Origin of the sequence: Collinsella aerofaciens, assembly GCF_040926265.1 — a bacterium.
Lineage (GTDB): Bacteria > Actinomycetota > Coriobacteriia > Coriobacteriales > Coriobacteriaceae > Collinsella > Collinsella aerofaciens_BB.
On the sequence record NZ_JBCOIL010000007.1, the window covers coordinates 1 to 57,671 of the forward strand.

A 57,671-nucleotide genomic window follows, 5' to 3' on the forward strand; every position below is an offset into this window, starting at 1 on the left:
TATTACGAGCTCCTGTGCGAATTGAAGGGAGCTCTCCCGCAAACTGCCTCTTGACAACTTATAGGAGCGTCGGTTTTAAAAGCACGGATTCCGGCATGGTCGAGGTTCGGCACTCCAGCTCCGTAAACCGGCATAGTTTTGTTCGAACCAGCCCACGCCGGCGCGACGCGAGGCAAAATTACCCGTTCCCCCGGCCCCGGGAAATCGTTACCGCTTGCCGCCGTGACTGTTGCGCCAGATCTCGCGGCCCAGCATCAGTGCCAGCACCAGCGCGCTCACGTAGCCCATAAAGCCAATGACCGGGATACCGAACACAACCGGCTCGATGCGCGCGTAGCACACCACCGACGAACCGATAAACAGACCGGCGACCACAATTGCCATCGACATGCGGTCGATAATTCCACCCAGCTGCCGCAGCGCCTTATCGCTGCTCATGATCTGCGTGTTTACCTTAAGCTGACCGCGCGTGAGCATACGCGACGCCAAGCCCAGATACTCTGCCGCCTCGAGCGAGCCTTTTGCCGCGCGATAGCTACTCGCGGCAAGATCGCGCCCCATTTCGCGGACGCGCGCATAGGTGCTCTTTTCGTTTTTGATGTGCGTCTGGATGATCTGGATCATGTTGACGTTGGGCATGTACTCGGTCAGCAAGCCCTCGAGCGTCACCATGCCGCGGGCGAACATCGTCACCACGCTCGGCAGCTCAACATCGTTTTTGCGCGCCAGGTTTAGCAGCGAGGTCAAAAACTCACCGATATCAAGATCCTTAAGGTCGAGACCCGCAAAGTCGGCGACGATAAAGTCCAAGTCGGACAAAAAGGCCGAATGGTCGAGCTCGGCCGAGTCGCCGCGCGTCACGGCAAAGCGCATGAGCGAGTCCTTGAGCTTGGGCACATCGCCTTCGGCCACGGCGAAAATCATGTCCTTGACGATACCGCGGTCGTGACTCGACATGCGCCCGACCATGCCCAGGTCGATAAAGTAGACAATGCCGTCCTTGAGGATGATGTTTCCCGCATGCGGGTCGGCATGGAAAAAGCCGTCGTCGAGCACCTGCGTCGAGTAGTCCTCGACAATCGCCGAGCCGATCTTTTCCAGGTCATAGCCCTCGGCCACCAGGCGCTCGGGATCGGCGATGGAAATACCGTCGATGTAGTCCATGACCACCACGTGCTCGGTGCAAAGCTCCAGATAGGATTTGGGGCACGACACGCCGTGCACGCTTTTGTGGAAGTCATAGAAATCGTTGAGGTTTTTGGCCTCGGCCAAAAAGTTGGTCTCCTCGCGAAACGAGGTCCACAGCTCTTCGACCACGCCATGCAGGTCCACAAACTGATCGGTGTTGACAAACTTAGAAACGATGCGCACCACCGAGCGAATGATGTCGATGTCCTGCGCCATAACCTGCTGCGCGCCGGGGCGCTGCACCTTAACGGCCACGTCCTCGCCGGTCACCAGACGGGCACGGTGTACCTGCGCGAGCGACGCGCTGCCGAGCGGGTTGGGATCGATCGCGTCGAACATCTGCCCCAGGCGCTGGCCGTATTCCTCTTCTAGACAACGGAGCACCACCTCATACGGCACCGGCTCTACGTCGGAGCGCAGGCGGCGCAGCTCGTCGCAAAACCGCTGCGGCAAGATCTCGGAGCGGTTGGCCAGAATCTGCCCCATCTTGACGAACATGGGGCCGAGCTCTTCGAGCAGGCGGCGCAGGCGTACCGGCGTGAGGTTATCCCACACGCGGTACTTTTTGATCAGGCGAACGATCTGACCGATGCGTTCGCGGCGACCTGCCGGCGTGAGCTGATACTCCTCGTCCGGCGCCATCGCGTCGGGCTCCTCAGGGACCATATCGACAGCGCGCGGTTTCTTGCGAGCGCCCGAGACGGCGGCCTCAACCTCATCGACAACCGCCGTCTCGTCACCCAAGGGATCTAGATTGTTGTAATCGGTAGTGGAATCTGCCATCTGCGCTGTTACTCGGCCTCTTCGGTGTCCTCTGCATCGTCGGGCTCAACGGACTCGACGGGCACCGAGGTCACGTTATCCTCGACCGAATCGACGATGTCGCGCACGTGGGCCAGGAAGGCCGTGCGCTCGGGGGCGGTCATAACGCGGACGCGGGCCAGGATGAGCTCGTCGAGCACGCGCTGCGCCGCAGTCTCGCCCTGCATGCCCAGGCGGTCGGTCAGGTCGGAGATGGTGCCACCGGCCTGCTCGAACATGTCGGATACACTGCGGGCGATATCAGGGGCGCCTGCGTCCTTGCGGACCTGCTCGCCCTTGGTACCGAGGTCGTCGAGGACCTTCTTGCCGCCCTCAACGGCAACGGCGGCAGCGCCGAAGCCCACGTTAATGGCACCGTTAACAAGCTGATCGAGTTTCATAACCATGGTTGGCTCCAATCATGAACAACTGCATTGGCTTTCTTGTACCCAAGATTGGGCGAACGACACAAAATCGTTTTACCGCCAAGATAGGAATCGAGCGGGGCAAAGCCTTTGACGGCGTTTGCCCCGCTCGCTCGTTGCAAGTTCGACTCTACCTTACGTTATCGTTCATCGCGAAGGAGTTCTTCATGGCACAGCTCGTGGTGTAGAGCACCTTGCCCAACAGAGCATCGGTCTCCACGCGTACGAGCTCGGCAAAGGCCTCATTGGCGCGGGCGAGCTCAGCGGGCACCTCGGCCTCGGGCATCGCGGCTACGACAGCGTCAACGTCGTGAATCTGCTTGTGGCCCATGCCGCCGACCTTCTCCTGATAATCCTCGACGGCGCGGCCGCACTCATGGAAGCGAACGTCAGCCAGCGCGCCGATCAGGCGATTTGCCCAATAGAAATTCTCGGACGTCACGCGAGCCTGCGTGTCGGCATAGTACTCGGGCATGGTCTCGACATTGGCGTACAGCGGCACGAGCGCGTTAAACGAGTTGGAGCCAAACGCCATCCACTGCACGGCGCGATACGCAGGCTGCGCATAGGGACGCAGCTGCAGCACGGCGAGCTGGCTGTTGCGGTTGATGCCGATGGGACGATAGGCGCCGCGCGTGGCGGGCGTGCCCTTGCTGCCGTAGCAGTCGTACTCCGTGCCCTGGTAGTGGCTCGAAAGCACGTACTTGATGTCCTCGATGGTCACCTTGCGCTCGGGCACGCGGCTCCAGGGGATATCGTCGCTCTCGGGCGTGTAGTCGGCATCGGGACCGTCCCACACATCGCTGGGGTTGAGGCAGCGCTGCATGTACCAGGCGCGCGGCGTGTTGTAGACGTGGTCGCTGTCGCTGTGCGAGCCAAAGGCCTCGCGCGGGTTAAAGACCGCAGCGGGACCGTCGCCCTTAACGCCCAGCGTCAGGTCCAGATGCCACTCGGCCATCCAGGAGCGCAGGTCGGCGGAACACATGTGGTCGACCTGAGCGCCCTCGGCGTCGTCCAGGTCAAAGCTGTCAATGCCCAGCTGGTTAGGCATGGTCACATAGGCGTCATCGGGCACACGCTTGGCGATCCAGTGGTGGCCGCCGATGGTCTCGAGCCACCAGATCTCGTCCACGTCACTAAAGGCGATGCCGTTGTTCTCGTAGGTACCGTAGCGCTCGAGCAGCTCGCCCAGGATGCGCACGCCGTCGCGGGCAGACTTGGCGTACGGCAGCACCAGGGTCACCATATCCTCCTCGCCCAAGCCGCCGGGCTGTGCCGGGACGTAGCCGTCCTCGCCCTCGTTGCCCTTGGCGGGCACGTAGTCCACGAGCGGATCGGCGCCGCGGACGCGCTCGTTGGTGGTGAGCGTCTCGGTTGCGGACATGCCAACATTGAGCTCGTTGAAGCCGGCCTCGGCCCAAATGCCGTGGCCGGGGATGACGTCGGGGACGCTCGTGTAGCGCATGGGATTATCGGGCAGCTCAACGGTCAGGTGGCTTAGGACGCTCGTGTAGACACGCGGCTGCTCGTCGGGATGCACCACGCGCATGCGCTTGGGCTCAAACACCCCGTTGGACGAGTCCTCGTTGCGGGCGACCAGCGTCGACCCGTCGTAGCTCGCGTTCTTACCAACCAAAATCGTTGTGCACGGCATGCGCATCCTCCTTGAGCGAAGAAATCAAACGGCAACAGTGTATCGCTTCGGCGCAAAAAGGGCGAAACCGCGGCCCCTCGAGACCCCCTCGGGACCCCTGTGGTCAAAAAATGCCAAATATGAGTACTGTCACCAATTTAGTAGCAGCAATTTCGCTGGACACAGGTGCCAATAATCTACATTTGTTCAAAAGCTGGACGATGTAATTCCTCATTGGTCCAATAAAATTGGCTCTCTATCGATAATAAATACCGATAGAGAGCCAAAATGACCTAAAATATATGTGACTATCTTGGCAGCAGTACTCATATTTGGCGTTTTTTGACCACGTGGTATATGGCTAACCCCTCAAACAGCCCAAAACGCCTATTTCGATGCACGCTCCGCCGCCTCGATCACGTGTTTGGCGAGGATCGCCGTGGTCACAGCCCCCACGCCGCCCGGCACGGGTGTGATGGCGTTAACGACCGGCTCCGCAGCATCAAAATCCACGTCGCCAACCAGTTTTCCGGCGGCCTCGTCCCAGTTAATGCCAACATCGATGATCGTCTGGCCCTCGCGAACCGCATCCACGCCAATCGTGCGCGCACGTCCAACCGCGGCAACAACAATGTCGGCAGAACGACACTCGGTAGCCAAGTCGCGCGTATGCGTATGGCACGTCGTCACCGTGGCATTGCGAGCCGTAAGCATGGCGGCAACGGGACGGCCAATCACCAGCGACCGACCGACGACCGCGACCTTGGCCCCATCCAGCTCAACGCCGTAATGGTCCAGCAACGCCAACACGGCTTCGGCCGTGCAGGGAGCAAAGCCCTCGCCTCGCCCCGAAAGCGTGGTAAGCAGCGAGGCCGGCGTCATGGAGTCAACATCCTTGGCGGGATCGAGCGCCGCGGCAACCGCACCCTCGTCAAGCTCAGCGGGCAGCGGGCGAAACAGCAGGCAGCCATGAACAGCAGGGTCGGCATTGATGTCCTCAATAGCCGCCAGCAGCTCATCCTGTGAAGCATCGGCAGGAAGCAAAGCGCGACGAGCCTCAATGCCGACCTTTTCGCAGCGCTTGAGGGCGCCGCGCTCGTAGGACAGGTCGTCCTCGCGCTCACCCACGCGAACGATGGTCAGCGTCGGCACAACACCGCGCTCACGCAAAGCCGCGCAGCGAGCAGCGAGCTCCTCGGTCAAAGCACGGGCAACGGGAGCACCCTTCAGCAGTTCTGCCATGGCTATCCCCTCTTCCTTGCGGCGTCAGCAGCGCGGCGCGCCAGCGCATCGGCGCGCGGCAGCCACGTATCCAACAGTTCATCGCACGCCGCCTCGAGCTCTTCGGCGCGTGCCCGGTCTTTCATAGACGTGGTGTTCGCAAAGAGCGTCAAGCTCGCGCCCTGCATGGCGGCGCGGCAGAACACGGCACCGCAGGCCACATCGGACAGCAACTGGCGCGAGCCCTTATCGGCCATGTCCTCGAGCAGCGCCAGCGCGCGCCCGCAGGCATCCATGATCCGATATGGCGGCATGGCGGCCACGTGCAACGCATCCTGAATTGCAGCCGCACGCGTCGGGTCCTCACGCGGAATACCATACGCTGCCGACACCTGCCCGTAGGCGCGAACATCCTCGGCGACCAGACCCACAAGCTCCTGCGCTAACTCATCCGCTTGGGCAAATGCACGCGTCAGATCGCCTGCGCGATCGGCAAGCGTGGGGTTCGTCGCGCCATAGCGAGCAACCATCCCGCACAGCGAGGCACCCAGCGCTCCCACAAACGCGCTGGCGCTGCCGCCGCCGGGAACCGGCTCGCGTGCAGCCAACGCCTCGGCAAAACCGCGACAGGTTTTATCCATCATCTCTTGGCTCATCGAAACACCTCCGCCCACCGCGCCGGCCACCAAGGGCCGCACGCATAATAAAAAATGGGACAACGACGCCAGGAAGCGGTTGTCCCATTCATCGATCTTGTCCAAGCCAGTCTAGCCCATAAGACAAAGACTGTCAGGAGCTCTGGCTATCGGCGTTTCCGATTGCCGGCTATAGGCACGGATGCCTAATCCACCTGGAACGTCGGCAGCAGCGTATCGATAATCTTCGACCCCATGTCGCGGTTCGCGGTCGAGTACTCCAAATGCGCCGTGGCAATCGTCGAATCCGTGACGATCGTCTTTTCGTAAATGATCGTATCGTCCTCACACCACGAGACCACGTACCAGTTGTCGCCCTCTGCGGTATAGAGGTCGGCCTTGCCCGAGGTGTCCACGTCGACGAACATCTCGTGTGCAGTTTCGTCGTTAATGTTGACGTAGCCAAACAGGTTGATCACAAAACCCGTCTCCGGATCCTTATACCTAGCGCCGCTGCTGCTGGGAGTATCTTCCATCTCAAAGCGATTGGGAATCGACATGCTATAAGGATGCATGTCGTTCGTGTACGTATACACGTCGGTTAGGTAATCGTCCGAATCGCCCGAGCCGTAGTATGCCGGTTCGTCCTCGGGAACGGCCTCGTCATCCGACGACGAAGACTCCTTGGCCTTGGACTTGTCATCCTTCTTCTTAGCAGAAGAATCTTTCTCGTCCGAAGACCCAGTATCGATCACCGAAATCTGCGTGTCAGAGCTCTTGGACCCGTTAAGCATCGTGAGCGCAAACACCGTGCCGCCACCGATGAGAACCACAACAGCACATGCCACAGCGATAATGACCGGCGCCTTGCTCTTGGGCTTTTGAGGCGCAGGCGCGACCGGCGGCATCGACTGGGTCAGGCCCGGGGCAGAGGAAGGACCAGCGCCCGCGGACGTCGGCGCGGAACCGCCAGCCAGCGAAGCCCCACAGTGCGTACAAAACGTCGATCCATCAGGCACTTGCTGTCCGCATTTTTGACAGAACATCGTTCGACCTTTCGTGGTTTAGCTTTTGTCACAGCCAAGTCTAAAACCTTAAGCCGGCATCGCTGTTGCGCAACATTGGGAGAATCAACCGAGCCGCACGCTTCCCCAGCGCCAGGCCCACCTTGCGGCAAGCCCGCACACGCAAACATGGGACATATGGCCCACCTTTCGAGACTCCCGGGCAGCACAAGCTGGGGCATATCTATAAGTAAGGAACCCGTTGGGGCACGGCCACGCAACGGCCACAAGCGATGAACGGAGGCATAAGCCGCACAGTACACAGAGACATCCGCCGCCAGCGCAATCAGTACCCCAACAGCATGCGGCGCCGTGATGTCATCGGCAGACAAGGAGGACGCCGCCATGAAGAAAAAGACCCTATCGATCCTTTCCCTTTGCATCGCCCTCTTTGCCGCACTCGCCCTTGTGGGCTGCGGCGGAAGTGCATCAAGCGGAGGCGGGGGCAGCACCTCAAAGAGCGAAGGCAAGGAAAAAGCTCCCGTCGCCAAGAAGACCGACTTTATCTGGTTTAAGGTCGAGATGCCCGAAAGCGTTGGCGTAAGCGACTCCGCTGGCAAGAATGCCGACAGGGTCCAGCTCACCTTCCCCGAAGACAAGAACGGTTCGGCCGATCGCTTTATCCCCGTTTGGAAAAAAGCACTGACGGCAGAGGAATCCCACGCCGACCAGGCAGAAAAGAAAGGTGATACGTTCCAGTGGAAGGATGGCGGGTCCGTCGAGTATAACGGCAGGACGTGGCTCGTCGGAACGTACGAGGACAACAGCGGCGTCTCAACCCTCCTCTTTACCGACGTTGAGCCGGGAAGCGTCTACGTCCTCATCTCGAACTTCGATCTGCATAAGAAAGAAGCCGAGGCGCTCCTCAACTCCGTCGAGTTCCCCGATGACATGACGAAGGCAGTTGCCGAGGCACGCGAAGTCGAGATTTCGAGCATCGAGATCAAGCATTAGGGGATCGCACGCAGCATCGCATGCGCAGTCATTAAATGATCGGACGCCCAGCCAGGGGAGGATCGGATCGGCCGGCCCTTCCCTCTTTTACGCCCGAGCATATTGCCACTTGTCGGCGCAAATCAGGCCCCCAGAATGGGACACATGGCCCACCTGAACGAGCCGCTCGCGCGTACAGTAAAGGCAGGTAATCCATGGGCGGTTACAGATCGAGGAGGACACGACCATGAAAAAGAAGGCCTTTGCGATTCTCACCCTCTGCATCAGTCTCTTTGCCGCAGTTGCCCTGGTGGGCTGCGGTGGCAGCGGCGGCGCTACCGGAAGTGGCGGTGGCGGCGGAGCAGAAAAACCAGCCGTGGATATGAGGACCGACTTCATTTGGTTTAAGGTCGAAGTCCCCGAGGGCGTCGAAATCACAGACGTCGCAGGCGATACCGCCGACAGGGCCCAGTTTAAGTTCACCGAGAGCGAACACGCCAGCGATCGCTTCATCCCTGTCTTCGACTCTGACAAGAACGCTGACGAGCTGTTCGACTACGAGGCCAAATGGAAGGCCAACTTTGAGTGGACCGAGAATGATCCCGTCAAGTACAACGGCAAGACCTGGCGCAACGCTTCCTATACACACTCGGGCGGCGTGACGACTGAGTACTTCACCGAAGCAGGCGGCGGCAGCGTCTACGTGAGCATCGACAACGTGGAGGAGCACAAGGACGCCGTCGAGACCATGATGAAGTCTCTGGAATTTGCCGACGACATCGCCGAGGCCAAGACCGAGGCCATGGACGTTAAGCTCGAGGATATCGAGATTAAACGCTAAGCGACTGGCGAGCGCAGCGGGAAACACGGGCGCAGCGTAAACAAGCGACGGTATCCCAGCGCTTCGTACCAAGGGAGGGCCGGTAAACCGACCCTCCTTTTCTTATGCCGGTAGCCGACGAACGCGAGGACGCCGGACGCCGGAACCGCCCCAAATGTGGCAACAGTGCGAACACGACAAACACCCCAACACGTCCACCCGCCGATTTATTGCGCCGCGCAGACAATTAAACCGGCGTCTTTAAACATCTGGGAAGTATAGTGACCAAAACTATCGCATAACCGCACTCTGCGAATGGAGAAGTTATGACCGAACACCACGCCATCAGCCGTCGAGCATTCACGTTGGGCCTAGGACTCGCAGCATTGTCGCCATTTGCAAGCCTGCCCGAAACCGCGGCGCTGGGCCTTCCCGTGCGCGCGGCATTTGCAGAAGACACGCCCACACCGGCGAAGAGCCTCCATAGTTTCGTCATTCGCCTTCGCCCCGCGGGCTATTTTCGCACCGCAAGCGTCAACGAAGACGGCAACGTCATCGGCAACGTCTGCCACCTGTTTAATGACGGCACGTCCAGCAAACTCATCCTTGAGCGCGTAGAGACCGATGCAGATAATTCAAATTGGTATGCCATCCGCACCTTACTCAATTTCGAAGAGCATAAAAAGACGGGCTACAGCATTTGGTCGGTCGACGGCGACTCGGACAAAGATGGAAAGGTCATCCACGTATGGAGTGGCGAGTATGACAACAAGCCCAGCCGCGCTTTTGCGTTTGAACGCCAGTCAAACGGAACCTATATCATCCGAGACCGCACAAACAAGAAAAAAGACATTAATTACCTGGCCATAGAAAAGGACGGCAAAGACCAGGACAACAACAAGATCTGCCATAAGAGGAAGAGCATTCCGTGGGAGCTCGAACTTGTCGGTTACGACATGGGCAAGACCAATACCACGGTTAGCAGTATCGACTGGACCACGTATAGCAGCTACGTCGACGGGCCCTGTTGGATGAAATACGTCGACAACAACAAGTTCCTCGACGAACTGAGCATCCCGGGCACGCACGATTCGGGCACCTGCAGCGTGGACAACGACACCGAGCCCCAATCCTCCCAGGCAAAATGCCAGCAGGATTACATCCCCACGCAGCTGCTCGAAGGCGTTCGCTATTTTGATATTCGACTCGGAAAGGGTGAGAACCCCGGCATCGACCACGGAGCTTGTTACCTGCTCAAAAAAGACGGGAACTTTATGCATCTCTCCGATGTCATCGGGTACTTCAATACGTTTTTGAGCGAAAACCCGACAGAAGCGCTCATCATGCTCGTGTCGCGGGGCAATGGCGAGGCTACCGACGAAAGCCTCACGACGGCCTTGGGCAAGGTTTTTGATGAGAACCCCGACCTGTTCTACACATCGAGCCGCATCCCCACGCTGGGCGAGGTGCGCGGAAAGATCGTCCTGCTGCGTCGGTTTGGGCTCGCCGGCAACAGCGTAAGCAGCCACACATGGGGCCTCGACCTCACCCAATGGGACGACAAAATCGCAGCACACACCGACAGCACCTCTATGTGTCTCGTTCGAGACGAGCGGGGCTTTGAAGCCGTGGGGAAAACGGGTGACGAAGAGCCCTATTGCACCAAGGTATACGCCCAGGACCATTACGAATGCACAGGAACCGACAAAATCGGCTGGGTCGATATGGCGCTGCAGGAGACAACCAAGCTCGCCCGCATCATGGTGGACGTCGAGGACAATGACGGGGCCAAGGTAAAGGTCCTGGAGCACAGCTGGTGTATCAACTACACCAGCTGCACGAACTACAAGCAAGGAAGCAATCCTTTTACCGCAGCACGAGTGGTCAACGAGCATCTATACAAGAGCCAGTATATAAACAGCACCGGAAATGAGAGCACAAAGGAGGACTGCCTCAAGCACATTGGCATCATTGCGTCCGACTTTGTTGATGCGGCACTGGCCCGAAGCATCTACCAGCGCAATTACGATGCGAAGCACAAGCAGACCGTTTCGTACTACCTCCCGACCCGTATACGCATGACATACGGCGACTCGTTGAGCGATGCCTCACTCCAGGATGGAAAGACCGTTGGCGAGGGTCGTTTCCGCCTTGTCGACAGCAGCAACGTACTCAGCGTGACGGCTTCGGGCAACACGTTTGCCATCGAATACGTGGATGTCGACGCTTTGGGCAACGAGACCGTTACGGAACTGCAGGGTTCCGTGCCCATCGATATCGACCCGCGCGCACTGACGCCCCACTTTGAAGGGCTCGAGGGCCTTAAGGCCGGCGAGGACGTGCGCGCAAAGATCGCGGCGCCGCTCGAGGGCAAGCTCGAAGGCGATGCTTGCACCGCCCAGCTCGAGTTTATGCACGATGCAAACGGCGCTCCGGGCACGGAAATGGCCGAGGGCGAGGCATTTACCGCGGGAACGTACTGGGTGCGTGCGAATGGGCTTTTGGGCGACGCGGCGCAGAACTACACGCTTGCCAGCGACGGAGCCGCAAGCTTTACCGTAGCGGCCTCGGACGGTGCAGGCGGCGCCGGCACCGGCACTGGCGCCAACGCGGGCAGCGCTGATAAGAACGGTAAGGGCAACAAGGGCAAGGGCTCGGGCGGAAAGCTCGCCGACACGGGCGACGGCTCTGGCATCGCCGCCGGGCTCGCCGCTGCCGCCGTGGCAACAACGGTTGCCGGCGCAGCAATGCTTGCCAATGACCGCGAAGACAACGAAGGTGCTAGCGAATAGGCAAGCCAGTCTTTTGGGCGCATCAACTCAATCGGGGCGTAGAATACCGTTCTGCGCCCCGATTTTCACCTTGGCCCGTACGCCGTTATCGGCTACATCACCATGTTCAACGCGTTAACAAACTCCTGGGCCTTCGCACGACTGCTCGGGCTAAAGACGCAAGCGGTTAACAGTCGATTGCGCAGAAAAACGTCGCGGCCCTTGATCCTGTTGACCCCCGTGATGTCCTTAAGGTAAACGATCTCGGTGTGCTTGCCACCAAACGTGCCCTTCTTGAGCACCTCGATACGGTTAGGCTAGATCTTGACGTCTTTAAACCTGCCCGAACCTTTGTCCTGGAACAGCAAAGTGTTGTTATCCATGCGTGTCGCTCCCGCGGGGTTCGCTAAAACTGCCTCTATGGCCACATTTTAGTCACCGCAGGGCTCCCATGCGAAGGTGCCAGACAGCACAGCAATTCGTGTCCGCGCGAGGCTTTAAACTAAATGCGATAAAGATGCATTCCACAGGAGGAAAGTGGGCGATGGTGATGGGCGAACTGGCAAACCGCGGAGAATCGGCAATCGTGCCCGAAGGTTTTTATAAGCAGGTTTCCTCGATTCTCAACGCTGCTCGCGACAAGGCATATGCCGCCGTTAACTTTGCGATGGTTGAGGCATATTGGGAGATCGGCAAGAGCATTGTTGATGAACAGGGCGGAGAAGAGCGCGCCAGGTATGGAGAGGCGCTGCTTAAAGGACTCGCGACCAGGCTTACCACAGATTTCGGCAAAGGCTTTGATACCTCAAACCTCCGCTACATGCGGCAGTTTTATTTAGCATTCCCAATTCGTGACGCACTGCGTCACGAATTGAACTGGACACATTATCGCAGGCTATCTCGCATTCCCGACCCCGAAGCTCGCATTTGGTACATGAACGAATGCGCCGACTCTCGCTGGAGCACGCGCCAACTCGAGCGCCAGATCAACACCATGTTCCGCGAGCGCCTACTTGCCAGCAAGGACAAGGAGGCCGTCACCCAGGAAATCCAAAAGAGCGCCCCGGCTCGTCGCCCCGAGGATATCATCCGCGACCCATATGTACTGGAGTTTTTAGGTTTCTCGGACGATGCTGCGTTTCGCGAGAGCGATCTAGAGCAGGCGCTCATCACGCATCTTCAGAAGTTCCTGCTGGAGCTTGGCCGTGGTTTCGCTTTCGAGGCGCGCCAAAAGCGCATCACCTTTGATGGACGCCATTTCTATATTGACCTTGTGTTTTACAACTATCTGATGCGCTGCTTCGTGCTCATCGACCTTAAGACCGATGACCTTACGCATCAGGATCTGGGCCAAATGCAAATGTATGTGAACTACTACACGCGCGAGCTCATGAACGAAGGCGACAATCCGCCCATAGGCATCGTGCTCTGCGCGGACAAAAGCGATTCGATCGTCGAGTACACGCTGCCCGAAGACAACGACCAAGTGTTTGCCGCCAAATACCTGCCGTATCTTCCAAGCAAGGAAGAGCTGGCGCGCGAGCTGAGCGCCGAGTACCGCGCCATCAACGAAGCGACTAATGGCGAAGCGCAAGGGTAGCAGCACGTTGTGACCGATACCCCCGACGACGCTCCACTTCCCCTGGCATAGGAGGAGCATTCCATGACAGACAGACCGAAAACAACGCTACGCGACTGCATTTACGGGCTTGCCGTCGGCGACGCGCTGGGCGTTCCCTACGAGTTCAGGCCCCGCGGCACGTTCGAATGCACCGACATGATCGGCTACGGCACGCATGGGCAGCCCGCCGGCACCTGGAGCGACGACACATCTATGACACTTGCTACCTGTGACTCGATTAGGGAGCTCGGGCATATCGACACCGCGGACATGCGCGACAAGTTCGTAGGCTGGATTGCCCGCGGCGAGTATACGATTGACGGCGTTTTCGATTACGGCGGCACGACCGCCCGCGCCCTGCACACCGGCAAAGGAGGCTCCGGCGAGCGCGACAACGGCAACGGTTCGCTCATGCGCATCGCGCCCCTGGCGTTCACCGATGCGACAGACGAGGAGATCGGTGAGGTCTCCGCGATCACGCACGCCCACAGAACGTCGACCGACGCATGCGTCATATTTGTCGAGCTGATGAAGGGCGTGATGAACGGCACGCCTCCCTCGTGGGCACTTCATTTGAAAGGCGTGCCAGAGCAGGAAATCAGGTCTGGTGGCTTTGTGCGCGACACGCTTAAAGCAGCCACCTGGTGCTTCGTCAACACCAACAGCTACGAAGCTTGCGTGCTTGCCGCCGTCAACCTGGGCGACGACACCGACACCACCGCTGCCGTCGCAGGCGCCCTCGCCGGAGCAAAATACGGCTTCAATGCTATTCCTCAGGAATGGATCGACACCCTGCGCGGTAAAGAGCTGATTGAGCAGTGCCTGTTTTAGGACACGCCTTCAACGAAGACAGTGTCAGTCAACGCAAATGATTAAGGGACCGCATAAATGATGATTACAGAATGCGCAGTCATGGGTCCGTTCGTCACAGAGCAAAGTACCGTGGGGCCGTACACCGTGTTGGTATTCGACTCCCCGCTGCCGCAGAAAAGGGCCGGTTGCAGCCGGCCCTTTAGACGATAATACCTGCGTTGCCCGCGCTTCCGAAGTGTGACTAGCTGAGGAGCGGGTTCCGCGGCACAATCTCATTCTACCCAGTGGGGCGGCTCTTTTGTAGCCGCCCCACCGTTTATTTAGATCTACCACGACGGACAGCTCGCACTACTGCGCACTGTCCCGTACCGTTCCCCTACTTCCCAAAGATCGCGCCGAACAGGCCCTTGCGTTTGGGCTTCTCCTCTCGGTAGGAACCCTCGGCTGCGGCTGCAACCTGCCGCGGCTGTTCGCCGCCTCCACGGCGCACGATCTGGTATAGGAACGGCGATTTAACGTATTTGACCTCGATGGGTGTGGCGTGCACGGTGCTTTCGCTCGACAGCATCACGTTGGGATTGAGCGGTGCCACCACATGCGTCTCGCGTTTGTCGCTAAACACTACCGCGGCCGCGCGACCCGTCTGGCCGTTCACGGCGATGCGCACCTGCTCGCCGTCGCGGCTATCCGACGCCGGGCGATCGACAAAGTAGACCGGTACCATCACCAGGCCGTCCTTGTGCTTGCGAGCCTTGCGCGCCCAGGTGCGGATGCTCTTTTTATTGAGCCCCAGCACCGCCTCGGCATCGTTGCCGGCAACGTCGAGCGCCAGCTTATCAATAACCACCTGGTCCTTGGTGGACGCATCGACGGAAACGACGCGGAAGTCACCTTCCTGCATAGCGGGATCGAACGGCCCAACCTTGCCAAAGTCCCACGGCTCCAAAATACCCATAAGGCGAACATCCAGGTAGTTGGCCCTGGGATATGCCCAGTCGAGCACCTCGTAGTACACCAGGGTCTCCTTGCTCAGGCCCTTGCCCGGGAAGGACGCCATCATGCGCAGGTCCGCCAGCGCCATGGGGAAATAGAAGAGCATCATGTCGTTTTGGATCGCGTCTTCCACGTCGTGGCCGGCAAAGGCCTCCGGGTACTGACGCACCAGCTGCAGCGCGTTGGCACGTGCCTGCTGCGGCGAAATCTCGCAAGGAATGCCCTGCTCGGGTACATACTCCGCGCCAACGCCCATAGTCAGTCGCTTGCTAAACGTACCGGGTTTGAGCAGGTCGGCCACGCCAATCTTGTTGCCGCAGGACGGGCACTCAAACACGCGCTGAGTGGACTCGCCCTCAAAGGACGCGCCGCAGAAGGGGCACGGGATGCTCACGTGCGTGGCTTCTTGGAACTCCTGCGCCGTTCCGCGGTCCTCCCACAGCAGATGCTCCAGAACCGACTGATTGCGCCAGTGTGAATTGAAGAAATACCAGTCGGGGTCCTCTGGGCGCTCGAGCTGCGACACATGGGTGAGCTTAAGCAGCCCGTCAACCACCGTCAACGGCGCATGACGGATACCCAGGGCGCTCTTGGGCTCCCCGGCGTCCGCTTGCCACGGAATAACCGTTTCGCAATAGGCGCACTCAAAGCTGCGCTTTGCCTGGTGCGAATACATGGGGCCGCCGCAGTTTTGGCATTTAATGGCAAACATCTCGTCCATGGAAACGTCCTCCTTTGCACGGGGCTATCGACATTAAGTATGTCGAGCAAATCGACGCGTGCCCATACCCATGTGGCCCAAAATGGAGCACTCGGTCGGACGGGAAAGCGCAGTGAACTCGAAGACGCGTGGGCAGTCGCCCCCTCCGCCTCGCGCCCGTTAGCGCCGGCAGACCATTGCTGCATTTTCTGAGCATCGGTACACGTTGCGTCTGCGCGAGCTACACTATCCCCTTAAACATGACTGTGAGGACGATCGTTATGCTATTTGTAAATCGGCTGGTACATACGCTTGTTCCCGGCAGCGAAAGCGAGCCGGTCGATGTCTCCTGCCGCACCAACGCGGGTTTTGCCGCAAGCCTCATCTGCATCGGGCTCAACATCACGCTGTGCCTGGCCAAGGGCATAGCTGGTCTGCTCGCAGGCTCCGTCTCGCTTATCGCCGATGCCTTCAACAACCTTTCCGACGCCTCGAGCAACATCGTGAGCCTGCTCGGATTCCGCCTTGCCAGCCGCCCGGCCGACGAGGGGCACCCCTATGGTCACGGCCGCTACGAGTACCTCGCCGGCCTGTTTGTCGCCGTTCTCGTTTGCGCCGTCGGCATCAACCTGATCCTGGAGTCGGTCACCAAAATCATCAAGCCCTCCCCCACCGCGTATTCGGCGCTCTCCATGGCAGCCCTTGTCCTGTCCATGCTCGTCAAGTTTTGGATGGCGGCGTTCAATCGCACGCTGGGCAACCGCATCGATTCCGAGACGCTTATCGCCACGGCGCAGGATTCCAAAAACGACGTCATCACCTCAGGCTCGGTCTTAGCGGCAGCGCTTATTTCGCAGACGACCGGCTTTGACCTCGATGGCTGGGCAGGCCTGGGCGTGGGCATCTTTATCTGCATCAGCGGCATGGGCCTGGTGCGCGACGCCATCAGCCCGCTGTTGGGACAAGCGCCCGACCCCAAGCTCGTCCAGGCAATCCGCGACAAGATCATGTCGTATCCGCAGGTCCTAGGCACGCACGACCTGATGGTGCACGACTACGGCCCCGGCCGTCAGTTTGCCAGCGCACACGTGGAAATGCCCGGCGAGGGTGATGCGTTTGAACATCACGAGATCCTGGACACCATCGAACACGACATCAAGCATCAGATGGGCATCGACATCACGCTGCACTGCGACCCCATCGCCACCACCGGCGACGACCTGCGCGGCTGGGTCAAGCGCGGCGTCATGCAGATAGATCCCGCGCTCTCCATCCACGACCTGCACGAGCACGACGGCTTTGTGTCATTTGACCTGGTGCGCCCCGACGGCTTTGACATATCCGACGAGGAGCTGCTGGAGCTCGTCACGCGCATCGTGCACGAACGCCGGCCCGATGCCTCGTGCGTCGTCACATTTGACTCGGGCTTCAGCTCGCCCGACCGTCCGGCCGAGCAGCTGTAATCGACAGCAAAACGGGATGCAGGACCGCCGACCAACGCGCCTACGCGCCCGGTCACGCGATCCTGCGTCCCGTTTTTGTTTGCACTGCTAAGGCTCTAGCCGCTCGACCGCTAGTTCCCCTGCGCGCCCGAAATACCGTTTTGCAGGGCATCCCAGGCGTTCGTTGCCATATCGCCCAGGTTCTGTGCGGTATCGCCGAGGTTCTGAGCCGTGTCACCCAGCTCTTGGGCCTTATCTCCCAGCTCCTGGGCCTTGTTGCTCAGGTCCTCCAGCGTATTAGAGCTCGAGCTGTCCGCGCCGCCCTGGTCGCCGGACGCGTTGCCCGACGAGCCGTCCTTGCGCGTGAGCTGAATCTCGAGGTTGCCGTTGTCGTTGTAGTATGCAGACGTAACCACCCAGTTGGCGTCGACAACAGGCGTCGAGCCGTCATCGGTCAGGATCACGGCATTCGAAAGATCGGCCCCACGCGACTTGAGGAGCTGCTTGGCGTTGGACCAGTACTGACCCGGGATATCGCTCAGGTCGACGGTGCCGGACTGGGTAGTCTCGGTCTGCTCGGCCGTGGTATCAGTCGTGGCGCCCCGCTTGTTGAGCATGCCCGACACGATGGCAAACACAACCGACAGGGCAAAGAAGATCGCCAGAACGATCAGGATTTTCTTGATCACGCTCGACGAACGCGAAGGCTTCTTCTCCTCGTCCTCGCCATACTGAGGGATGGACTTGGGATACTCACGATACGGCTCGCGCGCATATCGGTCGCGCGACTCGTAGCGCGGCTGTGCCGTGCGCGGCATATATGTCGTCTGCTGAGGCTGCGGAATGGGATTTTGCAGCAGGTCATCATAAGGGTCTGCCGCCGCGTTGCCGTAGGGACTCTGCGACGAGACACCATACGGGTCCTGCGCTGCGTTTCCGTAATTCACAACGCGCGTGGGATCGGCCGACACCTGCGTCGTATCGGGGGCAGCGTAGCCGGGATTCGGCACGACGCGGGTCTCATCGGCGCCATTGCCCGTCCGCGGGGAGCCGTAGCCACCCATTACGGTCGTCTTATCCTGGTCCATGCAACGATTCCTTTCCGTCGCCCGTAAGCAATAAGTTATCCATGCATTCTACCCGCGCAAAAGCCTATGATGGGCAAAGCCCGCCGGTATCTACAAGACATGCGCGGCCGACGGTCACAAGCGAATCGAGGAACGTCATGGCAAAAAGCAAGCTCATCAAAGACACAACGCGCGCCGAACGCGAGGAGATCATTAAGCTGGCGCTCGCGGGCTGCGGTAACGGCAGCTGCGACAACTGCGGCAGTTGCAGCTTGGGAGCAGGCGACCCGTACGGCACCTACCAGCCCTACATTGACGGCGAGATGGAAATCGCCGATATCAACATGATGGTCGCCGAGCGCAACGCCAAACTCTTCGGCCTCCAGCGCGGCTAATGATCCCTTCTTGGGCTGTGCACCAAAAAATGCGCCCATCTACTACGTTTAACCCAAGGGTGCCAACCATAGCCATATTTGTGTTAACAAAACCGCAGGTAAACGTCTTGCCGCATTGTTAAAAAACGCTCCATGGTCGGTCCAACCCTGGTAAACGTAGTAGATGGGCGCTTTTCGTGGCGCGGCTGGCCCGATTGCTTGTTTCGGAGCCAATTTGCATCAAAAAGTCCCCGGCGGTGCTGCGTTTTGCGTCACCGGGGACTGTTCAATTTATCCCTCGCGGTCCACCTTACTCATTGGGTACGTACGTAGCCCTGGCTCGCTCGGGCGTTACATCCTGGCCGCAGGAATAGCTCGAGTCGAAGGCGTGCGCCACCAAGTCGTGCGTATCCCATGCCATGCAGTCAAACTCGCCGGTATCGAGGACGATGATATAGCCCTTGCCGTCGTAGTAGAAATGATCCTCGGTGTAGTTATCGTCATCGTCGATGTTGTCTTCGGACACGGAGTCCATATCCGGCTTTGCCGTCTTAATTGCCTGCTTGGCCTCACTCTTGAGGGTATCGAACGAGAGCCCGTGCTGCGCAAGCGAGTCCTCGAGCGAAACCTGCTCACCCGTCTTGAGGTTGTAGTACGCCGACCTCGTCACCCGCTCCGATCGATACGGAGGCTGATAGCTGCTGGTGAACGTACGCACACAGGCGATATCGCCATCGATTGAAACGATCTCGGCGGTGTACATCATGGTCACGCGGCTGTCCTCGTCATCCATCGAGGCCTGCTTGCTCGCTTCGAGCGTATTCGCAACGAGCTGGACCATATCCTTGTTAAACTTGGCGACGCCCACGCCCTGGCCCTTCACCTGGGGGTAGGTCCACGTAGCCGTGATCTGACACGTGTCATCGGGAGACGGATCCAGCGGGCCTTCGCCAACCGCAGCCGTAAAGTCAACATCCTGCGTGGCAGAAACGGCCTCGTAGCCCACCTGCGCATCGTCAGAGTCCTTCGACTTCAGCTGCTCCAGCGTCGTGGCCACCGTTGCGATGGTTTCGTTTACCGAATCCTTATCGTAAACTAGCACGCCATAAACGCCAGAAAAAGGAGCGAAAGACACATACGCCTGATGGGGAGCCACACTAACATCCGGCGTATAGACCTTCTCAATCTTGCCATTCTTATACGCCCAGACTTCAAGATGCGCAGCGGCCGCGTTATCCACACGGTCCACCGGTTCATCGGAATACTCAATCAGTAGCTCATCTTGGCCGTCGCCATCAAAGTCAACAAGTTTGGCATAGGCAACACCCTGGGCTCCATACGTAGATTGAGAATCATCAATCTCAACAGCCTCGCCCTCGCCGTACTTTTTCTGGTACTCGAGGATCTTGTCGGTGAACAGCTCGTTTGCCGTCTTGACCGCCGCCTTGGCAGAGGCCTTGGCCTCCTTCTTGGACTGCGTGAGCTCAACGTTCTTGGGAGCGTCCGAGCCTTCCTTGGCGTAGTCGACCTTCATGGTGGTCGTGCTCTTCTTTTTGCCCTTGCCCGAGGTGATGGTCATCTGGTACTTCTGGTCGGGCAGCTCGCCAAAGTCCTCCATGACAAAGCCGTCCTCGCCATCCACTTTGATGGTGTAGCTCTTGCCCTTGCCAGACACCGGCGCCAGCTCGACGGTATAGCTCTTGAGCTTTTTGCCCTTGCTGTTCTTGGGCAGCACTTTAGTCTCGCACGCGCAGACAACGTAGCCCTTGCCGCCCGAAGTCACCTCGGACGACGAGCCGATGCGCGGCACGACGACGATTGCCACTACGATGGCGACAACGGCAACACCGCCGATAACGGCAGCGACGATACGGCCCCTGTGCTTGGGCTTCTTGGGCTGCGGCGTCGGAACAAACGATTGAGCGGTCTCAGCAGGCTCGGTCATAGGCTCCTCATAACGAGACTGCGCCGCCATATGAACCGGGGCACCCTGAGGAGCTTGCTGTCCCACAGGAGCGGACGACGGCGCATCCCCTACCGGAAACGCCACAGGCTCCGCCTGGTCCTCAACTCCGCCCACGCGAGCGCCGCAGCTCGTGCAAAACGTGGAGCCATCGGGTATCTGAGCTCCGCACTTGGTGCAATACATCGCATCTCCCGTCTCTCGTCGCAGCCGCAATGCGCCCGCGCAGTTCTTCCAACTACACCGTACGAGAAAAATCCCCATTCTTGTTGCGCAACATTGCCGCCACGTCCAAAACTATGCCGGTTTACTACGATAAATCGCCCGAACCTGAGCACGCTACTTTACTAGAAAACAAAACCGCAGGTAGACGAATCGGTCATTATCGGAAAATCCAGATATGGTCGAGGTATACCGATTCATCGTAGTAAACCGGCATAGTTTTGGACGAACAACCCCATACGGATAGCCTCATTGACCCAACAGCCGCAAAATGATCCGTTTCCCCCATCCCCTTGGGATCAAAAAAGCCCCGCCGGGCCTTGGTTGGCGCGGCGGGGCGGACAAGCGGCTATGAGTAGCAGGCTTAGAACAGGCCGGTGATGTTGCCGTCGTTGTCGACGTCGATGTTCTCGGCCGCGGGAACCTTGGGCAGGCCAGGCATGGTCAGAACGCTGCCGGTCAGCGCGACCACAAAGTGGGCACCGGCGGAAACCTTGAGCTCGCGCACGGTGATGCGGAAGCCCTCGGGAGCGCCCAGCGCCTTGGCGTTGTCGCTAAAGCTGTACTGCGTCTTGGCCACGCACACCGGCAGGTTGCCAAAGCCGCTCTCGCGCAGCTCGGCGAGCTGGCGCTTGGCGGCCGGCGTAAAGTCAACGCCGTCGGCGCGGTAGACCTTGGTGGCAACGGCCTCGAGGGCATCAGCGACATCAGCGCCGTCCTCATAGGCAAACTTGAGCTCGCTCGGCTGCTCAATCAGACGCATGACCTCATCGGCCAGCTCGAGCGCGCCCTCGCCGCCCTTGGCCCAGACCTCGGAAAGCTTAACGTTGACGCCAAGCTTCTGGCACTCGGACTCGATGAGCGCAAGCTCGGCCTCGGTGTCCGTCGGGAAGCGGTTGATGGCGACCACGCAGGGCAGACCATAAACGTTCTGGATGTTGTCGACGTGACGCAGCAGGTTGGGCATGCCAGCCTTGAGTGCCTCGAGGTTCTCCTCGTTGAGGTCGGCCTTGGCGACGCCGCCGTTGTACTTCAACGCACGAGCGGTCGCGACGATCACGACGGCGCTGGGGCGAACGCCCGTCATGCGGCACTTGATGTCGAGGAACTTCTCGGCACCCAGATCGGCACCGAAGCCGGCCTCGGTAATGGCGACATCGCCAAAGCGCATCGCCATACGCGTGGCCATGATAGAGTTGCAGCCGTGGGCAATGTTGGCGAAGGGGCCGCCGTGGACAAACGCGGGCGTGCCCTCGAGCGTTTGCACCAAGTTGGGCTTGAGCGCATCCTTAAGCAACGCGGCCATGGCACCCTGGGCCTTAAGGTCGCGGGCACGGACAGGCTCGCCGGCAAAGCTGTAGCCGACAACGATCTCACCCAAGCGTTCCTTGAGGTCGCTGATGCTCGTAGACAGGCACAGGATTGCCATGACCTCGGAGGCGACGGTGATATCGAAGCCGTCCTCGCGCGGCACGCCCTGGGCCTTACCGCCAATGCCGTCGATGACGTGGCGCAGCTGACGGTCATTCATATCGACGACGCGCTTCCAAGTGATGCGCTTAACGTCAATACCGAGCTGATTGCCCTGCTGGATGTGGTTATCAAGCATGGCGGCCAGCAGGTTATTGGCGGCACCGATGGCATGGAAGTCACCGGTAAAGTGCAAGTTGATATCCTCCATGGGGATGACCTGAGCCCAGCCGCCGCCGGCAGCGCCGCCCTTGACGCCAAAGACGGGGCCGAGCGAAGGCTCGCGCAGGGCCACGGCACTCTTGACGCCGCGACGACGCAGGCCGTCGGCCAGACCGATGGTCGTGGTGGTCTTGCCCTCGCCCGCAGGCGTTGGGTTGATAGCGGTCACGAGGACGAGCTTGGCCTGGTGATCAGTCGGCTCGTTGAGCAGTGAATAGTCGACCTTAGCCTTGTCGAAGCCGTACGGAATAAGGTGCTTAACGTCGACGCCGGCGTTCTTGGCCACCTCGGTAATAGGCAGCGGCGTGACAGAACGTGCGATTTCGATGTCAGTAGGCATGGGCGGTCCTTTCGTTACCGAATGAGAAAAAGACCAATTCAGCATAGCACGGGCGCGCAATAGTAAAAACGCCCATAACCGATGAACGGCGATATGTTTACCCAATGTCCGGCGATAGCCCAACAGCACGCCAAAACAAAGCGCCCTAAACGGTAGGTTCAATCCCCAGGTGCTCAAAGGTGCGAAGGGTTGCCTGACGGCCCTGCGGCGTACGAATCATCAACCCGCACTGCAGCAAATAGGGCTCATAGACATCCTCGAGCGTGCCCGGGTCCTCGCCCACCGCGCTGGCAAGGGTCGTAAGTCCCACAGCACGACCGGAGAACGTCTTAGCAAGCGTCTCCAAAATGCGAATATCCATCCAGTCCAGCCCGAGCTCGTCGATCTCGAAGAACTCGAGCGCCTGACGGCAGATATCGAGCTCGATGGGGCCGTTGCCGCGCACCTGTGCGTAATCGCGCACGCGCTTGAGCAGGCGGTTGGCAAGACGTGGCGTGCCGCGCGAACGCGAGCCGATCTCGAGCGCACTAGGATGGTCGATCGTCACGCCCAGGATAGTCGCCGAGCGCGTCACAATCTGCGCGAGCTCCTCGACCGTGTAGTAATCCAGGCGATATGAAATGCCAAAGCGGTCGCGCAACGGGCCGGTCAACATGCCTGAGCGGGTCGTTGCCGCTACCAGCGTAAACTTGGGAATATCCAGGCGAATCGAGCGCGCCGCCGGACCCTTGCCAATCACGATATCGAGGGCAAAGTCCTCCATCGCGGGGTACAGGACCTCCTCGACCGAACGGTTGAGGCGGTGGATCTCGTCGATAAACAGCACATCACCCGGCTGCAAGTTAGTAAGGATGGCCGCTAGGTCGCCCGTGCGCGCGATGGCAGGGCCACTCGTGGTCTTGATCTGAGCGCCCAGCTCGTTGGCGATAACGGTGGCCAGCGTGGTCTTGCCCAGGCCCGGAGGACCCGAGAAAATCACGTGGTCGAGCGTCTCGCCACGGCTCTGCGCCGCTTCGATCAACACGCGCAGGCTCTGCTTGATGTGCTCCTGGCCGCAGTAGTCGTCCAGGCGCTGGGGGCGCAAAGTGCGGTCGACATCGAGGTCCTCGGCCGTCAGCTCCGAGCCCACCATGCGCTCGCCGTGCGCCATGGATGCCGCCGGCGAGTTACCGGGCGTCGCCCACAGGTCCTGAGAGTCATCGGCTTCCCACATCACGCATCCATTCCGAGTCGCTTAAGCGCCGCGCCGAGCAGATCCTCGACACGCATATTCTGCCCATCATACCCGCTCAGGGCAACATCGGTCTCCTGCGGGCTAAAGCCCATGGAAAGGAGCGCCGCACGGGCATCATCGATCGCCGAGGGAGCGGCAGCGGGCACGGGCATCGCAACCTGTCCGGGAATCACGTCGACCGGCACAAAGCCCTTATCCTTGGCAAAGGTGCTCTTGAGTTCCAGGATCAGGCGCTGAGCTGTCTTTTTGCCCACACCGGGTACCTTGGCCATGCCCTTGTCGTCCTCGGCCATCACCAGCGAATACAGCTGCCCCACGGTATAGGTGGAAAGCACGGCAAGCGCCAGGCGCGGGCCAACGCCCGAAACGGACACGAGCCGGTCGAACATCGTGCGCTCATCCTTTGAGGAAAAACCGAAAAGTGTCATGGCGTCCTCGCGCACCTGCATACGCGTGTAGAGGCGGACCTCGCCGCCGGGCGTCGGCAACGTGGCCGCAGTGCTGCCCGAGATGCCGAGCTCAAAGCCAACGCCCGACACATCGACGACAGCAGAGCTCATCGTGGCCTCGACAAGCGTTCCGTGGAGCTGGGAAATCATCAGTATCCGGTTCCTCTCTGTTGATAGAACTCGCCACCGGTAAGGGCGCGGGTGCGGCTGAGGTTTACGTGGCAGATGGCGCAAGCCAGGGCATCGGCGGCATGGTCGGGATGCGGGTCGTGGTCGAGCTGCGTTAGCGTGCGTACCATGTAGGCGACCTGCCGCTTGTCCGCGGCGCCGGTGCCCACCACAGCCTGCTTGATCTGCATGGGCGTGTATTCGCCAATCTCGAGCGCGCATTCCGACAGCGCCACGAGTGCAGCCCCGCGGGCATGCGCCGTAGGAATTGCCGAGCGAACGTTAGCACCAAAGTAAATGCTCTCGATAGCAGCGGTATCGGGTCGATAACGCTCCACGACACCCTTGAGGTCGCGGGCGATATGCGACAGGCGCACCGCGAGCGGACTTCCGGCACTGGTCTCGATGCAGCCGTAGGCACGGCAGCGAACCTCGCCGCGCCGCTCCTCGATAATCCCCCAACCCGTATGGGCCAAACCGGGGTCGATACCCAAAATGACCAAGCCGACCTCCCCTCGCCACAAGCACAGCGCAAGACAAGGCCCCGCGCATCATTCACGAACGTCTGTTCTAGAATAACACAACGGGGCCGAGATGCTTAGTTGAAGTATCGGGACTGGGAGCGAATCCTATCCCATAGTTAGTTCTGCGAGAAAAAGGGGAACTGCCTCGGATCAACCGGCGGATGCGGCATCGGGCCACCCTGGGGACTACCTTGCGAGCCGCCCTGACCGCCCATCATCTTATCGATGGCGTCCTGAACCTCGCCCTCGAACTTTTTCATTCCCTCGTGCAAACGACGCTGACCGTCCTCAGAGCGCAGCTCCTCCATTTGCTCGGGCGAAATACCCAGTAGCTCGCCCAGCACGCCCATCATCTCGTTTCGCACGCGCTCGCTCGTATCCTCGTCAGCAAAGCGGCGCACCTCGGCGCGCGCCAGCGAATCAACCGTCATGCGCTCCTTGCCGTTGAGCCCCAGATCGGACCACGCAAGCATGTACGGCCAGGCGCGCTCGACAAACGAACGGGCCGAGACGATCGGCGCCGTCGGCAGCATGCGGCGGGCGGCCTCGCCCTGACGCACGAGCATCAGCAGCAGCGAGCAAGCCTCGGGCTTGCCGGCGGCCATTGGGATGTCGTCAAAGGGACGGTTGCGGTCCACGTGCGCCTCGAGCGTGCCATCGACCTCGCCCGGCTCGAGCCCACCGAGCAGCTGCGCCGCGCGATCGAGCATGTCGACCGGACCGGCGAGCGTCGAGAGTGCCTGCGCCAGCACACGATCCATGCAATCCTCCACTGCGTTGAGCGTCACGAGCTCTTGGGGCACCACGGCCGAGGCACGGTTGCGCACGCGTGCCACAAACTCGAGCGTCGACAGATACACATCGCCAAAGGGTGCAAAGTCGCCCTGGTAGCCGCCGGACAGCGCGGGCGCCGCCAGCGCGTACTCGGTCTTGGAAAGCGGGCTCAGCGCCATAGCGCCCAGCTCGAGCGCCGTATCCTCGAGCATCAGGCCCAGCGCACGCGATCGCAGGCGTTCGGCATCGCCCGCCGACACGTCGCGGTCGAGCACGCGCGCCGCATCCGGCGCATCGCGCTCGACGGTGCGAATGTGCAAGTGCTCGGCGATTGAGCGCACGGCAGAACAGCGGGTGGCCTCTGCCTCCTCCTGCGCCGGCGTAAAGATGCGATTGCGCCCCAGCACCAGGCCAATCACGTTACGCGGACCCAAGGCATCGACGGCAAGCGCCGCAAGCAAAGACGACGGCAAATCACCCTCGAGCGCCACCACGGCGCGCGACGTGCCATGGGCACGGGCGTTATCGCGCACAGCGAGCACCAGCGCCTGCCACAACCACTCCTCGGAACGAAACTCGGGCAGCTCGTGGTCTTCCAAAGCATCGAGCATCACGCCGCGCTGAATCTCCTGAACCAGCAGGCTCTCCTCAAAGCACGGCGCTTGGGCCACCACTCGCCCGCAGTCGTCGAGCACAAACGACCCGCCGGTATACACCGACTCGTCATAGGCACCGACCGGCGCCATGCAGGCAAACCATACGCTGCGCTTGGACGCGATCTTGCGGTAGGCACCGCTGCGAACGGCGGCAATGGCGGCCGTCTCGCGGTCGGTCATATCAAACGCGTTGAACTGAAAATAGGCGATGAGGTCGACGCCGGTCGGCAGCATCTCGAGCTCACGGTTCAGGTCAAACACCACGGCGATGCGCACGCCGTCCACGTCAAACACCGGAGGCGCCCAACGCGCGTCGTTGTTCTCGCCACGCTGCAGGGCAATACTTGCGCGCGCGGGCACCACGCGACCATCTTTGAGCATCATATAGTCAAGCAGGGGCTGGCCCTCAAACGAAACCGCAGCGGGCACGATGCAGATCATGTCGAGCTCTTGGATGCGCTCAGCAACGCCCGTCAGGCCCGTCAGCATATCGTGCTCAAAATCGGCAGCGCCCACCAGGCTGCCCGGCATGGCACCCATAAAGAGCGGGGCCGGAACGCACAGCACGCGCGCGCCGCGCTCATGAGCCAGGCGAGCCTGGTCCTCGATGCGGCCGCAAATGCCCTCGATGTCACCCAGGCGCATATCGATCTGTGCAAGTGCGAGCTTCATGGCCCCGCCCTTTCCGTCTTAAAACATCGTTGTCGTAGTAAAAGCGCCGGCCGCATAATGCAGCCGGCGCTCGCATGTGCATATGCTAGCTATGATACCCCGAGCGGGGGCGCGCTCCTAGAACGTCGCGGACCACAGCCCATGCAGGTTGCAGTAGGCATAGACGGTACCGGTCTTGGAACCGCCAGCGAAAAACGTCGTGGGCTTCATGCCGGGCTCAAGGTAATGGACCTCCAGGCGGCCCTCGGCCTCAAGCGCAATCCACTCGATGTAGTGCTCGGGCAGCATGGGGTGCTCCGTCGAGCCCACGCGCGCGCGAATGACGTGGCCGTCGCGCTCGATCTCGACAACAGGCACGTGCTTCTCGTGCGCCGCATCCTCGGTGTTTGCCGTCAGCTCCGTGCAGCCGGCAGGGGTCGCAACGCCGTCGCCAAGGGCGGCAACGAGCTTGCCGTCGGAGTCCTTAAAGAATTTCGCCATGATGTTCTCCTTTGCTGATGTGCCAATGTTCTCGATGGTTCTTATGCCCAAAGAGCGCCGGACCATCCATGGCATTGCAAATGAACACATAACGGGTGAGGCATGCGGTCGGGCCGGGACGAACCGGCGACCTGGCCCGACCCGGCAGCCCCCATCCCGTGCGCAGCTAGCGACCGTCGCCGCCCAGCAGTGCCAGAACATCCTCGCGCGTGAACAGTGCCGATGAGATGCCATCGCCGCCGAGCACGCTGTTAACCAGATCGCGCTTGGACTCCTGCATCTGCATAATGCGCTCCTCGATCGTGTCCTTGGCGATGAGCTTGTACACGGTCACGGTGTGCTGCTGGCCAATGCGGTGGGCGCGATCGGTCGCCTGGTCCTGCGCGGCCACGTTCCACCACGGGTCGTAGTGGATGACCACGTCGGCAGCCGTCAAATTAAGGCCAACACCGCCCGCCTTGAGCGAAATCAAGAACACCGGCACCTCGCCTGCCTGGAACTGCGCAACCATCTTGGCGCGGCTCTCCTTAGACGAAGCGCCCGTGAGCTTAAGGAAGGCGATGTCCTCCTTAGACAGGCGCTTGCCGATGATATCGAGCATACCCGTAAACTGGCTGAACAACAGGATGCGATGCCCGCCGTCGAGTGCGCCGTGCACGAGCTCCATGCACGTATCGAGCTTGGCGCTCCCCGCCTTGTAATCCTCGTAGTGAAGACGCGGGTCGCAGCAGATCTGGCGCAGCTTGGTGAGCTCGGCGAGCACCTTGAGCTTATCTTTCTTAAACTCCCCGGCCTCGCGGTGCTGCACCTGCTGGGCGATGCGGTCTTGGTTGGCCAGGTAGAGCTTGCGCTGTTCGCCGGCAAGCTGCGCCATCACCGTATCCTCGATCTTCTCGGGCAGGTCGGCCACCACATCTTCCTTGACGCGACGCAGCACAAACGGCGACACGAGCGCCTGCAGACGAGCGGCACTGTCGCCCTCGGCATGTTCGACGGGACTCTCAAAGCGCTTGGCAAATGAGTCGCGCGTGCCCAGAAGACCCGGCATCAAAAAGTCGAAGATACTCCAAAGCTCGGACAGGCGGTTTTCGATGGGCGTTCCCGTCAAGGCAAAGCGCACGCCGGCCGGCAGGCGCTTGGCGGCGCGCGCCACCTGCGTGAGCGGGTTTTTAATGTACTGGGCCTCGTCGAGCACTACGCGGGCAAAGTCCTGCTCGACATATTCGTCGATGTCGCGACGCATGAGGTCATACGACGTCACGACCACGTTGTGCTCGGCGGCACCGGCAATTTGCACGCGACGCTGGGCCTTGGCGCCCACGATGGCACACACATCAAGCGAGGGAGCGAAGCGCTCCAACTCGGCAGCCCAGTTGTACACGAGCGACGCGGGGCATACCACGAGCGTGGGCTTAGCGTCCCCCGCCTCCACGCGCGCCAGGATATGTGCGATCATCTGCAGTGTTTTGCCCAGACCCATATCATCGGCCAAAATGCCGCCAAGGCCCAGATGCTCGAGCGAGCCGAGCCACTGGTAGCCGTCGACCTGATAGCCGCGCAGTGTGGCCTTGAGCGAGGCCGGCACCGTAAAGTCCATCTTGCCGAGCGTGTCCAGGCGTTCAACGGTGCGACGGAATGCAGCGTCGCGATCGGCTTCGAGCTCGGGCGTGCGCGCAAGCATGCTGTCGACGAACAGGGTGCTCGACGCGGGAAGCGACACGCCATCGAGCAGGTCGACGGCATCGACGCCCAAGTCCTCGGCAAGGCCAAACGCGGCGCGCGCTCCCTCGTCCAGGCGAATGATGTCGCCCGACGTGAGGCGCGCAAACGTCTGGTGGCGCTTATACGAATCGAGATAGATGGCAAGGTCGGCCGACGAGAGCCCGCTTGCGCCCAGTTCGACGTCGAGCAGGTTACTCTTGACGGTCGCGCGCACCGAAAGCTTGGGCGCGGGGCGCACCGAGATCTGGCGCAGACGATCACTGAGCATGACCTCGCCCAGCTCGGACAAAGTCGCCAGTCCCTCGGTCAGCAGACAGAACAGGCGGGCGTCATCGCGCTCCTCAAACGCCAGGCCGCCCTCGTAGAAATCGAAATACAGGGCAGCCGTGTCCATAACGCGAAACTCCGCCACCGTATCGCGGGGCGGAACGCCGGGGCGTTGCTCTTCGAAAGGACTACCCGGAGCACCAAGACTAAAGAGATCTGCCGACCAATCACCGTAGGCCACTGTAATCTTGCAGGTCACAAGGCCATCGTCGACGCCAATCGCCATGGCAAAGCTCGGCTCGGGCGCCACGGCATCGAGCGCGGCGGGGGCGGTCAGGTCGGTGTAGTCGCGCAAGATAGGCAGCGCCATGCGGCAGAACTCGCCCACCTGGTCGGCGGCGATATGGACCGGCGTGCGGCAGGGCAACAAGCGCGACAGGAACGGTGCCGCATGCTGGGCAAACGCCGTGTCGGTACGGCGCGCGCGGCGCGTATCGACCAGATAGGCTGCGTCACCAGCGACAAAGCAGTACATATCGGCCGGAAGGCGCAGGTCATAGCTGCCTCCCGCCGCCGGTGCAATCTTGGCGGCAAGGAGCGGCGGGCGCTTGGCCGGGACTTCGCCCTCCCCCTGCGGCGACGGCTCGACCGCCACCTCGTAGGCGCGATGCGTCGTCGTCCCCCGCGACCAAGCAGGCTCAAAGGACAGGGTCCTGCCACACAGCAGGTCCAGCACGGACACGATGGAATACTCGGATACCGGCAACTGACGCTCGGCGACAAAACCGCTGCGGGCAAAGTCATACGATGCCGAGCGCGAGCTCGTAATATCGCCTAGGTAGGCGACCGTCATTGCGATAAAGTCGAGCAGCTTTGTCGACACGTCATCGAACGCCTCGGGCACATGGACAAACGTAAGCTTCTTACCATAGGAGAACGTACCGCCGCGCACATAGGCATCGGCCATGCCGTCGATATCCTTAACCACGTAGGACACCGAACCGCAGCGAATGCGAAACTCAAGCGCCCAGTTAAAGCGATCGGCAAACAGCGGATTGTAGTACGGCACCAGCGAGGGCTCCAGCACCGCTTTGGGCGCATCGGGGTCAATGGTGCCGGCGAGCTTGCGACGCATGGCCACGAGCTCATCCATGCGCGCGTCCGAAAGATCGGAAAGCGCCGCCACAAGGCTTGGGCTCGTGGGGACGGGCGCCGGGAAGGGAAAGTTGGGATTGACCGCAGATGCGGTGGGCGCGGGACGGGCGGGCTGCTTGGACTGTGCGGGCGGTACCGTAAACGTGCGGACCGGCGTGCGCAAACCCTCGACGGGCTCGGCGCCGCTGGCATCCAGATACGCTAGCGCCGTGGCGATGGCGTGCTTGCACATGCCGGAATAGCGGAAGGCGGCCGGGCAATCGCAATCGTAGTCGATAACCTCGTGCTCGTCCATGTCGAGCGCCACGTGCGTCTTGTACAGGTCGCCGCGCGAGCCGCGCACTGTACCCTCGATGTGCACGTTTTTGGAGAAGCGCGAGCCGGAATCTTCGAATGACAGCACGGCACCGTTGAGCATGAGCGAGCGCCCCTTCATAAAGGTACTGCTGAGCGCCGCCTCCTTACGAAGCGCCTGCACAAACGTCCCCTGTGCCATCACTTCCTCCAATCTCGCGCGGACCAGCAAGGTCGCCCTTAGATCACCGTCACTCTGCCTTGGTTGCCCACGATGGCCTTTGCCTCTGCCAACAACGGAATCGAGCGTGCGTTGACCTTGGCCGGTACCTCGGCACGCAGTACGCGCCCGTCCACCTGCTCGATAAAGATCTCCACGCGGTCGCCGCCCGGGTTGGCGGTAAGCACCGTGGCAAGACGCGCCATATTGCCCTGGCTAAAGCGGCTGTTGGGCACCATGACCTCAAACACCTTGGGCTTGTTGTTCTCCTCGTTGAGCTCCAGCGGCACGATCTCCTGCGCGATGATCTGGTCGCCGCGGTCCGAGCGCTCGAGCTTGCCCTTAATGCGCACAAACGCATCGGACAGCTGTGCACCGGTCTCGGGATCGACCTCGCCGTACAGGTATCCCTCGGCCTCTTTGTAGGTCTTGGGGAACACCACGACCGTGGCCTCGCCTTCCATGTCCTCGAGCTGCACGATGCCCATGGGGTCGCCGTTTTTGGTCACGCGCTTGGACACGCTCGAGACCATGCCGGCCCACCACAGCGCCTTGCCCTCGGGAATCTCCTGGTTGATGGTACCGCCCGTGGGGTTTTGCACCTCGTAGCCGGTATCGATCTGCGAGAACGAGAAGTCGCGTGCCTTGGCTAGTGCATACTCAAACGGGCGCAGCGGGTGGTCCGAGACGTAGATGCCCAGAACCTCCTTCTCCTGGCTCAGCTTAAGGTGACGGTCCCACTCCTGGCCATCCGGGTCGGGCACGCTCACCTCAAAGCCCGAGCCCTCAACGTCGCCAAACATATCGAAGAACGACGTCTGGCCACTCGCGCGATCTTTCTGGCGCTTTACCGCGGCATCGATGATGTTCTCGGGGTTGTTCTTATCCACAAAGTGCATCATCTGACGACGCGGATACCCCGTGGAGTCGAAAGCACCTGCCTTGATGAGCGATTCGATCACGCGACGGTTAGCCTGGCTCGAGTCCACGCGCTCGACAAAGTCGTGCAGCGTCTTAAACGGGCCGCCCGCCTCGCGCTCGGCGATAATCGCCTGCGCCACGCCGGTGCCCACGCCGCGGATGCCAGCCAAACCAAAGCGCACGCCTTCCTTGGTAGCCGTGAACTCGGTACCGGACTCGTTGACATCTGGCGACAGCACGGGGATGCCGTCGTGACGGCACGCCGAGACGTAATGCACGATCTTGTCGGTCTTGCCCGTGTAGGACGTCAGAACGGCCGCCATGTACTCGTGCGGATAGTGCGCCTTGAGCCACGCCGTCTGCATAACCAGGATGGCGTAGCCAGCGGAGTGCGACTTGTTAAAGGCGTAAGATGCGAACTCGAGAACATCGTCCCAAATCTTCTGGGCGACCTCGCGCGTGTAGTTGTTCTTGATAGCGCCGTTCATCCAGTGGTCGTAGGTGGTCTCGTCCGAGCCATCCTCCCAGTGGAGCACCGTCGACGTGAGCAGCTTGATCTTTTTCTTAGCCACGGGCTTACGGATACGCGAGTCCGATTCGCCCTTGGAGAAGCCGCACATCTCGACGGAGATGAGCATAACCTGCTCCTGGTAGACCATAGTGCCGTAGGTTTCGCCCAGGATGTCGTCCAGGCGGTCGTCGTAGGAGACGGCCGGCTCCTTGCCGTTCATACGGTTGATGTAGGACGAAACCATGCCGGCGCCCAGCGGGCCCGGGCGGTACAGGGCGATCAATGCCACGACGTGCTTGTACTCGGTGGGCTTCATATTCTTGATCGTGGCCGTCATGCCGGCGGACTCGACCTGGAAGACGCCGGCGGTGTGGCCGGAACCCATGAGCTTAAAGATCTCGGGATCGTCAAAGGGGATCTCTTCCTCTTTGATGTCGATGCCGAAGTTCTTTTTGATGTTTGCCTTGGCCTTGGAGATAACCGTCAGCGTGCGCAGGCCCAAGAAGTCCATCTTGAGCAGGCCCATGTCGGCAACGGTATGGCCCTCGTACTGGGTAATCTCGACGCCGCCCTTGGTGTCGAGCTTGGTGGGCACATGCTCGTTGACGGGGTCGCGGCAGATCAGAACGGCGCACGCGTGCACGCCCTCGCCACGGGTGAGGCCCTCGATCGAGAGCGCCGTGTCGATGATGCGGCGGGCGTCGTCGTCCTTTTTATAGGCCTCGGCAAAGTCGGGGTTAAACAGATCCTCTTTGCCGGGTTGTTTTTCGAGTACCTGCTTGAGCTTGACCTTGGGGTCGCTCGAGACCATCTTGGACAGGCGCTGGCCCATGTAGACGGGGTAGTCCAGAACGCGCGCGGCGTCGTTGATGGCCTGCTTGGCCTTGATGGTCGAGTAGGTGATAACGTGGGTGACCTTCTCGGGGCCGTAGAGCTGGCGAACGTGCTCCACGACCTCGAGGCGCCGCTCATCGTCGAAGTCCATATCGATATCGGGCATCTCGGTACGCTGCGGGGACAGGAACCTCTCGAACATCAGGCCGTTCTCGAGCGGGTCAAACGCGGTGATGTTCATGGCGTAGGCGACGATAGCGCCGGCTGCCGAGCCACGGCCAGGGCCGACGCCGATGCCGTTGTCCTTGGCCCATTGCACGTATTCGGCGACGATCAAAAAGTAGGCGGCAAAGCCCTTGTCGCAGATGACCTTGTATTCGTACTCAAAGCGCTCTTTGATGTTGACGCCACAGATCTCGCGCGTGGCCCAATCGTCACCATAGTGCTGGCGCAGGCCCTTCTCGCACTCGCGGCGGAACTGGCTCTCGTGCGTCTCGCCGGGATCGAGCAACGGGAAGCGCGGCAGGATGATGGAGTCCCAGTCCAGCTCCACATAGCACTTGTCGGCAATCTCGAGCGTGTTGTCGCAGGCCTCGGGGCAATACGGGAACATCGCCCGCATCTCCTCCTCGGTCTTCATGTAAAACTCCGAGCCGGTCATGCGCATGCGGTTGGGGTCGTCGACCTTGGCGTTCATGCCAATGCACATGATGACGTCCTGCACGGGCGCGTCCTCGCGGCGCAGGTAGTGGAAGTCGTTGGTGGCGATGACCTTGACGCCCACCTGCTTGGCAATATCGATGAGCGCGCGGTCCATCTGCTCGTCGGTCAGGCCGTTGTCGGTGGTGATGCCGTGTTCCTGGATCTCGATATAAAAGTCGCCGGGGTCGAAGGTGTCACGGAAGGTCTCGGCCCACTTGATGGCGCCTTCCATGTCACCGCGGTCGATGTACTTGGGAATGATGCCCGCGATGCAGGCGCTGGTGCAGATCATGCCCTTGGCGTGGCGGCGCAGGTTGTCGAGCGTCACGCGCGGCTTGTAGTAAAAGCCCTGCACGGCGGCCTCGGAGACCGTCTGCATCAGGTTGACGTAGCCCTCCTGGTCCTTGGCCAGAAGAATCATGTGGTAGAGCTCGGGCTTATGGTCGCGGGCGAGCGTCTCGTCCGGCGTAAAGTAGACCTCACAGCCAAAGATGGGTTTGATGACCAGGGGCGGCTTGAGCTCGTCGATGTTGCCCTTCTCGTCCCACATGGCCATGTCCTTCACATACTGGGCATGCTCGCGCGGGTTTTCCTCGGGATCGGGCTCCACCAGCTCGTCGCGGCGGTCCTTTTCCAAGAAGGCCTTGTCGTGGCTCCAGGTTTTGTACTCGGGCGTGTTGTGGTTGACGGCGTCGCAGGCCAGCGCCAGGTCGGGCACGCCATACATGTAGCCGTGGTCGGTAATGGCGACGGCGGGCATGCCCAGCTCTACGGCGCGGTTGACCATATCCTGGATACGGGTTGCGCCGTCGAGCATGGAGAAGACGGTGTGGTTGTGCAGATGGACGAATGCCATGTGATGAGCTCCGATGCGGGTTCGTGTTCTGACTGAACGATTTTACCGCACGGCGCGGACGGCACCCGAACCTAGCCAAACCCACACGGCTCCTCTTGCAGTTGCGGTGGAATAGTTCCCGCTTGGGCCACCTGGGCCGCAATGCAGGAACTATTCCACCGCAAGTTATCTGAGGATTAGAAGTTATAGGTGACTACTTGGGGCTCGGCGGGTTCGACGAAGATGGTTGGATCCGGCTGCTCCACGCGGACGAACTTGACGGTCACGGCCTCAAAGCCCGCCTTATGCAGAACATCAGCGTAGACGCGCGCCTGCAGGGCGTGCTTCTCCTGCAGCTGCTCCGGCGTCTCATCCGGCGTGCCGCCCGTCTTGTAGTCGATGACCAGCGCGCGTGACGAATCTGCCGGGTTCGTCGCCAAAGCGTCGATGGCGCCTTCGGCATATGCACCGTAGCGAGCGATGTCCTCGTCCTCGCAGCCCAGCGAAAAGAACGGCACCTCGGCGCGAACGCACGGCCAGGCAAGCAGCTCGGCACGGACCGCCGACTTGAGCCAGCGATTCAGGGCGACATCGAAGCGCTCGCGCTGCTCCGGCGTCAGGCGCCACAGACGCGCCAGCGCATCGGCGCGCGCAGCGGGCAGCGCATCGGCACCCATCTCGATGAGCCACTGGCAGGCGGCGTGGAACGCCGAGCCCAGCGCCATAGGGTTGCCGGCGGGCTCAACGGCGGCCACGTCTGCATCCGTCATCTCGGAACCATCCGACTCCGCATCATCGCCGGCCTCGTCCATGGGAACACGAGCCTCGGCGGCACGGTCTTCCGTCTCGGCATGGAGCGCCGCGGCGATTGATGAGTAGCTATACGAGTCACGCATCGGATACGGACAGATGCCCATGCGCACGCCCACTGCCTGGGGATACACAAGCTCAAACGAATCGGGCTTGGGGTCGGCAGGACCGGGGACGGTTGAGCGCGCAGCATTATCGGCGGCATCGGCATCGCCACGAACAAGCCTGCCCTCGGCATCCAGCGAAGCGTTGGCCTCAAACGCCTGCTCGCCAAACGTAAAGTCCGCGAGCGAAATGAGCTCGTAGTCGCCCGGCTGGGAGTTGTCGAACACCAGGCGGTCGGCATCGAGCTGCGGCATGTCCAGAGTGTCGGTCGGCAAAATACGGCGCAGCACGTCGTAGGTCAGATCGGTCTCGACGTCGAAGGTCGGCGCCGTCACCTTGCCGCGGCTCACGCCGGCATCCATCGCCAAGATCACCAGCTCGCGCGCACGCGTCATGGCAACGTAGAGCAGGCGGGCCCGCTCCTCGAGCGAAAGCCGCAGGTCGTCGTTGCGCAGGCGAGCAAATGCCTCGGCGGGAGAGCCCGTCGCGCATACGTCCTCCATAAGCTCTGGCGGCAGCCACAGCGACGTGCCCTTGCCCTTAAACGCGTGTTCAAACTGCTTTTTGACGTCATCGCCCTTCACGAAGGTCCCGTCGGCAAGCTTAACGCCATCGAAGCGCGCCGGCAGCGCCACGACATGCGCCCCACCGTCGACGCGACCCATCTGTGCCGCACCGGACGATTTGCGCACGCCAAAACACTCGGCAACCGCTACGACCGGATACTCCAGACCCTTGGACGCATGCACGGTCATGATGCGCACCGCGCCGTCGCCCTCCTCGTTGAGCGCGCCCGGGGCCTCCTTGCCCGCCAAGAAGCGGTCGAAGGCGAGCGCGATGGAGCGCGGAGAATTGCCGAGCTCGGCCTCTGCCTCGGTCACGGCGTCGAGCGCCTTGAGCACGTTGGCGGCAATGGCCTTCCCCTCGGGGCCGCGCTGCGCCAGACGCACGAACCAGCCGGAGGCATTGACCGCGTCGCGCGCGATGGCGGCGAACGAATCGCGTCCCACGCGACGAAGCGCGTAGCGCAGTACCTCGCGGGCACGCGTCACGAGCGGCAGGTTCTGCAAACCCGGCACATCGGAATCGCTCATGATGCCCACATCGATATTGCGGCGCGACGTCTCGCCCGTCCGCTCGTCGAGCTTGGTCGCCAGCGCCAGGAACTCCTGGACGCCGAGTGCAAACATCGGCGAGGCCAGCAACGGCATAAGACCTTGGGCCGTATCAGCCGGATTGGCGAGCGCGCAGACCAGGGCACGCACCGTCTGCACCTCGGCTGCCTGGGCAAAGACCGAGCCGCCCGCGATAACGCAGTCGAGTCCCTGGTCGCGGAAAGCCTGCGCGTAGACGTCGGCATTAGTCATACGGCCCAGCAACAACACCATGCTGCCCTGGGGCTGGCCCGCTTTAACGAGCGCTTGGAACCGCTCCGCAATCGCACGGGCTTTCGCCTGCGTTCGTTCCTGGGTGCTGCCGCCGGCAACGAGCAGCGCCTGGCGGCGCGAAGCCTTTGCCTTGAGCTTGTCCTCGCGATCGTCACTCGGCTCAAGATCCAAGAACCCCTGCATCAAACCACCGGTATCGCCGTCGAAGACGCGTGCTACGTAACGCAGCACCTCGTCATGGCTGCGGAAGTTGCGCACGAGTTTAACGAGCTCGCCAGCAGGGGCGTCGGCCACGGCAGTCGACTCGGGCGCAGCAGAGGAGCCCACCTTGCGCTCTTGGCGACGGAACACCTCGACCTCGGCGCCTCGGAAACGGTAGATCGACTGCTGTGCATCGCCCACGGTGCACAGCGCGCGCTCGCCCGCACCCGTCAGATAGCGAATCAGATCGACCTGCATCTGGTCGGTATCCTGAAACTCATCGATCATGACCATCTTAAAGCGGCCCTCATAGGCAGCTCGAATAGCCGGGTAGTCGCGCAGCGCCTCGTATGCCATGCGCAACAGATCGTTATTGTCGAGCGCGGACTGGTCGGCCTTGAGCGCACGGTACTCCGCCTCCACAGCACGGGCAAGCCCCACCAGCGCATCGAGCGCCGGGCCGCCGCAGGCAAGCACGATATTGATAAACGCATCGGCTGCCTCGGCCTTGAGTAGCTCCACCTGCTCCTTAGGAAACGCCTTGCTCGCGCGTGGCATGCTGCACGACATCATGAGTCTCGCCGCATCCTCCATGGTTTTGCCGCTCGCCTCAAACGCGTCGATGGCGTCGAGTGCCGCCTGCGCTTTCTCGGTCGTGGCCTTGCTTGCGCCCAGCGCCGCACGATAGGCATCGGCAAGCGCCGAGGTGTCGGCCTGGCCGCGCGCCACGCACACATCGTCCATGCCGCCCGGCAGCTGGCTCGATAGCTCCAACAGGTCGCGCACCAGGCCTTTGATGGTGGTACCGGCGCCAAACGGCCCGCCCTCGCCCGCCATGGGATACCAAGCGTAGAGGGCCTTAAGCGAGGCGGCGAGCTCGGGCGCGGCATCGGGCACCGTCGCGCGCCCCAGCACATGCTCGACAGCCTGATCCATAAGCTCATCGGTATCGGTGAGCACCGTGAACTCAGGATCGATGCCCAGCTCCAGCGCATGCGCGCGCAGGATACGCGAGCACATGCCGTGAATAGTCGAGATCCAAGCGTCGTCGACGGTCAGGGCCTCCTCGTCCATACCCTCTTCGATAAGCGCACGGCGCACGCGGTCGCGAATCTCGGCCGCGGCGTCTTTGGTAAAGGTAATGGCGAGCACCTGGTCCAGATGCTCGACAAACGGACCGGATTCGGGCGAGAGCGCATAGACGATGCGGCGCGTGAGGGTAAAGGTCTTGCCCGAGCCGGCACCTGCCGAGACAAACAGCGGGCGGTCGAGCGTTTTGACGACTTGCAGCTGTTGCGGCATCAAGGTCGAAAGATCCATGGTCTACACGTCCCTCCTTACAAACGTTCCTTCGTGGTTATACAAGCAGCGCGCATGCGCGGCCTGAGCCGACGTCGGGTCGACAGCGGCGACGATGCCCGCCTCGAGCTCGCGCAGGCGCTCGGCAATGCCGGTCTCCACGCGGTCGAGCAGCGCATCGAAGTCCATGTTGCCGCCCTCGCCCGGAAAGCCCTTCTTAAGGCCCGGAATGCGGCCGTCGCCGCGCTCTTCCTCGAGCAACTCGGCACTTGCGGCACCACGCAGTGCGGGCTTGCCGCCCTTGGTCGAAAAATAGAGCGCCGCACGGGCATCTAGACCCAGCGCCCGGCGCATGGCCTGCGCGTAGATGAGTGTCTGGGTATGGGGCGGCAGCCAGCGCGGATCGTCGATGGGGGCCTCGCCCGACTCCTCGTCGCGCACCGTGGGGTCGGCGAGCTTAAACTCCTCGACACCCGAACGATGCTTGTAGTCAATCACCACAGCGCGGTTCTCGGCGTCCACATCCACGCGGTCGATGCGCCCGCCGAGCGGCCAGCCGGCATACTCGACCTGGAGCTCGTTGAACGCAAACTCCAGGTAGCGCGGCGCGAAGGGCGCGAGCGCCTCGGACTCGTAGGCGAGCACGCCCTCCAGTTGCGGCAAGATCTCGGCCACCTGGCGCTCCTCCACTGGAGAGAGCGGCACCAGCGGGCCCTCGGTACCGCGCTTGCCGGCGTGCTCGGCCAGGGTCTCGGCAAAGACCTCGTGCAGCAGCTCCTTCGCGCGCGGCAGATTCATGGGCGTCACGCGCTCCATGCCCTCCTGCGGAAGACGTGCATGCAAGTGCTCCAGCACGTCATGGACAAAGTTGCCCTTCTCCATGTTGCCAAAGCCCGCATCGATGGACTGAGGTTTGACGCGATACGAAACGAACCAGCACAGCGGGCAGGTAGAATAGGCCTCGATCTGCGAGGCGGACGTCAGGCGCGGCACGAGCGGCGCGTCCTCGCCCTCGCCATCGCGACGACGCAGGACCAAATACGGCACGGCCTCGGCACTCAGATGCTGAGGGGCTTCACAGGTCACGCGTTCGCGCTTGAGACCTTCGCCTGCCGCGGGATCGAAGTCCCTTACGATATCACCCTCACCCACGCACTTCGCCTTGTCGGCGTCAGCGGCCTTAGCGTTGTCAGCGGCCTCGGCATGCGCCCGCAACTCGGTCCACACGGCAGCCGGATAGCACTCGCGCGCCTGGCGATCGTGCGTCACGCGGGCAAGCGCAACCGAGCCACGTGACGCCTGCATCGCGTGGCCAAAGCGCGCGCGCAGCAAGGCCGCGGGCTCAAGCGTCACGCCCTCGCGACCAAGGCTCGCCGTCAGCGTGGCCAGCGGCCCCTCCTCGTGCGAGAGCGGATAGCTGTCCAGATCGACATCGGCAAACAGCACGGCATCGTAGCTGCCGGGGCGCAGAGCTGCCGCATCGGCAAGCGAAGCAAAACGAACCTGAGCACGTGGCGCACGGTCAACCTCGTGGGTCTCGTAATCGTAGGCGGTGCTACGCTTGTCCACCTTGGTGCGAATGCCATCGAGCACGGGTACGGTCGCGGCCTGCGACACGTCGAGCGCGCGGGCGCCATTCATAAGGATCTCGATGACGTGGCGCAGCAAGGCCACCTCCGCCTGGTGACGAGCCTGACCGTCAAGGCCTCCAAGGGCGCGATCGGGCAACGCCTCGGCAACGGCAAGCATGGCCTTGAGCGCCGTCACGGGCTTGTCACGCCACAGCGCTTGGAACACGTCCGAAACCACACACGGTACGTTCTTAAACCAGTTGTCGTCGCTCGCCGCCTTGCGCGCGCCCCTCACCTGGCCCTGAACGCTCTGCAGCAGGCTCTTAACGCTCGCGGTAGTCTTGCTACGCGAGAGACGCATATTCTTATCGAAGGTACGGGCACTGACGGCATCAGCGCCCGAAAGCGGGCTGTAGATCCAGTCGGTAAGCTCCGGCGCGGGCCACCACTCGGTCTTTGACGCCGCGCCCTCATCGGCGGCCTTCATGCGCTCGATCAGGCCGGCAAGCGCCGCAAACTGCCTGCCCGCAATGGATTGGGAAAACGCCGTGAATTCAGTTGTCTCGGCAGCGATATGACGAGCCGCCAGACGAGAGGCGAGCTCACCGAACAGCTGGGGTGCCCGGGCAGAAACGACGAGCACGCGCACGGGGTCGGTGGGCATTGCAGTAGCTTTATCGACCTTGGACTCCTTGTGCGCTTTCACCAACTTATCGATGGCGTCCGCATAGACATGAGCACGGGCATGGGGGCCGGCGACCTCAATAAAGGCAGGCTGAGCGGCGGTCCCGCAAGCGGCATCAGGCGCGACGGCATCCTCCTCCAGCGGCGCGGCCTCAAACAGCACGCCGCGGGCATCAAATGCCGCGGCAAGCTCCTCGCGCATCGCCGCCTGCTCGCGGGCAAGCAGCACGACGACCTCTCCCCCATTGTTCGCCACGGCAGACAGCAGCTCGAGCAGACCGTGCGTAAACGACGTGATACCGCGCACACATACGGCGCGGGTGCACGCCGGCAGGCTATCGGCCAGGGCACCGGCCATAATGTCAGCTGCCTCGCAGGGCTCGACCATGTCTCGACGGTCCAAACCGCCCGCATAGGCGCGCAAAAGCTCGAATACACGAGCCTCGGCATCGCTTTTTGGCTTAGGCTGGCAGTTGTTGCCACCGCATCGCTCGGCCGTCGTCCCCGCCACACCCGGTAGCACGTCGCGAGCCATGCGCGCGAGCATGCGCACCGTGCCCTGGCTGCGCGAAAGCGGCTGCAGATCGGCATCATCGAGACGCGTGACCATATCCGAAAACAGCATCTGGCGTTGCAGGTTGTCGACGAAATCGCGCCCGTCGCCCAAAAGCTCCCAAAGCGAGCGAAGCCACGATGTAGGCGTCTTGTAGTCAATACCCAGCGAAACGCCGGCTCCCGCCGCATCATGACGGCACAGGTCGAGCTCGGCAAACGTAGGTGCCAGCAACACGGCACGCCCGTGGCGAGCGATAAGGTCGGCAAGCAACGCAGACTCGGCATCGCTCAAATCCGTGCCGGCATTGGTGGTATAGATTCGAACAGGCATGGTCCTCCGCTCAAACTGTTCGCAATAATCAATGCATCCATCCTACCCGCCCAAGCGGACAGATTTGCCCCACGCCAACAGATTTGATCCCTTGGGGACGGAGGAAAACGGATCATGGAGAGGGTCAGTCTAACCCGGTGATCCGTTTTCCTCCGTCCCCAGGGGATCAAAAAACCGCCCCCGGAGGAGCGGTTTTGCACAATTCGTTTTTGGCGCGACCTACTCGCCATCCTCCAGTTTAATGAGGATCTTGCGGTAGCCACCGTACTCGCCGTTGAGTGCCTTGGACACACGGCTCACCGTGGTGGACGAAGCGCCGGTACGCGCCTGAACCTCAACATAGGGCTCGCCCTCGTCCAGGTAACGCGCGACCTGCAGACGCTGCGATAGATCACAAATCTCGCGCGGCGTGCAGATATCGGTCAAAAACGCTTGGATATCCTTCTCGTCGTCCAAAAGGCTAAATGCGTGGACCAGCTGCTTGACATCAGGCTTGTCAAACATGTTCTCGATATTCATCGATCACCGCCAAACCCGCCAAAAGGCATCGAAGTTGATACTGACATCGGGCATCGTTCGCCCGTTCTATGCAATAGGGCAACGCCTGTGGCTTTTGCCCGTAGCAGTGTAGCACACCACCAAACTAAAGCGACAAGACTCTCTGCCAGCGGCGCGTTTTCTAGGACGAACGCCGTTTTGAAACCGAATGCGCACGCAAGCTCCATGAATATCTGAGACAATGGGCGCCCAAACACCGCGGCGCGCCCGCGCAACCATCCAGGTCGCCGCCGTAAGCCGCTTCACGCGACGCCAGCAATCCCGGCGCAAGAAAGGATTCACGCCATGCGCTTTATGCTTAACTGGCTCTTTACCTCAATCGCCATCGCGATCGCAACGTTTCTCGTCCCCGGCATTCAGCCCTTCGGCATGGCCGACGCCTGGGTGTGTTTTGCCTTCGTGGGACTGTTCCTCAACATCGTCGACTCGCTCGTCAAGCCGTTCCTGACGGTCATCTCGCTGCCGCTCACTATTATCACGCTTGGTATTTTTCAGCTCGTAGTCAACAGCTTTATGCTCGAGCTGGCCAGCTACCTGTCGGTCAATCTGCTGGGCGCGGGTATCTCCATTGCCAGCTTTGGATCGGCCTTTATGGGCAGCATCCTGGTATCCATCATGCGCAGCATTCTCGACAGCGTCGCCAGGAACTAAAGCAACCGGATACGGACCGCCACAACACGCCAAAACTAAGGCCGTCCATCGCAACGATGGGCGGCCTTGTCATTTGTCGAGCCTCAGAGGGCAGGAAAATCTACCATTTCTACCCCGTCCCCCAATAGCAGGTGGGGCTAGATGACGTAGTCGTAGCCCTCGTTGGGGGCGACGAGCGTATCGAGCGTCACGCCGTCGAGGTAGTCGTTGATGAGCTTGTCCAGGTTCTTCCACACGTCGAGCGTGGGGCACTCGTCCGAACGCGAGCAGCCCTTGCAGTCGCCGTCTAGGCATGCGACCGGCGCCAGGCTGCCCTCGGTCAGGCGCAAGATCTCGCCCACCGTATACTGCTCGGGCGGGCGCGTGAGCACGTAGCCGCCGCCCTTGCCGCGCATGCCCGAGAGCATATTGGCGCGCACGAGCGTGGCCAAAATGTTCTCCAGATATTTCTCCGAAATCCCCTGACGCGCGGCGATCTCTTTGAGGGGAATGCGACCTGCCGCCTGGTGCTCGGCCAGGTCGACCATAACGCGCAGGGCATATCTGCCCTTTGTGGAAACCAACATATATAGTGCTGCCTTTCGGTCTTTTAATTCGTAGAAATTCTAGCCGAAAAATTGGTTTTGAAAATACCTATTCCCGTCAAGCTGGTTAATCGACTCGTAATAATCTTCTATTTCCTATTGCGTTACTAGGCTTTACTGTCTACTATGCTTGCCAACAGCAAATAGAACAACCCATGAGGTTTGTGGGTTTCGCTGTTACACACACCGTGAAACCACACGGTATCCAGTCATTTGAACACTTTGGAGGTTCACCATGAGCAATGTTTATACGTCCATCGATCAGCTTATCGGCCACACCCCGCTTCTGGAGCTCACTCACTTTGAGGCCGATGAGGACCTCAAGGCCCGCGTACTCGTCAAGCTGGAATACTTCAACCCCGCCGGCTCCGTCAAAGACCGCGTCGCCAAGAACATGATCGACGAGGCCGAGAAGGCCGGCAAGCTCGTGCGCGGCGGCGACTACACCATCATCGAGCCCACGAGCGGCAACACCGGCGTCGGTATCGCCTCGGTGGCGGCGGCTCGCGGCTACAAGGTGATCATCACCATGCCCGAGACCATGTCCGTCGAGCGCCGCAAACTTATGCAGGCATACGGCGCACAGCTCGTGCTCACCGACGGCTCCAAGGGCATGAAGGGTGCCATCGCCAAGGCCGAGGAGCTGCAGAAGGAGACGCCCAACAGCATTATCGCCGGCCAGTTTGTGAACCCCGCCAACCCCGCCATCCACAAGGCCACGACCGGCCCCGAGATCTGGGATGACACCGACGGCGAGGTCGACATCTTCGTCGCCGGCGTTGGCACCGGTGGTACCGTGACCGGCGTGGGCGAGTTCCTCAAGGAGCAGAACCCCGAGATTCAGGTCGTCGCCGTCGAGCCCGCCACCTCCCCGGTGCTCTCCAAGGGCCAGGCCGGCCCGCACAAGATCCAGGGTATCGGCGCCGGCTTTGTGCCCGACGTCCTCGACACCCAGGTCTACGACGAGATCATCCCCGTCGAGAACGACGACGCCTTTTCCACCGGCCGCGCCGTGGGCCACAAGGAGGGCGTGCTCGTGGGCATTTCGTCCGGTGCCGCCGTGTGGGCCGCGCTGCAGCTGGCCAAGCGCCCCGAGAACGAGGGCAAGACCATCGTGGCCCTGCTTGCCGACACCGGCGAGCGCTACCTGTCCACGGCGCTCTTCCAGGACTAGGGCCCGTCGCCCATAGGTTGAGCCCAGGGCGAACCGGTCTCCTCTCTCCCGGCAGTCTGAGCCCATCCCATCAGGGTGTCCCACGAGACGTCCGAACTTGTTACAATGTCTGCGGCGCGGAACCAGCCTCCCGCGCCGCTTTTCTTTTTTTGGCCACATGCCACCAAGGAGAACCTCCCCATGCACAACAAGCGCGTGCTCGTCGCCATGAGCGGCGGCGTCGATTCCAGCGTGACTGCGTACCTGCTCAAAAGCCAGGGCTACGAATGCGTCGGCGCCACCATGCGCCTCACCTGTCCCGCGCCCGATCCCGTCACGGGCATGAATAAGGTCGACCGCGACATCGCCGATGCGAAGGCCGTCGCCGAGCGTCTGGGGATACCCCACCATGTGCTCGACTTGCAGCAGACCTTCGACCACAGCGTTATCGAGCGCTTTGTGAACGCCTACCAGGAGGGGCTGACGCCCAACCCGTGCATCATCTGCAACCGCCACATAAAGTTTGGCGCGTTGCTCGGTGCGGCGCTGGACATGGGCTGCGACTACATCGCAACGGGTCATTACGCCAAAACAAGCCAGACAGTAGACGGCACCTGGCAGCTGCATCGCGGCGAAGATCCCAAAAAGGACCAGAGCTACTTTTTATATTCGCTTACGCAGGAGCGCCTGGCGCACACGATCTTTCCGCTGGCAGGCCTAGACAAAGAGCGCGACGTGCGCCGCATAGCCGCCGAGCAAGGCTTTACCAACGCCCAGAAGGCCGAAAGCGAGGACATCTGCTTTATTCCAGACGGTGACTACGCGGGCTATATCGAGCGCCGCTGCGGACATCCCGCTGCACCGGGCGACATTGTGTGGCGCGACGGCAGCGTGGTCGGACGCCATAACGGCGCGTTGCGCTATACCATCGGCCAGCGCAAGGGCTTGGGCGTCGCGATGGCGCATCCCGTGTATGTGACGGGCGTCGATGCCGCCAACAACACCGTGCATCTGGGCGAGGCCGAGGACCTAACGGCCACAGCACTCACGGCCGACGACTGGATCTGGAGCGCCCCTGCCGACCGCATGGAGGCAGAACTCGATGCCGGCGGCATTCGCGTGGGCGCCAAGTACCGTTACCGTCAGAAAGACCAAGCAGCGACCCTTACGCGCGGCGAAGACGGGCAAATGCTGCTGACTTTTGACGAGCCGCAGCGAGCCATCGCCCCCGGCCAGGCCGTTGTAGTCTACCACGGCGACATCGTCCTCGGCGGCGGCACGGTGACCGGCGCACTTAAGTAGCCCCATCCCCTTCATAAATTGCGGTGAAATAGGGACTGTTTAAGCGTTTAAAACCGCCAAACAGTCCCTATTTCACCGCAACTTAGAGAGGACGGCCTCAGTCGGTACTGCCGTATCAGCCGAGGCCGCTGCATCGCTAGCGCTGTACGTAGGCGCGGACGAGCTCGAAGGTGTTGCGCACGCCGTCGATGTGGCTGCGCTCGTAGTTGTGGCTCGCGTACACGCCGGGGCCGATCAGACCATGGCGAATGTCGTAGCCGGCCGAGAGCGTGGCCTCAACGTCCGAGCCGTAATGCGGGTACACGTCGATGGCGTAATCGAGCTCAAGCTCGCGCGCGATATTGGACAGCGTGGTCACCAGATCGTAGTTGTAGGGGCCGCCCGAATCCTTGGCGCAAATCGACACCATGCGCTCGGTGCAGCCCAGGTCGTCGCCCACGCAGCCCATGTCCACGCTGATCATCTCGCGCGTGTCGGCCGGCACAAAGGCACCGCCATGGCCGACCTCCTCGTACACGGTAAAGAGCAGCGAAACCTTACGCGAAAGCGTCACCTCGCCAGCGGCGACGGCACGCGCCAAGCCCAGCAAAATGGCGGCCGAAAGCTTGTCGTCCAGGAAGCGGCTCTTAATGTAGCCACTCTCCGTCACCGTCGTGCGAGGGTCCATAGCGATGATGTCGCCAGTCTGAATACCCAGCTCGAGCACATCGTCCTTGCTGTCGACGTTCTCGTCGAGCAGGATCTCCATGTTCTTCTCGATAGTCTTGACCGGCTCATCGGCCACGTGCGCCGAAGGCTCGGTATTGAGGACCACACCCGTGTACACATTGCCGTCGCGCGTGTAGACGGTGCAGTTCTCGCCATCGGCCGTAGACCACTGATGCCCGCCGATCGTCGTGGGGCGCAGACGACCATTGTCCTTGATAGAGCGCACCATAGCGCCCAGGGTATCGACATGGCTCGCCAACACGAGCGGCTCACCCTCACCACCAAGCTCAACGAGCACGTTGCCCTTATTAGAACGCTCAGGCCCAAACCCCATATCGCGCAATGTTTCCATTAGATAATCAGTCGCCGCACGGGTATAGCCGGTAGGCGAAGCAATCGAGGTAAGCGCCTTCAGCTGGTCAGTAATATAGGAGAGCATAGAATCCATCTTGGACACCAAAGTCACCCTTTCATATCGAATTAAACCCACAGCAACAATACCACCACGCACAATTATTTACCTAGCGAGACAACCCATCGAGCTTCTCAGAGCAGCGCCCGTCACGATAACGAGCCGGCGGCCCCCTGCCCGTTAGCCACAGAATCTTTCCGCAGGACAGAAGGAGGCCCCGCCGCACGTAGTGCGCAACGGGGCCTCCGACATGTCCGAGGACGATTCTGGGGCTAACGGGCAGGGGCCCGCCGAACCAAGTTAGGCAGCCGGGCAGATCTTCTTGAAGAGCTCGATGACGTCGTCGAGCGTTGCCTCGCGCGGGTTACCCGGGAAGCAGGCGTCGGCCATGGCGTCCTTGGCCAGGACCTCGATCTCGTCAGCCTTCATGGCCTCACAGACGTGCGGGATGTTCACGTCGGCGGAAAGCTGCTTGACGGCGGCGATGGCGGCATCGGCGGCCTCGGCGGTGCTCATGCCCGTGGTGTCAACGCCCATGGCGACGGCAACCTTGGCCAGGCGCTCAGCGCAAACCGGCTTGTTGAACTCCATGGCGATCGGCAGCAGCATGGCGCAAGCGACGCCGTGCGGGGTGTCGTAGTGAGCGGACAGGGTGTGAGCCATGGCGTGGTCGATGCCCAGGCCAACGTTGGAGAAGCCCATGCCGGCGACATACTGGCCAAGGGCCATGCCCTCGCGGCCGGAGCCGGGCTGACCGGACTTGGCCTCGGCGACGGAGTCGCGCAGGTTCTCGCTGATCAGCTTAATAGCCTCAAAGTGGAACATGTCGGAGAGCTCCCAAGCGCCCTTGGTGGTATAGCCCTCGATGGCGTGGGTCAGAGCGTCCATGCCGGTGGAAGCGGTCAGGCCGGCGGGCATGGAAGCCATCATGTCAGGATCGACGACGGCGACCTCGGGGGCGTCGTTGGTGTCGACGCACACGAACTTGCGGACCTTCTCGGGGTCTGTGATGACGTAGTTGATGGTCACCTCGGCAGCGGTACCGGCGGTCGTCGGCACGGCGATGGTGAACACGGCATGGTTCTTGGTGGGAGCAACGCCCTCGAGGCTGCGGACATCGGCGAACTCGGGGTTGTTGATGATGATGCCGATGGCCTTGGCGGTGTCCATGGAGGAGCCACCACCGATGGTCACGATAGCGTCAGCCTCGGCGGCCTTGAAGGCCTCGACGCCGTCCTTGACGTTCTGGATAGTGGGGTTGGGCTTAATCTCGGAGTAGAGGCTCCAAGCGATGCCGGCGGCGTCGAGCTCGTCGGTCACCTTAGCGGTAACGCCAAACTTAACCAAATCGGGGTCGGAGCAGACGAAGATCTTCTTGTAGCCGCGACGCTGGAGCTCGCCGGGGATCTCCTTGATGGCGCCGGAACCATGATAAGAGATGGTATTGAGAACGAAACGATTAGCCATTGATAGCCTCCCATCGTGTGCGGGGCATCCATTACGCCCCACGCTATGAGTCCCATCCTAACGCTTTTGAAACAAAAAACGCGTGAGAACATCAAAAGTGTTAAAGCGTTTCAACAGATGAAGAAAAATATTGCGGCAAAGGGACAGCCCCTTTGCCGCATTCGGTTACTTTCGGCAGCCCTCTTTCCAAGCCTCGGCCGCAACCTTCCAGCGTAAGCGCAAATCGCGCTCGCGGTCGATGAACATGATGGCAAACGCGACAAACAGCAGCAAGCTCGCCACGACGATGGCGTGCAGGCCCATGCGCTCAATACACCAGTTGCCCAACACGGCGCCAAACACAAAGGTAAAGATCACGCCAAAGTACAGCAGGCCGTTTTCCAAAAAGCCGCGCCTGTGGGTGATGATGTAATCGTCCACGTTTTGCAGCGCGTTGCGCAAGTTGCCGATGCACATGGTCGTAGCGATGCCGTGACCGTGGATCTTGCGGAAGCTCTCAACTTGCATACCGCAGGCAAACGAGGTGAGGCAGTTGGCGAGCAGGTTGAAATTGCCGCCGGGGATAAAGCTCACGCCCAGCAAGATAACGGCTTCAAAGAACACCGTCACTTGGCGCCAGTGAATCACGCTGCCAAACCGCTCGTGTACCAGATCGGCAAGCATAATGCCCACGGCAAACGACACCACGGGGAAGAAATAGCGTCCCGCAAGTGCCCAGTTGCCCTCCGAGATGCTCACGCCCACGAGCAGGATGTTGCCTGTCTGCGCGTTGGCGAAAACATGATCGCGCCCAATGTACGAATAGACGTCCATAAAGCCACCGGCGAGCGCCAAGATAATGCCCAGCTCGATGGACTCCGATATCTGTTTGGCACGCTGCATCGTCGTGCATCCTCCTTGTTGACGACTCTCTCGTGCGTTGGCGGAAACATAGCCGCCGTTCATACTGTAACCCATTGACAACATGGCGTGCGCGCGAGACGGGTTCTCCAACGCGCAGATACACAGTCTGGAAACAAACAGCGGGCGCGGCGCCGACACCCGACGCCTCGTGTACTCCACCAGTCTTTTTAGCGCCGTCCCAAAAAGACTGGTTACAATTACGTGCAGCATACAGACACCGGGAGGGATCGTGGCAAAAAAGCCTCAGCACGCTCAGAACAACCAGCGCAGTCAACAGGGCAAACAGGGCCAGCAGCAAAAGCGTGGCGGTAAGGCGCAGGCCACGGTCGCCCGCACCAAGCATTCCCAAGCGACGCCCGCCCGCCCCTGGCGACCGGGCCGCGATAAGTTCCTCCCCGTCAGCCGCGCCGACATGGATGCGCGCGGCTGGGACCAGTGCGACTTTGTCTACATCTGCGGCGACGCCTACGTGGACCATCCCAGCTTTGGTATGGCCATCGTCAGCCGCGTACTCGACGCACACGGCTACAAGGTGGGCATCATCTGCCAGCCCGATTGGACCGACCCCGCCAGCATCACCGTGCTCGGCGAGCCGCGCCTGGGCTTTCTCGTCAGTGCCGGCAACATGGACTCCATGGTCAACCACTATTCGGTGACCAAGCACCGCCGCCACACCGACGCCTACACTCCCGGTGGCGAGGAGGGGCACCGTCCCAACCGAGCTGTCACGGTCTACGGCAACCTCATCCGCCAGACGTTCAAGGACGCCCCCATCATCATCGGCGGCATCGAGGCGAGCCTGCGCCGCCTGGCCCACTACGACTACTGGCAGGACAAGCTCAAGCGCTCGGTACTGCTCGACTCGGGCGCCGACATCCTCATCTACGGCATGGGCGAGCACGCGATCGTCGAGATCGCCGACGCGCTCGACGCGGGACTGCCCGTCGATCAGATCACCTATATCAACGGCACCGTCTACCGCACAGGCTCGCTCGACGAGGTCTACGACTACGATCTGCTGCCCAGCTGGGACGACCTTACCGCCGACAAGCTCAACTACGCGCGCAGCTTTAACGTGCAGCAACAGAATATGGACCCCATCACCGGGCATCGCCTGGTAGAGCCCTACCCCAACAGCGTCTATGTGGTGCAAAACCCGCCGTCGGCGACGCTCACTACCGATGAGATGGACGAGGTGGCCGAACTCCCCTACGCACGCGACTGGCATCCCGATTACGACGCGGCGGGCGGCGTGCCGGCCTTTGCTGAGATCAAGTTTTCCATAAGCTCCAACCGCGGCTGTTTTGGTGAGTGCTCGTTTTGCGCCCTCACCTTCCACCAGGGCCGCGTGTTGCAGATGCGCAGCCACGACTCGATCATGCGCGAGGCCGAGCTGCTCACGCGCGATCCCGAGTTTAAGGGCTACATCAACGACGTGGGCGGACCGACGGCAAACTTTAGCCGCCCGGCCTGCGACAAGCAGCTCGAGCACGGCGTGTGCAAGAACAAGCGCTGCCTGTGGCCGAGCGTATGCAAGAGCATGGTGGTCGACGAGAGCGGCTACACGCAGTTGCTGCGCGACCTGCGCCAGCTGCCGGGCGTCAAGAAGGTCTTCGTCCGCAGCGGCATCCGCTTTGACTACACCATGGCCGACGCCTCGGACGAGTTTTTGCGCGAGCTGCTGGAGCACCATGTCTCGGGCCAGCTGCGCGTAGCGCCCGAGCACGTGAGCGACGCGGTGCTGTCCGTGATGGGCAAGCCGAGCCGCGCCGTCTACGACGCGTTCTGCCGTAAATTTGAACGCCTGAACCGCGAATACGGACTCAAGCAGTACGTGGTGCCATACCTGATCTCGAGCCACCCCGGCTCGACGATGAAGGAAGCTGTGGACCTTGCCGAAGCCGTGCGCGACATGGGCTATATGCCCGAGCAGGTGCAGGACTTCTACCCCACGCCGTCCACCATGTCGACCTGTATGTACTACACCGGCGTGGATCCGCGCACCATGGAGCCGATCTATGTGGCGCGCGACCCGCACGAGAAGGCCATGCAACGTGCGCTCATCCAGTATCGCAAGCCCGAGAACTACAAGCTCGTGCGCGAGGCGCTGGAAAAAGCCGGCCGCCGCGATCTGATTGGCTACACCAAGCATTGCCTGATTCGTCCCGTGCCGCCGCGCCCGGGCGAGACATCTGCCAACGGCGGACATGGGACCGGCAAGAAGAGTGGCAAACCGCACGGTGGCGCTGGCGGCAAGGGGCCCAAGGGCAGCAAGGGGCACGGCGGCATGTCGCGCGCACAGAACACTGCCGGCCGCAATCGCGCGGCCCAGGGGCGTCAGGGCGCCAACGGAGGCGGCAGACGCAACTAGCGCGGCGAGGCGGCATGCCGCCGTTGGCGACACGACACGCCCCACCAATAAAATGCCGCTCGCTGGGGCGTCGCAGAACGATTCCCCGGCGAGCGGCCGATTAATATTGTCTATCTCAAAACGTCGTTACTTTTTGTCGAAACGACCATAGAGCGCAAACGAGAGCGCCGCAGAGATAACCCAAGTCAAAGCGATGCAGACGACAATCATGATCAGGTTCATGGGATTGCCGCTTGGATCGGCATAAACGGGCAACGAGGTAATGCCGGGCATAACAAAGCCGAAGCACTTTGCGCCGAGAACAACGGTAAGCGCACCGCCAATGCCATCCGCAATCATCGCAGCGATAAGCGGAGTCCTGTTAGGAACCTGAACGGTAAACAAGGCGGGCTCGGAAATTCCCATAAATGCTGAGAAGGCGCACGTCATTGCAGCGGATTTGAGCTTTTCGTCGGTCATGCGCAGGGCTGCACCAAAAGACGCACCGCTTTCGGCGAGGTTATGGCAGAAAGAGATCGGGAGCAGATAGTCATACCCAAGCGTTGCGATATTGGAAATCTGGATAGGGCTCGTTGACTGATGCATGCCGAAGAGCACGATAAGCGGCATAAAGAAGCCCAGCAGAAAACCGGCAACGGGGCCTAACGTCGAGAATAGCCAGACGATACCGTTGGCAAGACCAAGACCGCACCAGGCACCAATCGGAGCGAGCACAAACAGGTTGACGGGAATCACGATAGCAAGGGAGAGCGCCGGAACGACAACGAGCTTAAAAAGATCCGGCACGACTTTGTCGATTGCACGATATACAAAAGACAAGCCAATGACGCCAAAGATAACCGGGAACACGGAATCGGCGTAGCTAAAAATCGGCACCGCAAAACCGAACAGCGCAAGGGGCGTCTCGCCCGTACCGACAGCGTTGACAATGGTCGGGTACATCAGCGATCCGGCAACACAAAGCGCAAGCGAACGGTTGACCCGGAACTTATCAGCTGTAGACATTGCCAGCAAAAACGGCAAGAAGTAGAACGGGATATCCGAAATCATATTGAATATCGCAAAGTCGCCGGCACCCGTGTCGATTCCAAAAGCCGCGATAGCAGCCAGGATGCCCTTTACGATGCCTCCCGCCACCAGTGCGGGAATGATAGCGGAAAAGATGCCGGTGATGATATCGAATACGCGAGCCGAACCTTTTTGGAGCTCAGGCTGCTCGGCGTCGGCGGAGACCTCGCCACCCATCCTGTCACCTAGCATGGGCTCCAATTCGTCATATACCGACCCCACGCTGGCGCCGATGATAACTTGCCACTGTCCGTCTTTAACCTGCGCGCCCAAGGCGCCGTCAAGCGTCTTAAGGGCCTCCAGGTCTGCCTTGCTATCGTCCTTCAGGTTGAATCTGAGCCTTGTAATGCAGTGCGTTGCCATAACAACGTTATCGGCGCCGCCCACGAGCTCGAGGACACGAGCGGCCAGTTCCTTCTTGTCTGCCACGACAATCACTCCTACCCAAGATCCTCGCCATTAGTGGCGATACATTTCTGATACCAATAGAAAGAGTCTTTACGCGAGCGCTCCGCAGTGCCGTTGCCGCAATTATCCAGATCGACATAGATAAGCCCGTAGCGCTTGTCCATCGTAAGAGGACCGCAGGCAACAAGGTCAATGAATCCCCAGATCATGTATCCGCGCACGTCAACGCCATCGATCACCGCTTCTTTAAGGCACTTTATGTGCTGGCGCAAATAATCGATTCGATACTCGTCGTGGATGCTGCCATCCTCCTCGACTACATCAGATGTACCGAGGCCGTTCTCGGCGATATACAGGGGCAGCCCATAGCGGTCATACATCTGGTTAAGGGTAACCCTCAGGCCAATGGGATCGAGCTGCCAGCCCCACTCACTCGTCTCGAGATAAGGGTTCTTGTTTGCCATGACCAGATTTCCCGCAGTCTTCTCCCATCCCTGATCGCAGGTGGATACCTGGGAAAAGTAGTACGAGAAGGCCAGGAAGTCGACCGTGTTGCGAGCGATGAGCTCTTCATCGCCCGGCTCCATTTGAATCTCGATATCGCACGCGTCGAAATAGCGATTCATATAAGCGGGGTATTTTCCACGAGCCATCACGTCCGTATAGAACCAGTTGGAATACTGGTCGTCGTGAATAGCCTGCATGTTATCTTCGGGACGGCAGGTGGCGGGATACGTACAGAATCGAGCGATCATGCCGCCAACGGGAGTATCGGGCGAAAGACGATGGACAATCTCGACGGCACGCGCATTGGCAACGAACTCGTGGTGCAGGCACTGGAAGATGGCTCGATCGAAGTTCTCCCCCTCTTCGTCTTTGACCAGACAGACCCCGTCCCAAGGCGAAAAACGCGCTGCATTGAACTCGTTAAAAGGCAGCCAGAAATCGACCAGATCGCCCAATTCCGTAACGATTGTCTCGACATAGCGGGCGAAGAAATCAATCGTCTTGCGATTCTTCCATCCCCCATATGTGGTGACAAGATTTACCGGGATGTCATAGTGGAGCATGGTGACGAAGGTTTTAATGCCGTGCTTTTTGCACTCACCCAGCATGCTTCGATACCACTCGATGCCTTCGCGGTTAGGCTCAAGATCATCTCCGTTAGGATAGATTCGGCTCCAGCAAATAGAAGTGCGGAACAGCTTGAGGCCCATCTCCGCAAAAAGCGCGATGTCCTCACGGTAGCGATGATAGAAGTCGTTACCGCGCCTAAACGGGTAGAACTCAACACCATCATCTGCGAGAGCGTTCATTAGTTCGTCATGGCAGAAGGGGTTGTTTTGATGCTTGTCCTCAATCTGGTCATGAGTCCAGGTACCATCCAGCCATCGACAATCCTGCGTCGACTTTCCCTTTCCGCCCTCATTCCAGGCGCCATCGGCCTGCGAGCACGATATGGCTCCGCCCCATAAAAAGTCGGAGTCAAACCCATGTTTTAACTTACTCATTTGCCCTCCTTGATCGGATGCTCCAGCGGATAACCCAATACTAGGAAGAACAAGATGCATAAGATATCGCATAGAAAGCGTTTGTTTATAACATTTTTTTAGATATAATACCGTTTAAGGCATCGATTCTACCGTTCACCCCTGGAGCACCCCATGGATTCGAATCTCAAACAGCTGCTCTATACGCATACCGAGACCGAAGAGTGGCATCGCACACATCCGGGAGAGCTCAGCCCGCGATATAACAGGGTGGAAACCACAACCATTAACGGCGAAGAGGTCTATCTGTTTGATTGGAAAGAAACTCTCGACGAAAACCCCGTGGGCCTTATCAAGGAGTCGCGCTTTACCGATATTCCTCCTCATATCAATCGGGATATGGAGCTTAACTACGTGTACGACGGCGTCTGCACGTTTATCGTCAACGGACGGCGACTACTCCTTAAAAAGGGCGACGTGCTCATTTGCAACACCGGCGTAGTCAGAAGCGTTCCATACGTTAAGGGCGAGCATGATATCGTCATTTCGATCGTCTTCAAAAAAGAAATGTTCGATTCGTTGTTCCTGAGCCAGCTACCCGGCGCGTCACCATTAACGAATCTTCTATTTGATTTTGTGTCCAAAAACCGCGAGGCCCGAAAATATCTCATTCTTCCAGAGGAATACGCCCGACATGCGCGACGCCTCATCGAGATGCTCTTTATCGAATATCACTTTAAAGATGCCTATTCCAATGAACTCATGAGGCACCTCGCCGTCAGCCTATTCCTTGTTCTCATTCGAGGACTGTACCGACGCTCCGCAACTGATAACCAGGCGATCATGTCGGACGAACGCATCGTGTCGATTCTGAATCATATTGAGCGAAGCTACGGCGACTGCACACTCGAAAGCATTGCGAGCGATACGGGTTATAGCACCAGCTATCTCAGCAGCTTGATCAAGCAAAAAACCGGCAAAACGTTTTCGCAAATCAAGCTCAACCAGCAGCTCACAGAGGCGGCATATCTTCTCAATAACACCGAGCGCAGCGTGCAGTATGTAGCCCGAAAAGTCGGCATCTCCAACATGTCATTCTTTTACTCAAAATTTAAAGAAGCATTCGGCGAAACGCCAGGTGCGTTCAGGACGCATCGGTCTAATTAAAGGCGTTATTACTCAGACCGATCAGCTTCGCGCGACACGGGAATGCGCAATCGAAGCAGCGAGCGCATCGCCTCTACCAGCACAAAGCCGGCGATGCCAACCGTGACCACAACGTCGAGCGATGTGCCCACAAACCACAGCAGCCCCATGAGATACGACCCGGCATTAAAGGCAAAGTGCAGCAGGATCGTGTAGCGGAGCTTTCCGGTGGTCACGAACACCCAACCAAAAATGAGGCCGGCAGCGCCCGCATAGCAGCCCTGCACCCAGTTCATATGCATAAAGCCAAAGATGGCCGCCTGCAGCACGATTGCCGCGGCGATACCCCACGTGCTTGGGGCCGCCCAGGGCACCATGGCGCCGTCTTGCGCGTTCGCGCGGCGCCGGCGCTTCCAGAGCGAACGGCACTGTGGATTAAACGCACGCAGCGAAAACTCAAAGATGATGCCGCGCACCAGCAGTTCCTCGCAAAACGGAGCGCCGAGCACCGTGGTCAGGACGGCAAGAAGGCTGGTATCGCCCATGCCCGTTTCCTCGACGAGCTCGCTATAGTCTGCCGCGACCTCGGGCAGCAGCGACAGCACGCCGTCGCATAGGTAGCTAATGACCACCTGCATGGATAGGCCGATCACGACAACGCAGGCAATGCGCTTCCATGCCGCGCTTGCTCCCCCACCGAGCGGGCGCTCGCCTTGCCGGCGTGCCATGAAGGAGCGGGGCCACAGATAACGCCACCACAGCAGCGCCATCAAAAATGACGCCGTCTGAGCGGCAGCCTGGAACCATTGAATATCGAGGTTGTCGATCGGGAAACCCGTCAGCACCGACACGGCATCGAGAACTGAAAACAGAACCACGCTCAGGGCTATATCGGCAGCGACAACGCCAAAACAGGCAAGCGCCCACGCCATCGCATTGAGCATGCCAACCTCCTCAAAACCCGGCACTTAGGGACGTTCCTTAACTGCCGGCTGAAAAGGAACGTCCCCAAGTGCCGGCAGTTTGGGACAGTCATTGTTGATGAGAATCGGGCGCAGCGCCAAAAGCCCCGCTCGGCGAGATGTCGAACGGGAAGGTGCCGCAGCGATTGAAAGCGGCGATGAACATGCGGATGGCGTTGGACGGTGTGGTGCCCACGAGCTGGGTTGCCGCCGCGAAGGCCGCCTTTTCCTCGGGCAAAACCTTCGCGACAACCGGGGTCATGTGTTCTGCCATGGCGCTTCCTTCTTGAAACGACGGTGGTGCGGATGGATGCGGGCCACGCGGCTGGGCGACGGGCTGTGAAGGCAACCCGATTGGCCCGCATCTGGAGTTTGTTCTACGGCGTTGGTATTACTTGGTAATCCTAA

The 57,671-nt window shown here is 60.6% G+C and carries 40 protein-coding genes; 12 read left to right on the plus strand and 28 right to left on the minus strand.

Going from position 1 to position 57,671, the window contains the following annotated elements; genetic code table 11:
• Window positions 1-207: 207 nt before the first annotated feature.
• From AB5767_RS03170 to AB5767_RS03195, 6 genes are all read right to left on the minus strand, one after another.
• Window positions 208-1,971 carry an ABC1 kinase family protein gene (locus AB5767_RS03170; protein WP_368132627.1) on the minus strand — a complete coding sequence of 588 codons (1,764 nt, stop codon included), beginning with the start codon at window positions 1,969-1,971 and terminating at the stop codon, window positions 208-210.
• A gap of 8 nt (window positions 1,972-1,979) precedes the next feature.
• Window positions 1,980-2,396, minus strand: coding sequence for a hypothetical protein (locus AB5767_RS03175; RefSeq protein ID WP_368136997.1), 417 nt, complete (start codon window positions 2,394-2,396; stop codon window positions 1,980-1,982).
• Between the two features lie 148 nt (window positions 2,397-2,544).
• Complete coding sequence (locus tag AB5767_RS03180; protein ID WP_368131354.1) at window positions 2,545-4,068, minus strand: C69 family dipeptidase; 1,524 nt, start codon at window positions 4,066-4,068, stop codon at window positions 2,545-2,547.
• Between the two features lie 366 nt (window positions 4,069-4,434).
• Window positions 4,435-5,289 carry a bifunctional 5,10-methylenetetrahydrofolate dehydrogenase/5,10-methenyltetrahydrofolate cyclohydrolase gene (locus AB5767_RS03185; RefSeq protein ID WP_368131353.1) on the minus strand — a complete coding sequence of 285 codons (855 nt, stop codon included), beginning with the start codon at window positions 5,287-5,289 and terminating at the stop codon, window positions 4,435-4,437.
• 2 nt (window positions 5,290-5,291) lie between these two features.
• Window positions 5,292-5,924: a cyclodeaminase/cyclohydrolase family protein gene (locus AB5767_RS03190; RefSeq protein ID WP_349090028.1), complete on the minus strand. Its 633-nt coding sequence runs from the start codon at window positions 5,922-5,924 to the stop codon at window positions 5,292-5,294.
• Between the two features lie 185 nt (window positions 5,925-6,109).
• Window positions 6,110-6,949 carry a zinc-ribbon domain-containing protein gene (locus AB5767_RS03195; protein ID WP_368131352.1) on the minus strand — a complete coding sequence of 280 codons (840 nt, stop codon included), beginning with the start codon at window positions 6,947-6,949 and terminating at the stop codon, window positions 6,110-6,112.
• Between the two features lie 363 nt (window positions 6,950-7,312).
• On the opposite strand from AB5767_RS03195, the gene AB5767_RS03200 reads away from it, so the two are divergent.
• The 5 genes from AB5767_RS03200 to AB5767_RS03220 all read left to right on the plus strand — a co-directional run bounded on the left by AB5767_RS03200 (window position 7,313) and on the right by AB5767_RS03220 (window position 13,943).
• Window positions 7,313-7,921, plus strand: coding sequence for a hypothetical protein (locus tag AB5767_RS03200; protein ID WP_368131351.1), 609 nt, complete (start codon window positions 7,313-7,315; stop codon window positions 7,919-7,921).
• A 226-nt stretch (window positions 7,922-8,147) separates the two neighbouring features.
• Entirely contained in the window at window positions 8,148-8,741 is a 594-nt protein-coding gene (locus AB5767_RS03205) for a hypothetical protein (protein WP_368131350.1), read from the plus strand.
• Between the two features lie 305 nt (window positions 8,742-9,046).
• A complete protein-coding gene (locus tag AB5767_RS03210) occupies window positions 9,047-11,512 on the plus strand; it encodes a phosphatidylinositol-specific phospholipase C (protein ID WP_368131349.1) in 2,466 nt (821 codons plus the stop codon).
• A gap of 523 nt (window positions 11,513-12,035) precedes the next feature.
• Window positions 12,036-13,091: a PDDEXK nuclease domain-containing protein gene (locus AB5767_RS03215; RefSeq protein ID WP_368131348.1), complete on the plus strand. Its 1,056-nt coding sequence runs from the start codon at window positions 12,036-12,038 to the stop codon at window positions 13,089-13,091.
• Between the two features lie 63 nt (window positions 13,092-13,154).
• Window positions 13,155-13,943, plus strand: a complete 789-nt coding sequence (locus AB5767_RS03220) for an ADP-ribosylglycohydrolase family protein (protein ID WP_368131347.1) — start codon at window positions 13,155-13,157, stop codon at window positions 13,941-13,943.
• Window positions 13,944-14,301: 358 nt separating this feature from the next.
• On the opposite strand, the gene AB5767_RS03225 is transcribed toward AB5767_RS03220, so the two are convergent.
• Complete coding sequence (locus AB5767_RS03225) at window positions 14,302-15,639, minus strand: TFIIB-type zinc ribbon-containing protein (protein ID WP_368131346.1); 1,338 nt, start codon at window positions 15,637-15,639, stop codon at window positions 14,302-14,304.
• Between the two features lie 260 nt (window positions 15,640-15,899).
• Here AB5767_RS03225 and AB5767_RS03230 point away from each other — a divergent pair, with 260 nt between their 5' ends.
• Window positions 15,900-17,081 carry a cation diffusion facilitator family transporter gene (locus AB5767_RS03230; RefSeq protein WP_368131345.1) on the plus strand — a complete coding sequence of 394 codons (1,182 nt, stop codon included), beginning with the start codon at window positions 15,900-15,902 and terminating at the stop codon, window positions 17,079-17,081.
• Between the two features lie 110 nt (window positions 17,082-17,191).
• On the opposite strand, the gene AB5767_RS03235 is transcribed toward AB5767_RS03230, so the two are convergent.
• The gene (locus AB5767_RS03235; RefSeq protein ID WP_368131344.1) at window positions 17,192-18,148 is read right to left on the minus strand and encodes an SNARE domain-containing protein; all 957 of its coding nucleotides are present in this window, start codon (window positions 18,146-18,148) and stop codon (window positions 17,192-17,194) included.
• Window positions 18,149-18,285: 137 nt separating this feature from the next.
• Here AB5767_RS03235 and AB5767_RS03240 point away from each other — a divergent pair, with 137 nt between their 5' ends.
• Window positions 18,286-18,522: a hypothetical protein gene (locus tag AB5767_RS03240; RefSeq protein ID WP_035137347.1), complete on the plus strand. Its 237-nt coding sequence runs from the start codon at window positions 18,286-18,288 to the stop codon at window positions 18,520-18,522.
• Window positions 18,523-18,811: 289 nt separating this feature from the next.
• On the opposite strand, the gene AB5767_RS03245 is transcribed toward AB5767_RS03240, so the two are convergent.
• The 12 genes from AB5767_RS03245 to AB5767_RS03300 all read right to left on the minus strand — a co-directional run bounded on the left by AB5767_RS03245 (window position 18,812) and on the right by AB5767_RS03300 (window position 42,599).
• Window positions 18,812-20,650, minus strand: a complete 1,839-nt coding sequence (locus AB5767_RS03245) for a zinc ribbon domain-containing protein (RefSeq protein WP_368131343.1) — start codon at window positions 20,648-20,650, stop codon at window positions 18,812-18,814.
• A 400-nt stretch (window positions 20,651-21,050) separates the two neighbouring features.
• Window positions 21,051-22,718, minus strand: a complete 1,668-nt coding sequence (locus tag AB5767_RS03250) for a formate--tetrahydrofolate ligase (RefSeq protein ID WP_368131342.1) — start codon at window positions 22,716-22,718, stop codon at window positions 21,051-21,053.
• Window positions 22,719-22,863: 145 nt separating this feature from the next.
• Window positions 22,864-23,931: a Holliday junction branch migration DNA helicase RuvB gene (gene ruvB, locus AB5767_RS03255; protein ID WP_022095140.1), complete on the minus strand. Its 1,068-nt coding sequence runs from the start codon at window positions 23,929-23,931 to the stop codon at window positions 22,864-22,866.
• Entirely contained in the window at window positions 23,931-24,551 is a 621-nt protein-coding gene (ruvA, locus tag AB5767_RS03260; RefSeq protein ID WP_055310211.1) for a Holliday junction branch migration protein RuvA, read from the minus strand. The genes ruvB and ruvA overlap by 1 nt, the downstream gene beginning before the upstream one ends.
• A complete protein-coding gene (ruvC, locus tag AB5767_RS03265; protein ID WP_035137351.1) occupies window positions 24,551-25,072 on the minus strand; it encodes a crossover junction endodeoxyribonuclease RuvC in 522 nt (173 codons plus the stop codon). The genes ruvA and ruvC overlap by 1 nt, the downstream gene beginning before the upstream one ends.
• A gap of 137 nt (window positions 25,073-25,209) precedes the next feature.
• Window positions 25,210-27,195, minus strand: coding sequence for an NAD(+) synthetase (locus AB5767_RS03270; protein ID WP_368131341.1), 1,986 nt, complete (start codon window positions 27,193-27,195; stop codon window positions 25,210-25,212).
• Between the two features lie 117 nt (window positions 27,196-27,312).
• Window positions 27,313-27,675, minus strand: coding sequence for a desulfoferrodoxin family protein (locus tag AB5767_RS03275; RefSeq protein ID WP_161156252.1), 363 nt, complete (start codon window positions 27,673-27,675; stop codon window positions 27,313-27,315).
• 166 nt (window positions 27,676-27,841) lie between these two features.
• Window positions 27,842-31,315 (minus strand): DEAD/DEAH box helicase, encoded by a 3,474-nt coding sequence (locus AB5767_RS03280; protein WP_368131340.1) that lies wholly within the window; start codon window positions 31,313-31,315, stop codon window positions 27,842-27,844.
• 38 nt (window positions 31,316-31,353) lie between these two features.
• On the minus strand, window positions 31,354-35,157 hold the full coding sequence (gene dnaE, locus AB5767_RS03285) for a DNA polymerase III subunit alpha (RefSeq protein WP_368130714.1): 3,804 nt from the start codon (window positions 35,155-35,157) through the stop codon (window positions 31,354-31,356).
• Between the two features lie 176 nt (window positions 35,158-35,333).
• Window positions 35,334-38,960 (minus strand): UvrD-helicase domain-containing protein, encoded by a 3,627-nt coding sequence (locus AB5767_RS03290; RefSeq protein WP_368131339.1) that lies wholly within the window; start codon window positions 38,958-38,960, stop codon window positions 35,334-35,336.
• Window positions 38,961-38,963: 3 nt separating this feature from the next.
• Complete coding sequence (locus AB5767_RS03295; protein WP_368131338.1) at window positions 38,964-42,080, minus strand: PD-(D/E)XK nuclease family protein; 3,117 nt, start codon at window positions 42,078-42,080, stop codon at window positions 38,964-38,966.
• Window positions 42,081-42,299: 219 nt separating this feature from the next.
• Entirely contained in the window at window positions 42,300-42,599 is a 300-nt protein-coding gene (locus AB5767_RS03300) for a YerC/YecD family TrpR-related protein (RefSeq protein WP_022094855.1), read from the minus strand.
• Window positions 42,600-42,923: 324 nt separating this feature from the next.
• On the opposite strand from AB5767_RS03300, the gene AB5767_RS03305 reads away from it, so the two are divergent.
• Window positions 42,924-43,289, plus strand: coding sequence for a phage holin family protein (locus AB5767_RS03305; RefSeq protein ID WP_118079521.1), 366 nt, complete (start codon window positions 42,924-42,926; stop codon window positions 43,287-43,289).
• Window positions 43,290-43,426: 137 nt separating this feature from the next.
• On the opposite strand, the gene AB5767_RS03310 is transcribed toward AB5767_RS03305, so the two are convergent.
• Entirely contained in the window at window positions 43,427-43,855 is a 429-nt protein-coding gene (locus AB5767_RS03310) for an RrF2 family transcriptional regulator (RefSeq protein WP_117583966.1), read from the minus strand.
• 253 nt (window positions 43,856-44,108) lie between these two features.
• On the opposite strand from AB5767_RS03310, the gene cysK reads away from it, so the two are divergent.
• Window positions 44,109-45,047, plus strand: coding sequence for a cysteine synthase A (gene cysK / locus AB5767_RS03315; RefSeq protein WP_368131337.1), 939 nt, complete (start codon window positions 44,109-44,111; stop codon window positions 45,045-45,047).
• A gap of 180 nt (window positions 45,048-45,227) precedes the next feature.
• Window positions 45,228-46,328 carry a tRNA 2-thiouridine(34) synthase MnmA gene (gene mnmA, locus AB5767_RS03320; RefSeq protein ID WP_368131336.1) on the plus strand — a complete coding sequence of 367 codons (1,101 nt, stop codon included), beginning with the start codon at window positions 45,228-45,230 and terminating at the stop codon, window positions 46,326-46,328.
• A 136-nt stretch (window positions 46,329-46,464) separates the two neighbouring features.
• Here the strand turns inward: mnmA and AB5767_RS03325 are convergent, their stop codons facing one another.
• The 3 genes from AB5767_RS03325 to AB5767_RS03335 all read right to left on the minus strand — a co-directional run bounded on the left by AB5767_RS03325 (window position 46,465) and on the right by AB5767_RS03335 (window position 49,797).
• Entirely contained in the window at window positions 46,465-47,484 is a 1,020-nt protein-coding gene (locus AB5767_RS03325; protein ID WP_368131356.1) for a M42 family metallopeptidase, read from the minus strand.
• A 264-nt stretch (window positions 47,485-47,748) separates the two neighbouring features.
• Entirely contained in the window at window positions 47,749-48,915 is a 1,167-nt protein-coding gene (fucO, locus tag AB5767_RS03330; RefSeq protein WP_035137361.1) for a lactaldehyde reductase, read from the minus strand.
• Window positions 48,916-49,080: 165 nt separating this feature from the next.
• Window positions 49,081-49,797 carry a YoaK family protein gene (locus AB5767_RS03335; RefSeq protein ID WP_055310199.1) on the minus strand — a complete coding sequence of 239 codons (717 nt, stop codon included), beginning with the start codon at window positions 49,795-49,797 and terminating at the stop codon, window positions 49,081-49,083.
• A gap of 250 nt (window positions 49,798-50,047) precedes the next feature.
• Between AB5767_RS03335 and AB5767_RS03340 the strand changes: the two genes are divergently transcribed.
• Window positions 50,048-52,189, plus strand: a complete 2,142-nt coding sequence (locus AB5767_RS03340; protein ID WP_368132786.1) for a YgiQ family radical SAM protein — start codon at window positions 50,048-50,050, stop codon at window positions 52,187-52,189.
• A gap of 126 nt (window positions 52,190-52,315) precedes the next feature.
• Here AB5767_RS03340 and AB5767_RS03345 read toward each other — a convergent pair whose 3' ends face one another.
• Together AB5767_RS03345 and AB5767_RS03350 are read right to left on the minus strand one after the other, a co-directional pair.
• The gene (locus AB5767_RS03345; protein ID WP_055250969.1) at window positions 52,316-53,686 is read right to left on the minus strand and encodes a PTS transporter subunit EIIC; all 1,371 of its coding nucleotides are present in this window, start codon (window positions 53,684-53,686) and stop codon (window positions 52,316-52,318) included.
• An 11-nt stretch (window positions 53,687-53,697) separates the two neighbouring features.
• The gene (locus AB5767_RS03350) at window positions 53,698-55,176 is read right to left on the minus strand and encodes a family 1 glycosylhydrolase (protein WP_368131334.1); all 1,479 of its coding nucleotides are present in this window, start codon (window positions 55,174-55,176) and stop codon (window positions 53,698-53,700) included.
• A 153-nt stretch (window positions 55,177-55,329) separates the two neighbouring features.
• Here AB5767_RS03350 and AB5767_RS03355 point away from each other — a divergent pair, with 153 nt between their 5' ends.
• Window positions 55,330-56,322, plus strand: a complete 993-nt coding sequence (locus AB5767_RS03355; protein ID WP_055250957.1) for a helix-turn-helix transcriptional regulator — start codon at window positions 55,330-55,332, stop codon at window positions 56,320-56,322.
• An 8-nt stretch (window positions 56,323-56,330) separates the two neighbouring features.
• Here the strand turns inward: AB5767_RS03355 and AB5767_RS03360 are convergent, their stop codons facing one another.
• Window positions 56,331-57,245, minus strand: a complete 915-nt coding sequence (locus AB5767_RS03360) for a CPBP family intramembrane glutamic endopeptidase (protein ID WP_368131333.1) — start codon at window positions 57,243-57,245, stop codon at window positions 56,331-56,333.
• Between the two features lie 88 nt (window positions 57,246-57,333).
• Window positions 57,334-57,537, minus strand: coding sequence for a type II toxin-antitoxin system RelB/DinJ family antitoxin (locus tag AB5767_RS03365; protein WP_006235351.1), 204 nt, complete (start codon window positions 57,535-57,537; stop codon window positions 57,334-57,336).
• Window positions 57,538-57,671 lie beyond the last annotated feature (134 nt).

Bases quoted from the DNA above. Each gene is read 5' to 3' on its own strand.
- AB5767_RS03170 (WP_368132627.1), bottom strand. From the start codon at position 1,971: ATGGCAGATTCCACTACCGATTACAACAATCTAGATCCCTTGGGTGAC.
- AB5767_RS03175 (WP_368136997.1), bottom strand. From the start codon at position 2,396: ATGGTTATGAAACTCGATCAGCTTGTTAACGGTGCCATTAACGTGGGC.
- AB5767_RS03180 (WP_368131354.1), bottom strand. From the start codon at position 4,068: ATGCCGTGCACAACGATTTTGGTTGGTAAGAACGCGAGCTACGACGGG.
- AB5767_RS03185 (WP_368131353.1), bottom strand. From the start codon at position 5,289: ATGGCAGAACTGCTGAAGGGTGCTCCCGTTGCCCGTGCTTTGACCGAG.
- AB5767_RS03190 (WP_349090028.1), bottom strand. From the start codon at position 5,924: ATGAGCCAAGAGATGATGGATAAAACCTGTCGCGGTTTTGCCGAGGCG.
- AB5767_RS03195 (WP_368131352.1), bottom strand. From the start codon at position 6,949: ATGTTCTGTCAAAAATGCGGACAGCAAGTGCCTGATGGATCGACGTTT.
- AB5767_RS03200 (WP_368131351.1), top strand. From the start codon at position 7,313: ATGAAGAAAAAGACCCTATCGATCCTTTCCCTTTGCATCGCCCTCTTT.
- AB5767_RS03205 (WP_368131350.1), top strand. From the start codon at position 8,148: ATGAAAAAGAAGGCCTTTGCGATTCTCACCCTCTGCATCAGTCTCTTT.
- AB5767_RS03210 (WP_368131349.1), top strand. From the start codon at position 9,047: ATGACCGAACACCACGCCATCAGCCGTCGAGCATTCACGTTGGGCCTA.
- AB5767_RS03215 (WP_368131348.1), top strand. From the start codon at position 12,036: ATGGTGATGGGCGAACTGGCAAACCGCGGAGAATCGGCAATCGTGCCC.
- AB5767_RS03220 (WP_368131347.1), top strand. From the start codon at position 13,155: ATGACAGACAGACCGAAAACAACGCTACGCGACTGCATTTACGGGCTT.
- AB5767_RS03225 (WP_368131346.1), bottom strand. From the start codon at position 15,639: ATGGACGAGATGTTTGCCATTAAATGCCAAAACTGCGGCGGCCCCATG.
- AB5767_RS03230 (WP_368131345.1), top strand. From the start codon at position 15,900: ATGCTATTTGTAAATCGGCTGGTACATACGCTTGTTCCCGGCAGCGAA.
- AB5767_RS03235 (WP_368131344.1), bottom strand. From the start codon at position 18,148: ATGGACCAGGATAAGACGACCGTAATGGGTGGCTACGGCTCCCCGCGG.
- AB5767_RS03240 (WP_035137347.1), top strand. From the start codon at position 18,286: ATGGCAAAAAGCAAGCTCATCAAAGACACAACGCGCGCCGAACGCGAG.
- AB5767_RS03245 (WP_368131343.1), bottom strand. From the start codon at position 20,650: ATGTATTGCACCAAGTGCGGAGCTCAGATACCCGATGGCTCCACGTTT.
- AB5767_RS03250 (WP_368131342.1), bottom strand. From the start codon at position 22,718: ATGCCTACTGACATCGAAATCGCACGTTCTGTCACGCCGCTGCCTATT.
- ruvB (WP_022095140.1), bottom strand. From the start codon at position 23,931: ATGTGGGAAGCCGATGACTCTCAGGACCTGTGGGCGACGCCCGGTAAC.
- ruvA (WP_055310211.1), bottom strand. From the start codon at position 24,551: ATGATTTCCCAGCTCCACGGAACGCTTGTCGAGGCCACGATGAGCTCT.
- AB5767_RS03270 (WP_368131341.1), bottom strand. From the start codon at position 27,195: ATGAAGCTCGCACTTGCACAGATCGATATGCGCCTGGGTGACATCGAG.
- AB5767_RS03275 (WP_161156252.1), bottom strand. From the start codon at position 27,675: ATGGCGAAATTCTTTAAGGACTCCGACGGCAAGCTCGTTGCCGCCCTT.
- AB5767_RS03280 (WP_368131340.1), bottom strand. From the start codon at position 31,315: ATGGCACAGGGGACGTTTGTGCAGGCGCTTCGTAAGGAGGCGGCGCTC.
- dnaE (WP_368130714.1), bottom strand. From the start codon at position 35,157: ATGGCATTCGTCCATCTGCACAACCACACCGTCTTCTCCATGCTCGAC.
- AB5767_RS03290 (WP_368131339.1), bottom strand. From the start codon at position 38,960: ATGGATCTTTCGACCTTGATGCCGCAACAGCTGCAAGTCGTCAAAACG.
- AB5767_RS03295 (WP_368131338.1), bottom strand. From the start codon at position 42,080: ATGCCTGTTCGAATCTATACCACCAATGCCGGCACGGATTTGAGCGAT.
- AB5767_RS03300 (WP_022094855.1), bottom strand. From the start codon at position 42,599: ATGAATATCGAGAACATGTTTGACAAGCCTGATGTCAAGCAGCTGGTC.
- AB5767_RS03305 (WP_118079521.1), top strand. From the start codon at position 42,924: ATGCGCTTTATGCTTAACTGGCTCTTTACCTCAATCGCCATCGCGATC.
- AB5767_RS03310 (WP_117583966.1), bottom strand. From the start codon at position 43,855: ATGTTGGTTTCCACAAAGGGCAGATATGCCCTGCGCGTTATGGTCGAC.
- cysK (WP_368131337.1), top strand. From the start codon at position 44,109: ATGAGCAATGTTTATACGTCCATCGATCAGCTTATCGGCCACACCCCG.
- mnmA (WP_368131336.1), top strand. From the start codon at position 45,228: ATGCACAACAAGCGCGTGCTCGTCGCCATGAGCGGCGGCGTCGATTCC.
- AB5767_RS03325 (WP_368131356.1), bottom strand. From the start codon at position 47,484: ATGGATTCTATGCTCTCCTATATTACTGACCAGCTGAAGGCGCTTACC.
- fucO (WP_035137361.1), bottom strand. From the start codon at position 48,915: ATGGCTAATCGTTTCGTTCTCAATACCATCTCTTATCATGGTTCCGGC.
- AB5767_RS03335 (WP_055310199.1), bottom strand. From the start codon at position 49,797: ATGCAGCGTGCCAAACAGATATCGGAGTCCATCGAGCTGGGCATTATC.
- AB5767_RS03350 (WP_368131334.1), bottom strand. From the start codon at position 55,176: ATGAGTAAGTTAAAACATGGGTTTGACTCCGACTTTTTATGGGGCGGA.
- AB5767_RS03355 (WP_055250957.1), top strand. From the start codon at position 55,330: ATGGATTCGAATCTCAAACAGCTGCTCTATACGCATACCGAGACCGAA.
- AB5767_RS03360 (WP_368131333.1), bottom strand. From the start codon at position 57,245: ATGCTCAATGCGATGGCGTGGGCGCTTGCCTGTTTTGGCGTTGTCGCT.
- AB5767_RS03365 (WP_006235351.1), bottom strand. From the start codon at position 57,537: ATGGCAGAACACATGACCCCGGTTGTCGCGAAGGTTTTGCCCGAGGAA.